Source organism: Oceanisphaera litoralis, from assembly GCF_016907015.1.
Taxonomy (GTDB): domain Bacteria; phylum Pseudomonadota; class Gammaproteobacteria; order Enterobacterales; family Aeromonadaceae; genus Oceanimonas; species Oceanimonas litoralis.
This window is the reverse complement of sequence record NZ_JAFBBE010000017.1, coordinates 1-55676: the sequence shown is the minus strand read 5'-3', so window position 1 is coordinate 55676 and position 55676 is coordinate 1. Positions and strand designations below refer to the sequence as shown.

The 55676-nt window shown below is 58.3% G+C and carries 58 protein-coding genes (1 of these 58 running past the window's edge); 30 read left to right on the top strand and 28 right to left on the bottom strand.

The features are described from left to right. Together HNR62_RS11465 and HNR62_RS11460 are read left to right on the top strand one after the other, a co-directional pair. A protein-coding gene (locus tag HNR62_RS11465; protein WP_204796230.1) for a DEAD/DEAH box helicase crosses the window boundary here: on the top strand, positions 1-804 show its 3' end. The gene continues 1785 nt to the left of window position 1, outside the view; only the last 804 of its 2589 coding nucleotides appear in the window; its start codon lies off the left edge, out of view; the stop codon is at positions 802-804. A gap of 260 nt (positions 805-1064) precedes the next feature. Then, positions 1065-1967, top strand: a complete 903-nt coding sequence (locus HNR62_RS11460; protein ID WP_204796229.1) for a ChaN family lipoprotein — start codon at positions 1065-1067, stop codon at positions 1965-1967. Between the two features lie 174 nt (positions 1968-2141). Here the strand turns inward: HNR62_RS11460 and ugpC are convergent, their stop codons facing one another. The 4 genes from ugpC to ugpB form a co-directional block, all read right to left on the bottom strand. Next, entirely contained in the window at positions 2142-3239 is a 1098-nt protein-coding gene (gene ugpC, locus HNR62_RS11450; protein ID WP_204796228.1) for a sn-glycerol-3-phosphate ABC transporter ATP-binding protein UgpC, read from the bottom strand. Then, positions 3239-4087 carry a sn-glycerol-3-phosphate ABC transporter permease UgpE gene (ugpE, locus tag HNR62_RS11445; protein ID WP_204796227.1) on the bottom strand — a complete coding sequence of 283 codons (849 nt, stop codon included), beginning with the start codon at positions 4085-4087 and terminating at the stop codon, positions 3239-3241. Before ugpE ends, ugpC begins: the two co-directional genes overlap by 1 nt. After that, complete coding sequence (gene ugpA, locus HNR62_RS11440) at positions 4087-4968, bottom strand: sn-glycerol-3-phosphate ABC transporter permease UgpA (protein WP_204796226.1); 882 nt, start codon at positions 4966-4968, stop codon at positions 4087-4089. The genes ugpE and ugpA overlap by 1 nt, the downstream gene beginning before the upstream one ends. A gap of 199 nt (positions 4969-5167) precedes the next feature. Further along, positions 5168-6466 carry a sn-glycerol-3-phosphate ABC transporter substrate-binding protein UgpB gene (gene ugpB, locus HNR62_RS11435; protein ID WP_204796225.1) on the bottom strand — a complete coding sequence of 433 codons (1299 nt, stop codon included), beginning with the start codon at positions 6464-6466 and terminating at the stop codon, positions 5168-5170. 173 nt (positions 6467-6639) lie between these two features. Here ugpB and HNR62_RS11430 point away from each other — a divergent pair, with 173 nt between their 5' ends. Beyond that, entirely contained in the window at positions 6640-7371 is a 732-nt protein-coding gene (locus HNR62_RS11430; RefSeq protein ID WP_204796224.1) for a glycerophosphoryl diester phosphodiesterase, read from the top strand. A 124-nt stretch (positions 7372-7495) separates the two neighbouring features. Next, positions 7496-8827, top strand: a complete 1332-nt coding sequence (locus HNR62_RS11425) for a DEAD/DEAH box helicase (protein WP_204796223.1) — start codon at positions 7496-7498, stop codon at positions 8825-8827. A gap of 33 nt (positions 8828-8860) precedes the next feature. Here the strand turns inward: HNR62_RS11425 and HNR62_RS11420 are convergent, their stop codons facing one another. Continuing rightward, positions 8861-10015, bottom strand: a complete 1155-nt coding sequence (locus tag HNR62_RS11420) for a benzoate/H(+) symporter BenE family transporter (protein ID WP_338044105.1) — start codon at positions 10013-10015, stop codon at positions 8861-8863. Positions 10016-10175: 160 nt separating this feature from the next. Here HNR62_RS11420 and HNR62_RS11415 point away from each other — a divergent pair, with 160 nt between their 5' ends. Further along, positions 10176-10739, top strand: a complete 564-nt coding sequence (locus HNR62_RS11415) for a helix-turn-helix domain-containing protein (protein WP_204796264.1) — start codon at positions 10176-10178, stop codon at positions 10737-10739. Positions 10740-10752: 13 nt separating this feature from the next. On the opposite strand, the gene HNR62_RS11410 is transcribed toward HNR62_RS11415, so the two are convergent. Beyond that, positions 10753-11190 (bottom strand): CBS domain-containing protein, encoded by a 438-nt coding sequence (locus tag HNR62_RS11410; protein ID WP_204796221.1) that lies wholly within the window; start codon positions 11188-11190, stop codon positions 10753-10755. 523 nt (positions 11191-11713) lie between these two features. Here HNR62_RS11410 and HNR62_RS11405 point away from each other — a divergent pair. The 8 genes from HNR62_RS11405 (at position 11714) to HNR62_RS11370 (ending at position 18697) form a co-directional block, all read left to right on the top strand. Next, positions 11714-12427: an energy transducer TonB gene (locus tag HNR62_RS11405; RefSeq protein WP_204796220.1), complete on the top strand. Its 714-nt coding sequence runs from the start codon at positions 11714-11716 to the stop codon at positions 12425-12427. Positions 12428-12430: 3 nt separating this feature from the next. After that, a complete protein-coding gene (locus HNR62_RS11400) occupies positions 12431-13081 on the top strand; it encodes a MotA/TolQ/ExbB proton channel family protein (protein WP_239552760.1) in 651 nt (216 codons plus the stop codon). Further along, positions 13078-13503 (top strand): ExbD/TolR family protein, encoded by a 426-nt coding sequence (locus HNR62_RS11395; RefSeq protein ID WP_204796219.1) that lies wholly within the window; start codon positions 13078-13080, stop codon positions 13501-13503. Before HNR62_RS11400 ends, HNR62_RS11395 begins: the two co-directional genes overlap by 4 nt. Positions 13504-13648: 145 nt before the next feature. Continuing rightward, positions 13649-13849 carry a hypothetical protein gene (locus HNR62_RS11390; RefSeq protein ID WP_204796218.1) on the top strand — a complete coding sequence of 67 codons (201 nt, stop codon included), beginning with the start codon at positions 13649-13651 and terminating at the stop codon, positions 13847-13849. 293 nt (positions 13850-14142) lie between these two features. Further along, positions 14143-15810, top strand: coding sequence for an energy-dependent translational throttle protein EttA (ettA, locus tag HNR62_RS11385; RefSeq protein WP_204796217.1), 1668 nt, complete (start codon positions 14143-14145; stop codon positions 15808-15810). Positions 15811-16327: 517 nt separating this feature from the next. After that, a complete protein-coding gene (locus tag HNR62_RS11380; RefSeq protein WP_204796216.1) occupies positions 16328-17464 on the top strand; it encodes a hypothetical protein in 1137 nt (378 codons plus the stop codon). Between the two features lie 208 nt (positions 17465-17672). Next, the gene (locus HNR62_RS11375) at positions 17673-18383 is read left to right on the top strand and encodes an AzlC family ABC transporter permease (protein WP_204796215.1); all 711 of its coding nucleotides are present in this window, start codon (positions 17673-17675) and stop codon (positions 18381-18383) included. Then, positions 18380-18697 (top strand): AzlD family protein, encoded by a 318-nt coding sequence (locus HNR62_RS11370; RefSeq protein WP_204796214.1) that lies wholly within the window; start codon positions 18380-18382, stop codon positions 18695-18697. The genes HNR62_RS11375 and HNR62_RS11370 overlap by 4 nt, the downstream gene beginning before the upstream one ends. A gap of 269 nt (positions 18698-18966) precedes the next feature. Here the strand turns inward: HNR62_RS11370 and HNR62_RS11365 are convergent, their stop codons facing one another. Further along, on the bottom strand, positions 18967-19887 hold the full coding sequence (locus tag HNR62_RS11365; protein WP_204796213.1) for a phytanoyl-CoA dioxygenase family protein: 921 nt from the start codon (positions 19885-19887) through the stop codon (positions 18967-18969). A 94-nt stretch (positions 19888-19981) separates the two neighbouring features. Between HNR62_RS11365 and HNR62_RS11360 the strand changes: the two genes are divergently transcribed. Then, complete coding sequence (locus HNR62_RS11360) at positions 19982-20872, top strand: LysR substrate-binding domain-containing protein (RefSeq protein WP_204796212.1); 891 nt, start codon at positions 19982-19984, stop codon at positions 20870-20872. Between the two features lie 76 nt (positions 20873-20948). Here the strand turns inward: HNR62_RS11360 and HNR62_RS11355 are convergent, their stop codons facing one another. Further along, positions 20949-22331, bottom strand: coding sequence for a Na+/H+ antiporter family protein (locus HNR62_RS11355; RefSeq protein WP_204796211.1), 1383 nt, complete (start codon positions 22329-22331; stop codon positions 20949-20951). Between the two features lie 243 nt (positions 22332-22574). Then, the gene (locus HNR62_RS11350; protein ID WP_204796210.1) at positions 22575-23165 is read right to left on the bottom strand and encodes a DUF4202 domain-containing protein; all 591 of its coding nucleotides are present in this window, start codon (positions 23163-23165) and stop codon (positions 22575-22577) included. Between the two features lie 206 nt (positions 23166-23371). On the opposite strand from HNR62_RS11350, the gene hmpA reads away from it, so the two are divergent. Next, on the top strand, positions 23372-24568 hold the full coding sequence (hmpA, locus tag HNR62_RS11345; protein WP_204796209.1) for an NO-inducible flavohemoprotein: 1197 nt from the start codon (positions 23372-23374) through the stop codon (positions 24566-24568). A gap of 218 nt (positions 24569-24786) precedes the next feature. On the opposite strand, the gene HNR62_RS11340 is transcribed toward hmpA, so the two are convergent. From HNR62_RS11340 to HNR62_RS11325, 4 genes are all read right to left on the bottom strand, one after another. Continuing rightward, the gene (locus HNR62_RS11340; protein ID WP_204796208.1) at positions 24787-25785 is read right to left on the bottom strand and encodes an ArsA family ATPase; all 999 of its coding nucleotides are present in this window, start codon (positions 25783-25785) and stop codon (positions 24787-24789) included. Between the two features lie 409 nt (positions 25786-26194). Then, positions 26195-26467 carry a cory-CC-star protein gene (locus HNR62_RS11335; protein WP_204796207.1) on the bottom strand — a complete coding sequence of 91 codons (273 nt, stop codon included), beginning with the start codon at positions 26465-26467 and terminating at the stop codon, positions 26195-26197. Next, positions 26464-28146 carry a carbon starvation CstA family protein gene (locus HNR62_RS11330; RefSeq protein WP_204796206.1) on the bottom strand — a complete coding sequence of 561 codons (1683 nt, stop codon included), beginning with the start codon at positions 28144-28146 and terminating at the stop codon, positions 26464-26466. The genes HNR62_RS11335 and HNR62_RS11330 overlap by 4 nt, the downstream gene beginning before the upstream one ends. A 294-nt stretch (positions 28147-28440) precedes the next feature. After that, entirely contained in the window at positions 28441-28686 is a 246-nt protein-coding gene (locus HNR62_RS11325) for a DUF2960 family protein (RefSeq protein ID WP_204796205.1), read from the bottom strand. A gap of 122 nt (positions 28687-28808) precedes the next feature. On the opposite strand from HNR62_RS11325, the gene HNR62_RS11320 reads away from it, so the two are divergent. Both HNR62_RS11320 and HNR62_RS11315 read left to right on the top strand, forming a co-directional pair. Beyond that, positions 28809-29369, top strand: coding sequence for a TetR/AcrR family transcriptional regulator (locus tag HNR62_RS11320; RefSeq protein WP_204796204.1), 561 nt, complete (start codon positions 28809-28811; stop codon positions 29367-29369). A gap of 131 nt (positions 29370-29500) precedes the next feature. Then, complete coding sequence (locus tag HNR62_RS11315; RefSeq protein ID WP_204796203.1) at positions 29501-29866, top strand: glutathione S-transferase N-terminal domain-containing protein; 366 nt, start codon at positions 29501-29503, stop codon at positions 29864-29866. Positions 29867-29954: 88 nt separating this feature from the next. Here the strand turns inward: HNR62_RS11315 and HNR62_RS11310 are convergent, their stop codons facing one another. Next, positions 29955-30104, bottom strand: a complete 150-nt coding sequence (locus HNR62_RS11310; RefSeq protein ID WP_239552759.1) for an entericidin A/B family lipoprotein — start codon at positions 30102-30104, stop codon at positions 29955-29957. Between the two features lie 268 nt (positions 30105-30372). Here HNR62_RS11310 and chrA point away from each other — a divergent pair, with 268 nt between their 5' ends. Further along, positions 30373-31515, top strand: a complete 1143-nt coding sequence (gene chrA / locus HNR62_RS11305) for a chromate efflux transporter (RefSeq protein WP_204796261.1) — start codon at positions 30373-30375, stop codon at positions 31513-31515. Here the strand turns inward: chrA and HNR62_RS11300 are convergent. The 5 genes from HNR62_RS11300 to zntR form a co-directional block, all read right to left on the bottom strand. Beyond that, a complete protein-coding gene (locus HNR62_RS11300) occupies positions 31490-33988 on the bottom strand; it encodes a heavy metal translocating P-type ATPase (protein WP_204796202.1) in 2499 nt (832 codons plus the stop codon). The two genes, chrA and HNR62_RS11300, sit on opposite strands and share 26 nt — an antisense overlap. Before the next feature lie 75 nt (positions 33989-34063). Beyond that, entirely contained in the window at positions 34064-34486 is a 423-nt protein-coding gene (cueR, locus tag HNR62_RS11295) for a Cu(I)-responsive transcriptional regulator (RefSeq protein ID WP_239552758.1), read from the bottom strand. A gap of 117 nt (positions 34487-34603) precedes the next feature. After that, positions 34604-34798, bottom strand: a complete 195-nt coding sequence (locus HNR62_RS11290; protein WP_204796200.1) for a heavy-metal-associated domain-containing protein — start codon at positions 34796-34798, stop codon at positions 34604-34606. A gap of 211 nt (positions 34799-35009) precedes the next feature. Further along, positions 35010-36290: a 4-aminobutyrate--2-oxoglutarate transaminase gene (gene gabT, locus HNR62_RS11285; RefSeq protein ID WP_204796199.1), complete on the bottom strand. Its 1281-nt coding sequence runs from the start codon at positions 36288-36290 to the stop codon at positions 35010-35012. A 99-nt stretch (positions 36291-36389) separates the two neighbouring features. Then, the gene (gene zntR / locus HNR62_RS11280) at positions 36390-36818 is read right to left on the bottom strand and encodes a Zn(2+)-responsive transcriptional regulator (RefSeq protein ID WP_204796198.1); all 429 of its coding nucleotides are present in this window, start codon (positions 36816-36818) and stop codon (positions 36390-36392) included. A 230-nt stretch (positions 36819-37048) separates the two neighbouring features. On the opposite strand from zntR, the gene purH reads away from it, so the two are divergent. From purH to HNR62_RS11265, 3 genes are all read left to right on the top strand, one after another. Further along, positions 37049-38632 carry a bifunctional phosphoribosylaminoimidazolecarboxamide formyltransferase/IMP cyclohydrolase gene (purH, locus tag HNR62_RS11275; RefSeq protein WP_204796197.1) on the top strand — a complete coding sequence of 528 codons (1584 nt, stop codon included), beginning with the start codon at positions 37049-37051 and terminating at the stop codon, positions 38630-38632. 221 nt (positions 38633-38853) lie between these two features. Continuing rightward, on the top strand, positions 38854-40140 hold the full coding sequence (purD, locus tag HNR62_RS11270; protein ID WP_204796196.1) for a phosphoribosylamine--glycine ligase: 1287 nt from the start codon (positions 38854-38856) through the stop codon (positions 40138-40140). Between the two features lie 102 nt (positions 40141-40242). After that, on the top strand, positions 40243-40611 hold the full coding sequence (locus HNR62_RS11265) for a COG4315 family predicted lipoprotein (RefSeq protein ID WP_204796195.1): 369 nt from the start codon (positions 40243-40245) through the stop codon (positions 40609-40611). Positions 40612-40664: 53 nt separating this feature from the next. Here the strand turns inward: HNR62_RS11265 and HNR62_RS11260 are convergent, their stop codons facing one another. The 8 genes from HNR62_RS11260 to HNR62_RS11225 all read right to left on the bottom strand — a co-directional run bounded on the left by HNR62_RS11260 (position 40665) and on the right by HNR62_RS11225 (position 47813). Continuing rightward, positions 40665-41021: a sirohydrochlorin chelatase gene (locus tag HNR62_RS11260; RefSeq protein ID WP_204796194.1), complete on the bottom strand. Its 357-nt coding sequence runs from the start codon at positions 41019-41021 to the stop codon at positions 40665-40667. Beyond that, positions 41018-41449, bottom strand: a complete 432-nt coding sequence (locus tag HNR62_RS11255) for a hypothetical protein (protein ID WP_204796193.1) — start codon at positions 41447-41449, stop codon at positions 41018-41020. The genes HNR62_RS11260 and HNR62_RS11255 overlap by 4 nt, the downstream gene beginning before the upstream one ends. A gap of 122 nt (positions 41450-41571) precedes the next feature. Beyond that, the gene (gene hupA / locus HNR62_RS11250; protein ID WP_204796192.1) at positions 41572-41844 is read right to left on the bottom strand and encodes a nucleoid-associated protein HU-alpha; all 273 of its coding nucleotides are present in this window, start codon (positions 41842-41844) and stop codon (positions 41572-41574) included. A gap of 231 nt (positions 41845-42075) precedes the next feature. After that, on the bottom strand, positions 42076-42951 hold the full coding sequence (locus HNR62_RS11245; protein WP_204796191.1) for an NAD(P)-dependent oxidoreductase: 876 nt from the start codon (positions 42949-42951) through the stop codon (positions 42076-42078). A gap of 86 nt (positions 42952-43037) precedes the next feature. After that, positions 43038-44525, bottom strand: coding sequence for a succinylglutamate-semialdehyde dehydrogenase (gene astD, locus HNR62_RS11240; protein WP_239552757.1), 1488 nt, complete (start codon positions 44523-44525; stop codon positions 43038-43040). Between the two features lie 3 nt (positions 44526-44528). Further along, a complete protein-coding gene (gene astA / locus HNR62_RS11235) occupies positions 44529-45545 on the bottom strand; it encodes an arginine N-succinyltransferase (RefSeq protein ID WP_204796190.1) in 1017 nt (338 codons plus the stop codon). A gap of 78 nt (positions 45546-45623) precedes the next feature. Further along, positions 45624-46838: an aspartate aminotransferase family protein gene (locus tag HNR62_RS11230; RefSeq protein ID WP_204796189.1), complete on the bottom strand. Its 1215-nt coding sequence runs from the start codon at positions 46836-46838 to the stop codon at positions 45624-45626. A 393-nt stretch (positions 46839-47231) separates the two neighbouring features. Then, positions 47232-47813 carry an anthranilate synthase component II gene (locus HNR62_RS11225; protein WP_204796188.1) on the bottom strand — a complete coding sequence of 194 codons (582 nt, stop codon included), beginning with the start codon at positions 47811-47813 and terminating at the stop codon, positions 47232-47234. A 403-nt stretch (positions 47814-48216) separates the two neighbouring features. On the opposite strand from HNR62_RS11225, the gene HNR62_RS11220 reads away from it, so the two are divergent. Together HNR62_RS11220 and HNR62_RS11215 are read left to right on the top strand one after the other, a co-directional pair. Next, on the top strand, positions 48217-48381 hold the full coding sequence (locus tag HNR62_RS11220) for a hypothetical protein (protein WP_204796187.1): 165 nt from the start codon (positions 48217-48219) through the stop codon (positions 48379-48381). 24 nt (positions 48382-48405) lie between these two features. Further along, entirely contained in the window at positions 48406-48684 is a 279-nt protein-coding gene (locus HNR62_RS11215) for an integrase (protein WP_204796186.1), read from the top strand. A gap of 348 nt (positions 48685-49032) precedes the next feature. On the opposite strand, the gene HNR62_RS11210 is transcribed toward HNR62_RS11215, so the two are convergent. After that, positions 49033-49962, bottom strand: a complete 930-nt coding sequence (locus HNR62_RS11210) for a hypothetical protein (protein ID WP_204796185.1) — start codon at positions 49960-49962, stop codon at positions 49033-49035. Positions 49963-50543: 581 nt separating this feature from the next. Here HNR62_RS11210 and HNR62_RS11205 point away from each other — a divergent pair. From HNR62_RS11205 to radC, 7 genes are all read left to right on the top strand, one after another. Beyond that, entirely contained in the window at positions 50544-51176 is a 633-nt protein-coding gene (locus tag HNR62_RS11205) for an inovirus Gp2 family protein (RefSeq protein WP_204796184.1), read from the top strand. Between the two features lie 41 nt (positions 51177-51217). Continuing rightward, the gene (locus HNR62_RS11200) at positions 51218-51409 is read left to right on the top strand and encodes a helix-turn-helix transcriptional regulator (RefSeq protein WP_204796183.1); all 192 of its coding nucleotides are present in this window, start codon (positions 51218-51220) and stop codon (positions 51407-51409) included. A 96-nt stretch (positions 51410-51505) separates the two neighbouring features. Continuing rightward, on the top strand, positions 51506-51829 hold the full coding sequence (locus tag HNR62_RS11195; RefSeq protein ID WP_204796182.1) for a hypothetical protein: 324 nt from the start codon (positions 51506-51508) through the stop codon (positions 51827-51829). A gap of 100 nt (positions 51830-51929) precedes the next feature. Next, a complete protein-coding gene (locus tag HNR62_RS11190) occupies positions 51930-52883 on the top strand; it encodes a DUF932 domain-containing protein (protein ID WP_204796181.1) in 954 nt (317 codons plus the stop codon). A gap of 83 nt (positions 52884-52966) precedes the next feature. After that, positions 52967-53950 (top strand): YqaJ viral recombinase family nuclease, encoded by a 984-nt coding sequence (locus tag HNR62_RS11185; protein ID WP_204796180.1) that lies wholly within the window; start codon positions 52967-52969, stop codon positions 53948-53950. Continuing rightward, positions 53947-54843, top strand: coding sequence for a recombination directionality factor (locus HNR62_RS11180; protein ID WP_204796179.1), 897 nt, complete (start codon positions 53947-53949; stop codon positions 54841-54843). The genes HNR62_RS11185 and HNR62_RS11180 overlap by 4 nt, the downstream gene beginning before the upstream one ends. A 71-nt stretch (positions 54844-54914) precedes the next feature. Continuing rightward, positions 54915-55412, top strand: coding sequence for a RadC family protein (radC, locus tag HNR62_RS11175; RefSeq protein ID WP_204796178.1), 498 nt, complete (start codon positions 54915-54917; stop codon positions 55410-55412). Positions 55413-55676: the final 264 nt, after the last annotated feature.

The window sequence follows — 55676 nt, the reverse complement described above, 5'->3', positions numbered from 1 at the left end:
ACGCCGGAGCTGGCCAAACGTTATGTCGATCATTGCGCAGCCCCCGGGGATGACGACAGCCTGTATGATGCCCGGGTCAAGGTGGCGGCCTTTGGCAAAATGGATGTACTGGGCCTTGCTCCAGTCAAAAGCAAACTGGAAGAGGAAGCGGCCAACCAGGCCAGTCAATGGTTCAGCGAGTTCCGGGTCGATATCAAGGGGCTGAATGATCAGCGCCAGGCCGTCTACGCCGACATCAGGAGTATGTCGAGCGAGCCCCAGCATGTATCTATCCAGCGCCCCCGTATTCGCTCGGAAAACACCCGGGACGAAGATGGTAACCTGCTGAATACCCGCCCTTTGCATCTGATGGCCGACAAAGCGCACAGCTTTCCCATCGGCAGCCTGAACGAGTGGGAAACCAGGGTATTGGACAGGGAAATGAGCCGCAGCCACTTTCTTGCCTGGTACCGGAACCCGCCACGGGCCTCCAGTGATGCACTATCCGTCGCCTGGCGCGACGCCAACGATAACTGGCGGCGCATGTGCCCGGACTTTCTGTTTTTCCATGGCGATGAAACGGATGTGAAGGTGTCGATTGTCGACCCTCATGGCCATCACCTGGAGGATGCCCCGTACAAGCTGATTGGGCTGGCGAACTTTACCGAAGAATTTGGCGAGGCTTTTCATCGCATTGAAGCCATTGCCAAAATTGATAAAACTTTGCGTGTACTCGATCTGAAAGACAAGGCGGTGAGGCTGGCAATTATGGAGGTCAAAAATGCAGAAGCTGTCTATCGCAGTGAGATAGCCAGTGACTACTGAAGTCAGGCTTCCTGCATGGTTCAACCTCAAAAATACGGGTCTTGAGCAAAACTGTCGGTCACTATCGCCCTTAGGATAAAAAACCGAAAAAGCACAGAGAAAAGAACCCCGAAACGGAGATTTTCAAGGTGGTTGTCGCGTGAACCTGCCACGCTACTTGTAGCGCTTTCGTGTGTTCCGTTTCCCGCCTTGAAAGGGCTGGGCTTCCCGTGAAACTATTGATGACCGAATTGCTGCTCTCCATTATCCAAAGGTGAACCATGCGCCCCTTGATACTGCTGTTTACCCTGTTGCTGCTCGGCGGTTGCCAGGCCGGCGCTCGCCCCCCGGCCACCCTGTTCGATTACCAGCTGTACAGCCCGACGGGACAACCGCTGTCGCTTGAACTGGCCGCCCGCCAGCTGGACAGCGCCGATGTGATCATGGTCGGCGAGCTGCATGGCCACCCGGGGATTCACCGTTTTCAGGCCGAACTGCTGGCTCGCTTGTTACACCAGCCACGCCCGCTGGCGCTGGCCATGGAGCAGTTCAGCCGGGACCATCAAGCCACGCTGGACGCCTATCTGGCAGCAAAACTGGGCGAAGATGCCTTTATCGAGCAGAGCCATGCCTGGCCCGGCTACCGCAGCGACTACCGGCCCCTGATCGAGCTGGCACGCCAGGCCCGTATTCCGGTACTGGCCGCCAATGCCCCACGCCACCTGGTGCGCTGCATCGCCAGAAAAGGCCCCGCCTACCTCGATCAACTGCCCGCCGAACAGCGCGCCTGGGTGGCCGAGCAGCTGACCCTGAGCGACGACGCCTACAAGGCGCTCTTCATGACGAACCGCCATCACGGTCAGGCGCCCACCGAGTTTCAGTTTGCCGCCCAGACCAGCTGGGATGACACCATGGCCGAGAGCATAGACCGCTACTTGCAAACCCGTCCCGGCCACCGGGTAATGCTGACCGTGGGTCGCTTTCATATCGGTGACGGCCTGGGCACGGCACTACGCCTGCAACAACGGGCTCCCGGGCTGAAGGTGGTTCTTATCTATCCGGTCACAGCGAATGAGACGGCACCGGCACCGCCGCTGTGGTCGCTGAGGGTCGGCGCCCTGCCCGCCGCCCGGCTGGCCGAGGAGCCCTTGCCGTCCTTCCGTCTCGGCAAGGCCGACTGCTGAATGGCCGGTGCCGTCGCAACGGAATAACGCCCGTGGTGACTCCGGATCTGCCGGCGCTGGTCGGCATGGGGCTCATCATCGCCGGGGTGGCGGTGATCCAGCTATGGTCCAGAAGCGGCGGCCACTGACACAGATTCAATCAGATATGGCAAATCATCCGGCAATAATGAAGGCTCAGCCGACGGCGCGTAGGGCCACCGTATTGGGCTCCAGCCGACGACCGCTGTGGGCGGAGAACAGGTGCAGCCGCTCGGGTTCGATGGCGAGGAAAAGCAGATCTCCCTCGGTCAGCACAGGATCCCCCTCCACCTCGAGCCGGATCACCAGTTGTTGCTCGCTGCCCGGTAGCCGACAGTAATACAGCCGTTCGGCACCCAGAGCCTCCTGCATCACCAGCTCCACCTTCAGGCCTTCTCCGGGCCCGGTCAGCCGCAGATTTTCGGGCCGCATGCCCAGCATGACCTCGCCATCTTCGTAACCCGCCGGCAACGCCAGAGACTGGCCGCCAGCCAGTACCAGTTCGCCGCCGACGATATGCGCCGGGATCACGTTCATCGCCGGCGAGCCGATAAACTGAGCCACGAACAGGCTGGCCGGGCGCCGATACACCTCCATCGGTTGGCCAATCTGCTCCACCCGTCCCTGATTGAGCACCACCAGCCGATCGGCCAGGGTCATGGCCTCCACCTGATCATGGGTGACATAAACAGCAGTGGTATCGAGCCGCCGCTGCAATCGCTTGATCTCGAGCCGCATCTGCCCTCTGAGCTTGGCATCCAAATTGGACAGGGGCTCGTCAAACAGAAACAGCCGCGGATGACGGACAATAGCCCGCCCCATGGCCACCCGCTGGCGCTGTCCGCCGGAGAGCTGACCCGGCTTGCGAGCCAGCAAGGCACCCAGCTCCAACAACTCGGCGGTTTGCTCCACCTGGGCATGGATTTCCTCCTTGCTCATCCCTCGGATCTTCAGCCCGTAAGCCATATTGTCAAATACACTCATATGCGGATAGAGGGCATAGTTCTGGAACACCATGGCGATATCCCGCTCCCCCGGCTCCAGTTCGTTGACCCGGTGGCCATCAATCAGCAAGTCGCCATCGCTGATCGATTCCAGCCCGGCAATCATGCGCAGCAGAGTCGACTTGCCACAGCCGGATGGCCCCACCAGCACCAGCATCTCACCGTGGTCGATATCGATATCCAGGCTGTGCACCGCCTGGTAGCCATTGAGATAAGCCTTTTTCAGCCCTTTAAGTTGAACCTTTGCCATTACTTCTCCGATTCCACCAAACCTTTAACGAAAAAACGCTGCATACCGAGCACCACCAGCACCGGCGGCAGCATCGCCAGCAAGCTCGCCGCCATCACCCGATTCCAGGCAATGTCGCCGTTATCCACTGCCAGCATGCGCGACAAGCCCATGACGATGGTGTAATGACTATCGTCAGCGGTGATCATCAACGGCCAGAGATACTGATTCCAGCCGTAGATAAAGGTGATCACGAACAGCGCCGCCAGGTTGGTACGCGACAGCGGCAGCAGTATGTCTTTGAAAAAGCGCCAGGGACCGGCGCCGTCCATCCGCGCCGCTTCCAGCAGCTCCGGAGGTAGGGTCAGGAAAAACTGACGAAACAGAAAGGTAGCAGTGGCGCTGGCAATCAGTGGCAGGGTCAACCCGGACATGGAGTTGAGCAATCCCAGATCCGCAACCACCTTGAAGGTGGGCATGATGCGCACCTCCACCGGCAGCATCAGGGTGATGAAGATCAGCCAGAAACACAGCATGCGCCCGGGAAAGCGAAAGAACACCACGGCGTAGGCGGACAGAATCGAAATGGACAGCTTGCCCAGGGCAATCAACAGCGCCATCAGGGTGGAGTTGAGCAGCATGGTGCTCACCGGCACACCCAGCTCGCGGCTGGCCTGGCTGCCCAGCACGTCGGCGAACACGGACAGGCCCAGGTCGCCGAACCACCAGGTATCCTGACCGCTAACAAAGCTGTGGCTATCGTGGGTGGCGGCGGTCAGTGCCACCCACACCGGCAAGGCCACCGCCACCACCCCCAGGGCCAGCAGCAGGTGGGAACAGAAGGTCAACCAGGGTCGATTTTCGATCATCAGTAAGCCACTCGCTTTTCCACATACTTGAATTGGAGAACGGTCAGTCCGCCCACCAGCACCATCAGCACCACCGACTGAGCGGCGGCCCCTCCCAGATCCAGGCCGACGAAACCATCCGCATACACCTGGTACACCAGAGTGCTGGTGCTGCTGCCGGGGCCGCCCCGGGTGGTGGCATGAATGACCCCGAAGGTATCGAAGAAGGCGTATACCAGATTGATCACCAGCAGGAAAAAACTGATCGGCGACAATAGCGGAAAGACGATGGTGGTAAAACGTCGGCCGGGGCCGGCACCGTCGATGGCCGCCGCCTCGATCAGCGACTTGGGAATGCTCTGTAATCCGGCGAGGAAAAACAGGAAGTTGTAACTCACCTGCTTCCAGGCCGATGCCACTATCACCATCCACAGGGCATGCCCGCCATTGAGCGCCGGATTCCAGTCTACCCCCAGGTTCACCAGCCAGCGTCCTATCAGACCTATGCTGGGGTTGAACATGAACAGCCACAGCACCCCAGCCACCGCCGGCGCCACCGCATAGGGCCAGATCAGCAGGGTCTTGTAGCCCGCCGCACCGCGTAACACCCGATCCGCGAACACGGCCAACACCAGACCGCTGACCAGCGCCAGCAGCGCCACCCCCAGACTGAAGCCCAGGGTGGTGAGCAGGGAGGCGTAATAACGCGGGTCGGTGAACAGGGTGATGAAGTTGTCCATGCCAACGAATTCGACGCTGAAGCCAAAGGCGTCTTCCTGCAACAACGACTGCCACAGGGCCTGCCCCGCCGGCCAGAGGAAAAACACCAGAGTGACCGCCAACTGCGGCAACAACAGCAAGAGGGGAAAACACCGATGACGAAAATAATGACTTTCACTCATAATGATACAAGGCTGGCCCGTCTGTTCTGGCCAGGGGTGGCAACTGGGCACCTGCTGGCACGATAAAAGAATAAAAAGAATAAAAAGAGAGCGGCACTTGCCGCCCCCGTAGTCGAAAATTTCTTCGCATCAAATTCGCATCAAAAAAGCATCTTGTGTCCGACCGAGACGTGCTGTCATTCACACCATGGATATCGGATCAATTCGCCCTGGCAAAACGACTCAGCTGGCCATTGGCCCGCTCTACTATGGTACCGATGGCGGCTTCCGGCTGGGACTTGTCGGCCCATACCTTCTCCAACTCCTCGTCCACTATGTCGCGGATCTGTACGAAGTTGCCCAAACGAACGCCCTTGGAATTGACCGTCGGCTCGGCTTGGGTTATCTGAGTGATGGCCACTTCCGTGCCCGGGTTCTGCTGATAAAACCCCTGGGACCGAGTCAGTTCGTGGGCGGCGTGGGTAATGGGCAAGTAGCCGGTGAACTGGTGCCAATCGGCCTGGATCTCGGGCGAAGCCAGGAAAGTAAAGAACTCGGCTACCCCCTGGTACTCTTCCTGCTTGTGCCCCTCCAATACCCAGAGGGAGGCACCGCCGATGATGGAGTTCTGCGGCTGCGCCTTGATGGCCTGCCAGTAAGGCAGCTTGCCCACCCCGAACTCGAAGTCGGGGGTATTTTTCTTCACCCCGGCGTAGGAGGCAGAGGAGCCCATGAACATGGCACATTCGCCCGAGTAGAATAGCGGCAGGCTGTCGGACTGGCGGCCGCCGTACTTGAACACGCCGTTTTGGCTCCACTCGACCAGCTGTTGGATGTGCCGCCGGTATTCCGGACGATCCAGCAGCAGCTCGACCTCGGAGCCGGAAAAACCGTTGTTTTGGGTCGCAAAGGGAATGTCGTGCAGGGCACCGAAGTTTTCCAGCTGTATCCAGGACTGCCAGCTGGTGGTAAAGGCGCACTGGGTACCGGACTCCTGTAGTCTGCGCCCGACGGTATCCATCTCCTCCCAGGTGGTAGGCACCTCGACGCCGGCCTTGTCCAGCAGATCTTTGTTGTAATAGAGCACGGGGGTGGAGCTGTTGAAGGGCATCGATAGCATGTTGCCGGCGTTATCGGTGTAATAACCGGTCACTGCCGACAGGTATTCGCTCTGGTCGAATGCCTGGCCCGCCTCGGCCATCAACCGATAGACAGGGTAAATGGCCCGATCCGCCGCCATCATGGTGGCCGTGCCCACCTCGAACACTTGCACTATGTGCGGCTGCTGCCGGGCACGGAAGGCGGCGATGGCGCCGGTCATGGTTTCGCCATAACTGCCCTTGTATACCGGCTTTATTTCATAGTTGGACTGGCTCTGGTTGAACTTGTCGGCAATGTCGCCGACCTTGTCGCCCAGTTCCCCGCCCATGGCATGCCACCACTGAATTTGAGTGGTCGCGTGGACTTGGGTGCTTAATAACAGGCCGGTGATGGCCAGGCTGATGCCCTTGAACGTCATGGTGTCTCCCTTGGCGACCCTGAAGGTTTGAGTGCAACTAAGCTAGGGTGAACAGATGACATCGGGGTGACACTCAAATGATACTTTGACTTCACGGTCAGGGAAAACCTGTCACAGAGCTGTCATGACGGCGTTCTACTCTTGACCGAATCGGTATCTGGAAGGACAAAACGATGATCTTGTGCGGACACAGAGGCGTGGCCAGCCTGGCGCCGGAAAATACCCTGGCCGGGCTGCGCGAGGCACATCGGCTGGGGCTTGAATGGGTGGAGATCGACGTTCAGCTGACCCGAGACGAGCAGGTGGTGGTGATTCATGATGAAAAGGTCGACCGCTGCACCGACGGCAGAGGCTGGGTGCGCCAATACGACCGGAATGAACTGAGCCGGCTCGATGCCGGCAGCTGGTTCTCGCCCGCCTTCGCCGAAGAGCGCATACCGCTGCTGCAGGATTATCTCGCCCTCGCCATCAGGCTCGGCATTCACGTCAACATCGAACTCAAGCTCTACCCTGAAGATGATGCCGAGCGGCTGTGCCGTCGGGTCAGCGAGGTGCTTGAGCAGGGCGCCTTCGACAAGCACATGCTGCTGTTTTCCAGTTTCGAGCCCGACTGCATCAAGTTTATGCACGAGCTGCAACCGGATATCCCCCGCGCCCTGCTGGTGGAGCGCATCCCCGACGACTGGCAGACACAACTGCAACAACTGGACTGCACCAGCCTGCACTGCCATCACCGCCACCTGACCCGCGCCCAAGCCCTGGCCGTCAAGGCCGCCGGTTACCGGCTGAACTGCTATACCGTCAACCACATCGACGAGGCTGCCACCCTGGCCGCCTGGGGCGTAGACATGATTTTCACCGACCAACCCCAGGATTATCTGGCCGCTGGCTGGAATCCGAACTGAGCGCCAATCCCGCCTCCGAACGCCTTTGTTATAGCCTGCAGCGCTTTTCTGTTATCATGACGACAGTTTGCCCACCGGCAATGCCTCTCAATCGTCCGCCAGGACCTTATTTGTTCGGAGTCTCATGTCTTTTGCTTCCCTCGGCCTGAATGCCCAGCTCGTTCAAGCCATCAATGAATGTGGTTATACAGAGCCGACCCCCATCCAGGCCCAGGCCATTCCGCTTGTGCTGAAAGGCGGCGATCTGCTCGCCGGCGCCCAGACCGGGACCGGCAAGACCGCCGGCTTTGGCCTGCCCATGCTGCAGCGCCTGAGCGAAACCAGGGCCAAACCGCTGGCCAATGGCCGTGCCCCGGTTCGTGCCCTGGTGCTGACTCCTACCCGCGAGCTGGCCGCTCAGGTAGAAGAAAACCTGCGCGCCTATGCCAAGCACTCGGATCTGACCACGCTGGCCATGTTCGGTGGTGTGAGCATCAACCCGCAGATGAAGGCGCTGGGTCGCAAGGTAGACATAGTGGTCGCCACCCCGGGCCGCCTGCTGGATCACGTCTCCCAGCGCTCCATCGATCTGTCTCGGGTCGAAATGCTGGTGCTGGACGAAGCGGACCGCATGCTCGACATGGGCTTCATCCGCGACATTCGCCGCATCATCGCCAAGATGCCGGCCAAGCGGCAGAACCTGCTGTTTTCTGCCACCTTCTCCAACGAGATCAAGCAGCTGGCCGAAGATCTGCTCAACGAGCCGGAACACATCGAAGTAGCCACCCGCAACGCCACCGCCGACACCATTGCCCAGCGTTTTTACGGCGTGGACAAAAATAAAAAGCGTGCCCTGCTCAGCTACCTGATTGGCCACCACAACTGGCAACAGGTACTGGTGTTCACCCGCACCAAACACGGTGCCAACCGCCTGGCGATGCAGCTCGACAAAGACGGCCTGCCGGCCATGGCCATTCACGGCGACAAGAGCCAGGGCGCCCGTACCCGAGCCCTGAGCCAGTTCAAGGAAGGCAAGCTGCGCGTACTGGTGGCCACCGATATCGCCGCCCGTGGCATCGATATCAGCGAGTTGCCCCACGTGGTCAACTACGAGCTGCCCCATGTGGCGGAAGACTATGTACACCGCATCGGCCGTACCGGTCGTGCCGGTATTAAAGGCGAGGCCCTGTCGCTGGTGTGCTTCGAAGAAAAGCCGCTGCTCAAGTCCATCGAGAAGCTGATCAAGCAAAGCGCCGAGCTGGAAATTCTGCCCGGTTACGAGCCGCTGCCAGACAGCCAGCAGCCGCCCATCGAAAAACCCGGCGCCAACAACCGTGGCCGTGGTAATGGCGGCCATAGTAATGGCGGCAGAGGCAACGGCGGTGGTCGCGGCCAGAACCCGCGCGGCGCCAACAGCAAGGCACCGCGCAGCAACAGGCCGAACCAGCCCCAGCGCCACGGCCGCCACGACGACTAACACCACAACCCCGGCACTCGCCGGGGTTTTTCTTTAATGCTGGTTGCGCCGGTTCAGCCAGTGCACGCCGCCGCCGATCACCAGACCCCAGAAGGCACTGCCGATACCGAACAGCGCCACGCCCGAGGCGGTGATCATGAAGGTCAGCAGGGCCGCGTCCCGCTCCTGCTCGTTGGCCATCGCCACCGTCAGGCTGTTACCTATGGTCCCAAGCAGAGCCAGGCCGGCGATGGCCATCACCAGCTCCGTCGGCAAGGCGCTGAACAGCCCCACTACGGTAGCGCCAAACAGCCCCATCAGCAGATAAAAGACCCCGGCCCACACCGCCGCCTTGTAACGCTGGTGCGGATTGGCGTCCACTTCCTTGCCCATGCAAATCGCCGCGCTGATCGCCGCCAGATTAAGGGCGAAGCCACCGAAGGGTGCCAGCAAGAGGCCGGTAAAACCGGTCCAGCCGATCAGCGGCGATGCCGGCGTGTGATAGCCGTGGGCGCGCAGCACGGCGATGCCCGGCACGTTCTGGGAGGCCATGGTTACCATGAACAGCGGAATGCCGATGCCCAGCAGGCTGGCGAGGGGAAAACTCGGCAGCATCAGCACAGGCTGGGCCAGTTGCCACTCGAACTCGTCAAACTGCAGCAAACCGGCGGCGCCGGCCACCGCCAGCCCGGTCAGCAGACTGAGCGGTATCACATAGCGCGGCCAGCGCCGGCGCAGGGCCAGGTAGGTCGCCAGCATGGCGCCCACCAACCAAGGCTGGGTCTGGGCCGAGGCAAAGAGACCCAGACCGAAATTCAACAGAACACCGCCCAGCATGGCCGCCGCCAGCCCCGCCGGCATCAGCCGCATGATCTTGTCAAACCAGCCGGTCACTCCGCACAACAGGATCAGGCCCGAGCTAAACAGAAAGGCACCAATGGCCTCGCTCATCGACACGCCGGCCAGGGCCGTCACCAGCAGCGCCGCCCCCGGTGTCGACCAGGCGGTCAGTATCGGCTCCCGGTAGCGCAGGGAAAACCAGATACTGGTGAGCCCCGCCCCCAGGCCCAGGGCCCACATCCAGGAGCCGATCTCGGCCTGGCTGGCACCCGCCGCCGCGGCCGCCTGAAAGATAATGGCCGCCGAGCTGGTATAGCCAACCAGCACGGCGATAAAACCGGCAGAAAGATGGGAAAGACCGATGGCCACGCGCACAGCACCTCTCCTTGCTTGACAGAGATGTGCGCTATAACGCACAACCCAGGGAGCGTCATGCTAGCAAAGGTATGCTATAACGCACAACCGCATCAGTACGGAAAAATCAGTCAGGAGAAACCCCATGCAGGAGCCGAACATGCAGGATCCGAACATGCAGGAGCCGAATAAGTACCTTGCCATCCGTCTGCGAACCCTGCGCAAGGAGCGGGGCTGGAGCCTGGACCGATGCGCCAGCGAAACCGGCGTCAGCAAGGCCATGCTTGGGCAGATAGAGCGCGGCGAGTCCAGCCCCACCATCGCCACCCTGTGGAAGATAGCCGGCGGCTTTCACACCTCGCTGTCCGACTTTCTGGAACCGACGCCCGAGCCCCACCCCGGCCCGCTCTATCGACAGGCGGATAGGCTGCGCCGACAACCGGCCGGCGACGGCATCCTGGTGGCACCGCTGTTTCCCTTCGAAGGCAGATTTGGCTTCGAAATGCTGGAACTGACCCTGCTGCCCGGTTATGAACGCCGGTCCGAGCCCCACGAGCCCGGTGTTATCGAGCACGTCATAGTGCAGCGGGGAGAAATGGAGCTGTTACTGGAAGGCCGGTGGCAACCGCTGGCGCCGGGCGCGGCGGTGCGCTTTCACGCCGACCGGCCCCACAGTTATCGCAACCCGGGCGATACACCTGCCGTATTTTACAACCTGATCCATTACCCAAAGCCGTGAAGTCGGCTTGTTGCTATGCGTCAGGTTTATTGAGCAGCTCGGCACACAGGCGCACGAAGTCGGAAGAAGTGACGATGCCCGTCAGCCGCTGCTCGCTATCGACCACGGTCAGGCAGCCGTGCTTGTTCTTCAGAAAAAAAGGCACCACCTCGGTGAGGGGCGCCTTGACGTCCACGCTCTCTAAATCCGAATCGATAATTTCCACCACCCGGCACTGACGCTCGCGCCGCTCCAGCGCACTGACGCCATAGTCCGACAACAGACTCATCACGGTGGCGATCAGCCGTTTCTGGGTCAGCACCCCCAGCAGCTTGCCGGTAAGCTTGTCCACCACCGGAATATGACGGATGCTTTTTTCCCGCATCAGATCGTGCGCATCTTTCAGGGTCGAGCTCGCATCCAGGGTGAGTAAATCGCGGGCCATGATATCGCCAACAGTGGTTGCTGCCATGAGTCGTCCTTCCTTGTTTGTTCGATGAGATCACTTAGGGTCTGTTGACCTTTCGCGGTTAAATTTTGTTCGAGTTAAACGCGTTTTTATCGCGGCGAGAAGGCTGTAGCCTAGTCATTCTAAGCAAAGCCTTCTCAACAAAGAGAAAAACGCGTTTAGCCGAACCCGCAGGGCAGCGCTTGTGGGGGCTTGCTACTGCGTTATCGCTTATTTATGTAGAGTGACTACACGGCATAAGCGATGCCTTGTATCAAGCCCCCACAAACTGCTGCAAAAATCATCTCGAAAAGTCAACAGACCCTAACAGTATGCATTATGTTAGAGCACAGAGCCGTTCAGGTTGCAGGCTAATCGCGCATCCATGGTGCGCCAAGCGCACGGCAAGCGCACGGCAGCCGCACGCAGCCGACAATTAAACAAACACAACTCATTCTCATTGCGAATAGCAATGGACATCGTGTTAGAAATACGTATTCTATGACTCCAGAATATCAACACCCTCTTTTACCACCGGGAATTTACCTTGAATTTTCGACGCTACGCCCTGTTCGCTCTGGCCTCGCTGGTTCTGCATGGATTGCTGGCTCAGGCCATGGAACACGAAGAACAGGTTATTTCACTGGCACCGGACACCCACCCGGGCCCAATCAGCGTGCAGATGCTGCCGACAGTGGCGCAACAAGAGCTGGCGGTCGAGCCGAAACCCGAGCCCAGACCGGCACCCAAACCGACACCTAAGCCGACACCCAGGCCGGACCCCAAACCGATACCGGAACCGGAGCCAAAGCCAACTCCCAAACCTGTTCCCAAGCCTGAACCAAAGCCTGAACCCAAGCCGGTGTCCAAACCCGAACCCACAGTGGCGCCACAACCAGAGCCCACACCGGTGCCGGCCCCGCAGCCACCGGCCAGGATAGAGTCAAAGCCGCAGCAGGTCGCCGCCAGAGACAGTGCGCCACGGCGTATCGAAACACCCAGCTTCAAAACCCGACCGACACCCATTCCCTATCCGTCTCAGGCGCGTCGCCGGGGCCTGGAAGGCACAGTGCTGATCGAGGTATGGCTGGATGAAAACGGCAAACAGACCCAACGGGTGCTGGCCCGCTCTTCCGGTGTCAGCCTGCTCGACAAAACGGCCCTGAAAGCCATCGCCAAATGGCGCTTTTCCGCCTACGTGGAAAACGGCCGGGGCATTGCCCACCGCGTTCATATTCCCATTCGTTTCAAACTGGACTAACTCATGTCACTACTGGATCAACTAGATCAACTGGATCAACTAGATCAACTGCATCAACAACTGGGCCCGATGAGCTGGCCGCTGCTCCTCTGTTCGGTCATCACCCTGGCGCTCTGGCTGGAGCGAAGCCTGTCCCTGCTGTGGACCAGCCTGCGCGGCGAACAGGAAAAGCGTCAATTGCGGCTTGATGGCAACGCCTACCCGCAGGCAGAAATGACCGCCCCCAAGTCGCTGATCCTGCAAGGTTGCAGCCTGCTGGCAAGGCACCGTGGCTGTGACAAGAACACCCGGGAAGATCTGGCTACGGTCTGGCTGCAGCAACAGCGCCGCCGTCTGCATTCGGGATTACGGGTGCTGACCCTGGTAGGCGTAATCAGTCCCTTATTGGGCCTGCTGGGCACAGTGCTGGGGTTGATAGAGATGTTCAGGAGCATTGGCGCCAGCGGCGATCCTGTCACCCCGGCACTACTGGCCGACGGCCTGGGCCTGGCCATGAGCACCACCGCCGTCGGCCTGCTGATCGCCCTGCCCGCCATCGCCGGCGCCCAGCTGTTCGGACTCTGGGCCGATCGCCTGATCGACAAGCTGACCGACGAGCTGAACCGGTGCAACCTGCACCTGGAAGGAGTGCAACTGGGAGGCAGCCGTTCATGATAGGCCGCCCCGAAGCGACCCACTCCGGTTGGCGCTCTCTGACGCCGGATATTACGCCGCTGCTCGACATTATTTTCATCGTGCTGGTGTTTCTGATGCTCACCGCCAACATTCCGCTGCAATCGCTGGAGGTGGATCTTCCCAAGACCGACAGCGAGGCCCTGAGCAGCCTTCGGGACACCGAGTCGATCACCATCAACCTGCTGACCGGCAGCCCCGCCTGGGCGCTGCAGGGTGAAAAATATGAAGACTGGGAGCAGTTCAAACCGGTATTGCTAGGCCAGCTAACCCTCCTGAAAGACGCCGAGCTGATGCTGGCCTCCGATCGGGAGGTCACCGTCGACCAGATGCTGAAGCTGCTGGCGTTCTTGCAGGAGCACGACATCCAGGCCACCCAGATCCTGATGGAAAACGGAGAATGACCGCCTTCGGACCCCGGCGGCGGTGCACCACCGGGTCTGGCAGCATGGTTGACATCATGGCGGGGCTTTCTCGGTCCCATATATTTGACTTCTGAAGCAGCAAGCTCCGTGCTATAACGGAGTCCCCTAATTCGGGAGTGCCCTGATGAAAAAACCAAAAATAAAAGTAAGAAAAGGCGTGGTGACCGGCGCCTTGCTCGCCGCCCTCTGGCTGCCACTGCTGGCCAGCGCCGCCGCCATCGACAAACATGCCGACAAACCCGCCTGGATGGACTGGGGTTTCTTCGGCAATACCGTTATCTCGGCCAGCCTCACCCGCTGGAGCAGTAAAAGAGACGACGAATAAACCGGCCGCAGGGACGCGCCCCTTACTCTCCTCCATCCCCTGCCGTATCTTCTCTGCTCTCTGCTCTCTTCCCTGTCAGCTCTCCCCTGATTTTGTTTCACCGTTTTGTTGCGCCGCCCGGCTCTTTCGGCCCGTGAAATTCCCGCTTTCTCCGCCTTAGGGCACTGGCTTTCCCCGCTCAGCCAAGTACCATATACGCCATCGCTGGCCGGTTGGCTGCCGGCGTGGGGCATGCCCCCATTCAAGCCCGTCAGGCAATCAGTTAATCTTCTGAATTATCAGGATAAAGTGAAATGGCTCAATTTGTTTACAGCATGAACCGCGTGGGCAAGGTAGTTCCGCCCAAGCGTCATATTCTGAAGAATATCTCCCTGTCGTTTTTCCCCGGCGCCAAGATTGGCGTACTGGGTCTGAACGGCGCCGGTAAATCCACCCTGCTGCGCATCATGGCCGGCCTGGATACCGAAATCGAGGGTGAAGCCCGCCCCCAGCCCGGCATCAACATCGGCTACCTGCCCCAGGAGCCCAAGCTCAAGCCGGAGCAGACGGTACGCGAAGCCATTGAAGAGGCCGTGGCCGAAGTGGCCGGTGCGCTGAAGGAGCTGGACGAAGTCTACACCGCCTATGCGGATCCAGACGCCGACTTCGACAAGCTGGCCAAGCGTCAGGGCCAGCTGGAAGCCATCATCCAGGCTCACGACGGCCACAACCTGGACAACCAGCTGGAGCGCGCCGCCGACGCCCTGCGTCTGCCGCCCTGGGAAGCCACCATCGACAAGCTGTCCGGGGGTGAACGCCGCCGGGTCGCCATGTGTCAGCTGCTGCTGGAAAAACCGGACATGCTGCTGCTGGACGAACCCACCAACCACCTGGACGCCGAGTCCGTGGCCTGGCTGGAGCGCTTCCTGCACGATTACGAAGGCACCGTGGTCGCCATTACCCACGACCGTTATTTCCTCGACAACGTGGCCGGCTGGATCCTGGAACTGGACCGCGGCGAGGGTATTCCGTGGGAAGGCAACTATTCTTCCTGGCTGGAGCAGAAAGACGCTCGCCTGTCCCAGGAGCAGTCATCGGAGGCCGCTCGCCAGAAGTCAATCCAGAAAGAACTGGAGTGGGTTCGCCAGAATCCGAAGGGCCGCCAGGCCAAGTCCAAGGCCCGTATGGCCCGCTTCGAAGAACTGCAGAATCAGGACTTCCAGAAGCGTAACGAGACCAACGAGCTGTTCATTCCGCCCGGCCCGCGCCTGGGTGACAATGTCATCGACGTTGAAAACCTGACCAAGTCCTACGGCGACCGGGTGCTGATCGACGATTTGTCGTTCAGCATTCCCAAGGGCGCCATCGTCGGTATTATCGGCCCCAACGGCGCCGGTAAATCGACCCTGTTCCGCATGATGACCGGCGCCGAGCAGCCGGACTCCGGCACCATCACCCTGGGTGAGTCGGTGCAGCTGGCCTCGGTCGAGCAGTTCCGCGACAGCATGGACGACAGCAAGACCGTGTGGGAAGAAGTGGCCAACGGCCAGGATATGCTGCGCATCGGCAATCTGGAAATCCCCAGCCGCGCCTATCTGGGCCGATTCAACTTCAAGGGTATCGACCAGCAGAAGCGGGTTGGCGAACTGTCCGGTGGTGAACGTGGCCGCCTGCACATGGCCAAGCTGCTGCAGACCGGCGGCAACGTACTGCTGCTGGATGAACCGACCAACGATCTGGACATAGAAACCCTGCGCGCGCTGGAAAATGCCCTGCTGGAATTCCCTGGTTGCGCCATGGTGATCTCGCACGACCGCTGGTTCCTCGACCGTATCGCCACCCACATCCTGGATTATCAGGACGAGGGCAAGGTGGAATTCTTCGAAGGCAACTTCACCGAATACGAAGACTGGAAGAAGAAGACCTACGGCGCCGAGTCGGTGCAGCCCAAGCGTATCAAGTACAAGAAAGTCACCAAGTAATACCGGTCAGGGCAATGTCCGGTGAGACAATGTCCGGTAAGACAATGTTCGGGTGAGGCACACAGGGAACCGTCATCGGTCGCCGCTCCCCTTTTTGCCCATGACGGAACGGGAAAGCAACGAGCAGCCTGGCGCTGCTCGTTTTTTATCCAGCCAAAAATCTTACCTTACGCCTCTTTATGCCTCTTTATGCCTCTTTACGTCATTTCGTTAACAATAAACAAACCATATTTCAACCTCTTTATTTTACCTCATCCGGGCTTAATATGGTTCCGATACACTTTAAAACATTGAAATAACAATTAAGAAACATTACATTCCCCCCTGTGCTCTTCATCTTTTCGTTCAAGCCCTTGTGGCCGATTCGGTTTACTCAGGCGTTCAGCTCAACTTTATCGGGGATTTTCTCTGAAAGCCCGATTCTCCGGAGCTGCCTGCGTCCTGAACCGCGAAGGGTAACCAAAGCTGGAATTGTTAATATTTCACACAAAGATAATAAACAATGGAATCAAAGGATATGACCAAAAAATCAAAGGATATGACCCCCAAAAAGCTGTCTTTGGCCATCATGCTTGCTGTGGTTTCCACCTCCGCCAGTGCCCTGGAACTGGGTGAATTCAACGGTACCCGGCTCAGTCTGGGGGGATATGTCAAGGCGGAAGGCATACTCGACAGTCCCGACGATGCCGAGGATTCCTTTCAGGGCACGGTGCGCCAGTCCCGACTCAACTTTACCGCCGCCAAGGAAGTGGAAGGCCACCAGGTCAAGGGCTTTATCGAAGGCGATTTCTGGGGCGGTGCCGGCGACGACGGTGGCTCAACCTATGACTGGCGCCTGCGCCATGCCTTTGTGACCGTGGACAACATCACCCTGGGCCAGACCTGGAACGGTCAGTTCCACGCCATCTTGCCGGTGGATGTGGAAGTGCTGAACTTCTGGGGCCCGATGGCCGGCACCATAGCCGGCAGCGGCGCCGTGGTGCGCCCCGATCTGCTGATGCACTACACCTGGAACGGCCTGCGTCTGACCCTGCAGGATCCGGTATACACAGACGCGGATTTTCCGGACATGGTGGCTTCCTATACTCACCGTACCGAAAGCGGCCATGCCTTCAATGTGGCGGTGACCGGCCGCGATGTGAACACAAATGTAGCCCCAAAAGCTGATGCACCCGGTGAGGGAACATTGATATCCGCTGGCGATGGCAGCAAGTTCGCGGCCGCCATCTCCCTGGGGGGCAAGCTCAAGCTGGGCAATACCGCCCTGTCGCTGACCGGCTACACCGGCGAAGGCGTGGGGGTTTACACCGGCATGGGCTATCAGGGGTCGAAAGGAGGCCTCACTTCGGATGTGAACGCCGACGGCGAGCTGATCACCACCACCGGTTTCTCGACCGGCATCACCCAGAAATTCAGCGACAAGCTGCGCGGCACCGTCCGCTATGGCCAGGTGAAGGCCGATGAGGTTGCGGCGGGCTTCAATGACACACTGCAGATGACCAACGTCAACCTGATCTACACCTATTTGCCGGGGCTGGAATTCGGCATCGAGTGGCGGGATCAGAACCAGACCACCATTCCCGCCTCGGCGGGTGACAACAAGCAACGCCTGAAAGGCGAGCAGGTTGAAGTCATGGCCATGTACCGCTTCTGAGCCACCCCGGCCGTCACAAGCCCGCTTTCAGCGGGCTTTTTTTATGGCCGCCGAGCTGACACGGCTGACCGAGTACCGTACCCGCGAGCTTAAGCAACAACGGCAGGATGAAAGCGACGGAGCCCCTGCCGAATTGTGACAACGCCGCCTCGCCCTTGCCGCCCCCTATGGTATGCTGTCGGCTTTCCGTTTTCACCGCAGGAACCTTATGGACACCTATGCCGAGCAGGCACGACTGGAACCCGCCGACACCTGGTTTGGCTTCAAGCAGTTGTTGCCGCTTTCCTTTTTTGTGGCCGCCTTCGGGCTGGCCTTCGGCCTGGCCGCCGCTCAGGAAGGCCTGAGCGAAGGTAGCATAGTGCTGATGAGCGCCCTGGTGTATGCCGGAACCTCCCAGTTTGCCGCACTGGAGCTGTGGGGCACCCAGGTGCCACTGGTGCCCCTGATCATCACCACCTTCGCCATCAACGCCCGTCACCTGCTGATGGGCGCCAGCCTCTATCCCTGGCTGCAGCATCTGCCGGTATTCAAGCGTTACGGCATCATGCTGTTGGCCTCCGATGCCAACTGGGCCATGGCGATGCAGGGCTTTCACAGGGGCGAGCGGGCGCTGGGCATTCTGTTTGGCGGCGGCCTGGCCATCTGGTCGTTCTGGATGCTGGGCACCGGGCTCGGCCTCTATTTCGGCAGCGCCATCGAAGATCCGTTCAGCATAGGGCTCGACATGGTGCTGGGTTGCTTCCTGCTGTCCATGACCCTGGGCGGACGCAAGGATCTGCGCACCCTGCTCATCTGGACCGTGGCGGGTGTCTCGGCGATGCTGGCCTACTGGTGGCTGCCCGCCAACAGCCATGTGGTGGTGGGCGCCCTGTCGGGTGGCCTTGTCGGTGCCCTGTGGATGGAGAAAGAGCAAAGATGAATCTGGAAACCGCCGGCACAGGTACCCTGCTGATTATCGGCATCATGGCCATCGTGACCCTGGCCACCCGCTGGGGCGGTGTCTTCGTGATGTCGCTGATCCCCATCAATCACAGAGTGCAGCAATTCATCAGCGCCATGTCCGGCTCGGTGCTGGTGGCCATTCTGACCCCCATGGCGGTCAACGGCGATATCGGCGCGCGAATGGCGCTACTGGCCACGGCGCTGACCATGCTGGTGCTGAAAAAGCCGCTGCCGGCCATTGCTGCCGGCATTATCGCCGCGGCGCTCGGCCGACAGCTCTTCGGCGGCTGATGCCGGCAGGATCAGGCGGTGAGCTATATACTCTCCGCTCATCCCCAACTCCGTAGGCGCCCATTCATTTGGCGCAAATCGGTAGGCAACGGGAGTTAAACAGGCCGTAGGTTGTGAATGAGCACCGCGAATTCCAACTTTCTGCAGTCGCCTTTATGTTGGGATTCGCTTCGCTCATCGCCAACCTACGCTCAATAACCGCACTCACAGACGACTAAAAAGGCCCGCGAAACAGCGGGCCTTTTTGATTCCTGATTAAAGCAGGTGGCTTAACGCTGCCACACCACGGGGAACCAGTCTTCCCGCATCTTGTCGCCGGTGTTCAAGCTGATGCCGTCGAAGGGCGGTGAAGTGGCGCCGCCACGGTCGATATACCGTACATCGTCACCCATGAAGCGGGTGGAAAAGGCCCGGCGACGGTTCATGGTCTGGTTGCCCGGGGCGCCGTGCACTGTCTTGAAGTTGAACAAGAGCGCATCGCCCAGTTCCATTTCGGGGATCATGATCTCGAAGTCGCCGCCATCGATGTCCGGCATTTCCATGAAATGGCTGTCTTCCTTGTACCAAGAGGCATTGGTCGACCATTTGCTCGGGCGTATCAACCTGGGCCAACGATGGGAGCCCAGCACCACCTGCAGGGCGTTTTCCCGGGTAATGGGATCCAGCGGTATCCAGTAGCTGCCGGTCTGATCGCCTTCGACACAGTAATAGGGCAAGTCCTGATGCCAGGGGGTGGCCTTGGAAGTGCCGGGTTCTTTCACCAGAATATGCTCGTGAAACACCTGTATCCGATCGGAGCCGGTGGCTTCACCGACGATGGCGGCACCCGGCGACTGCTCAATCCACCGTTTGAACTCGGGAATACGCCGCCAGTTGCAGTAATCTTCAAAGAAACGCCCGGTATCGGTAGCGGTGACGTTTTCACGGCCATGCTCGCTGGGGTCGTTCAACACCTTGTCGAAACCGGCTCGCAGGGTTTCAACCCAGTCCTTGAACACGCCCTTGATCACGATGGCGCCATCGCGCTCATAGGCCGCTTTCTGCTCCGCTGTCAGCCACTTTTTTTCGGCCGAGTGTTTTTCGGCTGAGCGTTGTTCGGCTGAGCGTTGTTCGGCTGAGCGTTGTTCGGCTGAGCGTTGTTCGGCTGAGCGTTGTTCGACCGGGTGTTGTGCGGTTACCGGCAGATTCATGCTGTATTCCTTCCCCTCTATGCGTAATGAATCGACTTTATCACCCTCACTACATAGTATAAAAATACATTTTACATATGAGGCACATAGAGAAATGGCTATTCCCTTTACCTTCCGTCAACTGAGCTATTTTGTGTCCGTGGCCCAGCACGGCAGCATCAGCAAGGCCGCCGAGGCATTGCATGTGTCTCAGCCTTCGGTATCCATCGCCATTCATCAGCTGGAAAGCCTGCTCGACCAGCCATTGTTTCAGCGCCATCGCGGCCAGGGGGTCAGCCTGACGCCCGGTGGAGAGAAACTGCTCAAGGACGCCCGCCAGATCCTCACCCTGTCCCATAACCTGCTGGCCCGGCTGCAACAGGACGACACCGAGGTGGAAGGACAACTGGTCATTTGCTGTTTTCGGGACATAGCGCCCTATTATCTACCCCGGCTGGTCAGCGAATTCGAGCGCCATTATCCAAAAATAAGAGTGGTGATGCAGGAGCAGGATCTGGCCGGGGTCAGCCAGGCCCTGAACTCGGGCAAGGCCGAGCTGGTCCTGAGCTATGCGCTGGGGCTGCCGCAGGAAGTGGACATCCGGGTACTGGACGAATTACGACCCTATGCCCTGCTGCCCGCCGGTCATCAACTGGCCGAAAAAGCCACTCTGAGCCTGGCGGAAATAGCGAAAGAGACCCTGATACTTCAGGACATGCCGCTGACCCGGGAATATTTCATGTCGCTGTTCTGGCATCGGGATCTGCAACCGAGCCATATCCACACCACCGCCTCGTTCGAGATGCAGCGGGGTCTGGTGGCCCACGGTCACGGGGTGGCTCTGTCCTGCACCCGGCCCGCCGGTGATCAAAGCTACGATGGCGCCCCCCTGGCCTGTCGACCGCTGCGGGACGAGTTTCCACCCCAGCGGGTGGTGCTGGCCCGCTCCCGTCAGTTCCCGCTCTCCATCCCCGCCCGGCTGTTTCTCGACCAGGTAGCCGGCTAGAATAATCATTCATAAAAAAGCCGGAAAATCCTGAGTTCGCTTTGAACTCAGGATTTTCCGGCTTACGGCCTACGGCTTAGAGTACCTGAGCCGCTATCCAGCCGAAGATCACCAGCGGAATATTGTAATGAATGAAGGTGGGGATCACCGAATCACGAATGTGATCGTGCTGACCGTCCGCATTCAGCCCGGCGGTGGGCCCCAGTGTGGAGTCAGACGCCGGCGAACCCGCGTCACCCAGGGCCCCGGCGGTGCCCACCAGTGCCAGCGTCGCCAGCGGTGAGAAGCCGAAGCTGATCGCCAGTGGCACATAGATGGCGGCAATAATGGGAATGGTAGAGAACGAGGAGCCAATACCCATGGTAATGAACAGGCCCACCAGCAGCATGATCAGCGCCGCCATCGATGGGCTGTTGCCGATCAGTTCACCGGAGCCGGCCACCAGCTCGGGAATCGCGCCCGATGCCTTCATTACCCCGGCAAAACCGGAGGCGGCAATCATGATGAACCCCACCAACGCCATCAGTCGCATGCCCTGGGTAAAGACATCGTCCTGATCTTTCCACTTGAACAGGCCGTTCATCGACAGCAGAGCAAAGCCCAGCAAGCCACCCAGCACCATGGAGCCGGTCATCAGCTGCACGATCAAGGCACCCAGGACGGCCGCCCCTATCATGATCAGCTGCTTGCGGCTGAGCCGGGTTTGTTTCTTGCCGTTGCTGTTACTGTTGCTGTTGTTGTTGTTGTTGTTGCTGCTATTGTCGAGCGTCGCCACCGTCTGTTGCCGGTACTCCCGTGGCCGACGATAACTGAACAGCACCGCCACCCCCAGCCCCAACAGCATGCCCAGTGCCGGCAGCAGCATGGCCCTGGGTGCCATGGACGCCGTGACCTGCATGCCCAGCTCTTCACCTGCCTGATTGACACTGTTGGTCAGAATATCGTTGAGGAAAATGGTGCCAAAGCCCACCGGCGTGGTCATGTACATGATGGTAATGCTGAAGGTAATCACACAGGCCACGGCCCGCCTGTCCAGCTTCAGCATGCTCATCAGCCCCAGCAACGGCGGCACCAGAATGGGGATAAAGGCGATATGAACCGGCACCACGGTACCCGAGGCAACGCCGACAATGAGCAGGGCGCCGAACATCAGCCACTTGACGCCGCTCAACTGGTCCGGTTCACGCCGAGAGCCAACCCAGCCCAGGGCCTTGCCGGCCACCAGTTCGGTAATACCGGTGCGCGACAGCGCCACGGCAAAGGCCCCCAGGGTGGCATAGGCCAGCGCCACGGTCGCGCCGCTGCCCAATCCTTCGTTGAAGGCGCCGATCACCTGATCGACCGACATGCCGGCCCAGAGTCCGCCCACCAGGGCGGCAACCACCAGCGAAAACACCACAGATACCCGAGCCAGACACAAGGCAACCATCACCAGGATGGCCAGAACAATGGCATTCATAGGATCCACTCCCCCATATAATTAAATCCCTTTATCGATGTTTTCTCGGTGCCCGGCAACGCCATAAAATCACAAAAAATCAACATTAAATGTACATTCATCATTCATATAGTTTGTATATACAATAGATATCTTTTTAGCTATCTACCCCGCACGGCCATGCAGCACAGGCTGCACAGAACGAATACCGCAAAGCCGCTGTCTCCCGTCTCGCTCTGAAAAAGAACAATATCCGGGGATGATTTATCCCTGCAGCGCCTTGCCCACCAGGGCCTGTATCTCGCTGCTCAGCGGAATCTGCAAGGCGGCGGCATGCCCGTCCGGCGACATTTTTCCCCAGGTCTTGCGGATGATGTCGATCAGCTTCTCCTCTTCATGGCGGGTGGCAAAGTCTTCCAGGTAATACCGGATAAACACCAGACAAATCACATCTTCCAGCGTCTGCACCTGAGGGTCCCGCTTGAGCTGCTTTTTCAGCAACAGCGCCTTGATGCGTTGCTGCTCGTCTTCGCCGTAACCGACCCTTGCCATCAGGTTCGCGGTCAGATCGCCGTGAAACTGCGCCAGTTCGCTGCGCCACCGCTTGTAACCGGCTCTGTCCATCGGATAGTCGGCCCGGGGAATACTCCAGCGTTTGATATGTTGTGCCCGACAGGCTACTTGCAGCAGTTCGGGGGCGTCAGGCGCAAAGTCGGCCAGTGTTTTGCTCATGCGCCGACTGTAGAGATACTCCTTGGGCCAGCTCTGCCCCTCGGCCTGCTCCTGATGGGGATCTTCACGATTTTCGGCATCGATCAATGCCAACACCTGCTGTAAACGGGAATCCTGAGTCATCACCTGACGTCCTGTGGGTAACAAAAAAACATTGTTACCTCTGGGCCTGCAAATGCAAGCAACAATCAAGACGTTAGCCGTTTTTAACCGGCAGCAGGCGCTTATCCACATAGATAAAGGCATATTCCATATTGATGCATATTAAATATAACTATAGAATCCACCCATAAGTTGCATTATAAATATTACTTAAGGAAAGCCTTGCCATGCTGGATAGCCGCACCATAGAGATCGTCAAAAGCACAGTCCCCCTGCTGGAGTCTGCCAACACCGCCCTGACCGAGCATTTCTACCAGCGCATGTTCCGTGACAACCCGGAGCTGAAAGACGTGTTCAACCTCAGTCACCAGAAAACCGGCCGCCAGCCCGCCGCCCTGTTTGCCGCCGTGCTGGCCTATGCCAAGAACATCGATAACCCGGCGGTATTGAGTGCGGCGGTCGAGCGTATCGCCCACAAGCATACCGGCTTTGCCATCCAGCCGGACCAGTACACCATTGTGGGTCATCACCTGCTGGAAACCATCAGGGAGCTGGCCCCCGATGCGGCTACCCCCGAGGTCATCGACGCCTGGGCCCGGGCCTACGGTGCCCTGGCCGAGATCTTTATCGGCCGTGAAGAGCAGCTGTACCAGCAAAGCGAACAGAAAGACGGTGGCTGGCGCGGTCATCGCACCTTCGTGGTGAAAGAAAAACGGGTAGAGAGCGAGCAGATCGTAAGCTTTCTGCTGGCCCCGGCCGATGGCGGTGCCGTGGCCGACTACCTGCCCGGCCAGTACCTTAACCTGCACCTGAGCAACCCCGAACTCGAACACAGGGAATACCGTCAGTATTCCCTGTGTCAGGCGCCCAACGGCCGGGAATATCGCATTGCCGTCAAGCGTGAGCCGGGCGGGGTGGCCTCCAACTTCATGCATGATAGGATGCAGCTCGGCGACCAACTGCAGGTGCTGCCGCCGGCGGGTGATTTCTTCATGGAAGTGGGCACCGAGACCCCTGTGGTATTAATTTCGGGTGGCGTTGGTCAAACACCCATGCGCGCCATGCTGGATCAATTGCTCAAGCAGGGTCACCCGGCCGACATTCACTGGCTGCATGCCTGCGACAACGGCGCCCAGCACGCCTTCAAGCAGGATATCCAGCAACGGCGCCAGGCCCATGCCAACCTGTATAGCCATGTCTGGTACCGCACTCCGGCCGAAACCGATCTGCCGCCGGAAGACTATGATGCGCTCGGCCTGATGGAGCTGAACGCGGTGAAGGACCGCATTCATCTGGACGGCGCCCACTACTATTTCTGCGGCCCCCTGCCCTTTATGGCCATGGTCAAAGACACCCTCACCGGTTGGGGCATCGCCAAAGAACAACTGCACTACGAGGTATTCGGGCCGCACCAGCAGCTCTGAAGCCCCGCCACACTGCAAGTCCGTGTATGGACACCTCGCTTCCTGCAAGTGGGGTTTCCGTTATTGTGGGTAGCCAGGATAAAACGGCATACCTATATTCGGCCTGTTTTGGTGAGCAAGTGTTGTTTTGGGGAGCAAGTGTTAGGCGTAAAGACGACCGGTTGAATAAGCGGGATCTATTCAGTGTGCTGATGGCCGTCGTCAGGCAGGATGGTGCCTCAAAGCCCGGCCTGCTCCAGCCGGCTGGCCATGTCGTTCAACCCCGCCAGTCCCTGAATGTCGGTGGGCTGCAAATACAGCGAATACCGACGAAGATCACTGAATACCCGGTCGATCTCGGCCAGGTGCGTTTTTTCCTGCGATCGCCGCTGTGCCAGAAAGGCGCCGTCGGCCTCGTCGGGCAGAATACGATTCACCACCAGTCCGGTCAGGGGCAGCTTTTCTTCCCGCAGGGCTGTGACCGCCCGCGCCGTTTCCAGTATCGGCAGCTTCTCGGGGGTGAGCACAAACAGCAGCGCGGTCTGCCCGGCGTCGGTGAGCAGTCGGCGGGTGCGCTGAAACAACCGCTGGCGCGCCAGCAGGGTGTCGGTAATGGATTTGGTACGTTCGTCCATGCCGGCGGTTTCGTGGCTGCGGGGGTCGCCAAAGGGGCTGTCCAGGTCCTTGCCCGGGGTCAGGTGATCCAGCACCTCACCCAGTTTTTCCGAACGCCGGTTGCTTTTGAGCATGCCCTGGGTCCAGGCCGCCATGGCCTCGGGCAGACTGAGCAGGCGCAGGGTGTGGCCGGTGGGGGCGGTATCGAAAATCACCAGGTCGTGGCTTTGCCGGCCTTCTTCCATCACCCGGGCCATACGTTCCAGCAGCGCCGCCTCCTGGGCCCCCGGCGACTGGCGGGTGAGGCGCATCTGCCGCTCCACCTCGCCGTACATTTCGGGCCGGGTAAAGCGCTTGAGCTGGGCCAGTACGTTAGCCAGGTGCTGCTCTACCTCGTGATCCGGATCCAGCTCCAGGCCGTCGAGATTGGGGGCCAGCCGGGTAATGGTGTCGCCAATGTCCCGGCCAAAGGCGTCGGCCAGGCTGTGGGCGGGATCGGTGGACACCAGCAGGCAGCGCTTGCCCCGGCGGGCCGCCAGCAGCGCCAGCGACGACGACACCGTGGTCTTGCCCACGCCGCCCTTGCCGCCCACCAGCAATACGCGCTTGTCGGTCAGTAACATTTCATCTCTCCAAACAGTCAGGCCGGCATGCGAAGCGACAGCAGGGTTACCTCCTTCGACACGCTTCATTGAATGCCACTCATTAAAAAGCCTGCTGCGAACATACTTAATGTTCGTTCAGGCTTTTTACTTCGTCACGGCGAGCAAGCTCGCCCCATGTACGCTCGGCACATGCCATCCCTGGCATATGACGGTCGAATACGGCAATCCCTGCTGCCGCTTCGTCAAACAAAAGCGTTGCCTGACTTGTATTACAGGCAACTGAGTGGCCGGCAGGGAGGGAAAAGGGAACAGCTCCACCGACCCTCTGCGCCAGGGATGGCGCAGCGGAGCCCCCATGGATGGGTTTACGGCGAGTCGGTGGCGCCGGCCCTTTTTCCGACCTTTGCCAAGCCAGAAGACAACTCAATCAACAGCAGCGAAAGTGATCCAGCGGCGAGTGCTCCATGCCCATGCGCTTGTGCCAGTCGTGAAATCGCTCCAGCAGCAGGGGTTGCAGCTCCAGGGTGTAATAGGAGGCCGGGTTCGGCACCCCCATCATTTCCGAAAACACCAGCAGCATAAAGAGATCGTCTTCCTCCCGCCGGGCCCGGGCAATGGCCGCCCGGTACGGGGCGTTATACACCTCTTCCGCATACCGGCTGGCCCGGTTTATCCAGGCCAGTATCCGTTTGATTTTCACGACTTGCCCTCGATCTCTTTAATCTTGTCGCTGCGCAGCCGGTTCAGGGTAGTGCCGCACTCCAGCGCCACCAGAATGGCCGCCGCCAGCACCACCAGATCCAGGCCAAACAGGAACCAGTTGGCCTGGTCGTAGAAGCTCTTGAGCTGTAGCAACAGCGCCAGCACCGTCATCACCAGCAGGAACAACAGCGGGAGCAGGGTCACCAGCATGGGCCGGCCCAGGCGTGCCAGCATCACGGTGATCACCAGCAGGGTCAGGCCCGCCAGCAACTGGTTGGTGGTGCCAAACAGCGGCCAGATCAGCAAACCACCGGAGCCGTCGCCGCCGGAGCCAAAGGCCAGCAGCAAACAGGAGGCCACCGCCAGCAGGGTGGCCGGCGCCGCTTTCTGCATCCAGTTGATTTTGTAGATAACCCCCCATTCCTGGAAAATATAGCGCTGCAGCCGCAGGCCGGTGTCCATGGTGGTGCCGGCAAACAACACCGCCATCACGGTGAGAATGGTCTGGGACAGCTCAACCTCAAAGCCCAGGCCGTTGCTCAGAATGTTGGCGCCGCCCTGCACAAAGGCGGCCACCCCACCCTGGCCAAAGCCGCTGTATATGGCCTGCCAGTCGGCCAGGGTGGCGAAACCGGCGGTGGCGGCAATGATGGCGGCCAGGGCCAGGCCGCCTTCGCCAATGGCACCGAAGTAGCCCACAAAACGGGCGTCGGTTTCCTTGTCGAGCTGCTTGGAAGTGGTGCCAGACGACACCAGACCGTGAAAGCCGGAAATGGCGCCACAGGCGATGGTTACAAACAGCAGGGGGACCAGCGAAGGCGTGCCTTCGGGCACATTGTCATTGAACGCCGGGGCCACCACCTCCGGGGCCGACAGCAGCACGGCGCCATAAAGCAGGCCCAGGCCCACAAACAGCTGCAGGCCGTTGATGTAGTCCCGGGGCTGCAGCAGCATCCATACCGGCAGCAGCGAAGCGATGGCGGCATAGACAAACAGCAGAATGATCCACTGGGCCTTGTCGGTCAGGCCCAGAAACAGCTCGGGCAACGCCAGCGGCACGGCAGGCCCGACCCAGATCAGGGCGTAGAGGGCCACCACGCCCACCACCGACACGGTGAGCAGGCCGATCATTTTGCGGTAGATCAGCTGACCGATGATCAGCGCCACCACAATGGCGCCCCACACCGGCACCACCGAGGTCTGGAACTGGGTGAGCAGGCCGGCAATGACCACGGCGAACACGGCGTTCACCATCAGCAGCACCAGGAAGATCACGATCATGAAGACGCCGCGGGCCCGCTTGCCCACCACGTCGCCGGTGAGGGCGCCCACCGATTTGGCCTTGTTGCGGTTGCTGGCCCAGATGGCACCTGCATCGTGTACCCCGGCAAAGAAAATAGTGCCGAGAGTGACCCATAAAAAGGCGGGCACCCAGCCCCAGATCACCGCAATGGCCGGCCCCACAATGGGCGCGGCCCCGGCCACCGAGGTAAAATGGTGGCCCCAGAGCACAAATTTGTTGGTAGGGACATAGTCCACCCCGTCTTCAAATTCATGGGCCGGGGTACGAAAATCCGGATCCAGCCGAAATATTTTTTCGGCCACAAATTTCGAATAGACAAAATAGCCGAGCGCCATGGCACCCAGTCCGATCAACATCAGGAATATGGCATTCATTGCGTTGCACTCCCGTCATGAGTTGTTCTTATCATTGTTAGCATTTCCGGCATCGTCAAACCGGGGCCTGAACAAGATCCAATAAAGAGGAAAAGCCACCAACAATCAATACGGTAACAACAAATTCAAATGAAACCGAAACAAGGCAGAATCATGAAACGGCGAGCCGCCGAACAAATCCAATCGAAACCACCACCCCACAATGAAATGGCAGTTAATATCACCAGCAAAAAATAAAAATCAAGAATGATACACACCCCCCTGTCACGCCGGAATTATGCTTCCCGAAAGGTATTATTCTTCCCGAAAAAGGGGGATCTGGCCGAAACCCGGCTGGCGGACATATTCTTCCCGACATTCCTGCATGGTTTTCCGGTCGTTGCGGCCGATATTGGCCGGTTGATTTTCCATGCGGCGAAACGCCGCCAGATCCATCCCTTCGGCGGCGGCGATGGCGTCATGGATGCTGTGGTGCTTGTCGTTGGCGTCGCCGATTTCTTTTTGCTGCTTGCGATAATGGTAACGGATGCGAACGGCCATGGCGGGCTCCGTAACAGGCGCCATTGTCGCTGCAAACCCCGCTCGCGCTCAGGCAAACATGTTACCCGCTCCGCCTGGTGACGCCTTCTATACTGAACACAGTCTGTCAGCCGGAACTCACCATGACCCATCTCAGCACCGAACGGGATGCCATTCTCGACACTGCCCTGCACCTGGCCCTGCACCGGGGCTGGCACGGCTTCGGCCTGCGCGAGCTGGCCGAGGCCCGGGCGCTGAGTCTGGCGGAGCTGAATCGGCATTTTCGCTCACGGGATGACCTGGCCGAGGCCCTGTTCGATCGGGCCGACGATACCCTGCTGAGCCTGCCGCTGGATCCGCAGGAGCCCATGCACGAGCGCCTGCTCACCGGCATCATGGTCTGGCTCGACTACCTGGCGCCCTACCGCCCGCTGGTGAAGGAAATACTCGGCTACAAGCTCGAGCCCGGCCACCTTCATCTGCAGGCCCACGGCGTGACCCGCATCAGCCGCACCGTGCAATGGCTGCTGGAAACCGCCGACTGGACGACCGGCGGCTGGCGCCGCACCAGCGCCGAACTCACGCTCACCGGCATCTACCTCACCGCCGTGGCCAGCTTTGTGGTGGACGCCAGCGACAACCTCAACACCACCCGCACCCTGGTGCACGGCCTGCTCGGCCGCTCCGGCCCGCTGCTGCAATAAACCCTTCTCCCCCACTGAGCCGACCATTGCCGTCTGGAGCTTGCGGCGGACAGGACAGATTGCCGAAATAGCTAAAAAACCGGCCCGTTTCCGATACAATCCCTGTTTTCATATCGCAAGAGAGAGCCGTCATGTTGGTAAAAGCGTTACGTAATGGAATCGGGGGCATACTGCAAGTGGGCGACATACTGACTCGCCCCACCAAAAAGCGGCGCTCGCCAGAAGCACAGCAGCAGGTTGATGAAGCCTGCCAACAGCTGGCGCTGTATCAGCTGCCGCGCTGCCCCTTCTGCATCAAGGTGCGTCGAAACATGCACAAGCTGAATCTGCCCATAACACTGCGTAATGTTCAGCCCGGCTCCCCCCATAGAGATGAACTGCAGGCCGGCGGCGGGCGCATCAAGTCGCCCTGCCTGCGCATAGAAGAAAACGGCGAAAGCCGCTGGATGTACGAGTCCAGCGACATCATCGCCTACCTGCAGCAACGCTTCGGCTGAGCCTGGTATTGAGCCTGGTATAAAGACACAAAAACGCCACCAGCAAACAGGGCCCGCTGGTGGCGTGTTACGGTTCGGTTTTGTCTGGTCAGTAGCTACTCTGCACATCACGAGCGGCGTCTTCCACCGCCTCGCCCCCCTGCTGAATGTCCTTGCCGGCACCGGCAAAGGTATTGCAGCCATAGAGCCCAACCGTCAGGCCTGCCGCCATCAGCACCATCATCAGTTTCTTGAACATTATCTTCTTCCTTCTTGCGGGGAATAAACATTCAAAAGTATAGCTCCCATAACATCGGGTAAACGTTGGGAGCGGGTCCTGATGATGAATCCGCCCGGTACGATCCGGCCCCGACAACCACAAGGGCACCTGGGCGGGTGGCGTCCACTTAGGTAACGAGGCAACAGGCAACAGGCAGAGTTAGCGGTTTTTTCTCATTACAATCATGAGATATTCATCGCTGGCGGCTATGATAGGCCCCTCCCCGCAATAACGGATGATTTCACTTATGCTTCAGGTGTTCTGGCAATTCTTCAAACTCGGCTGGATAAGCTTCGGCGGCCCCGCCGCTCATATCGGTTATTTTCAACGCCATTTCGTGCAAAAGCTCGGCTGGCTGCCGCAGGACCGCTTTGCCTCGACCCTGGCACTGTGTCAGTTTTTACCGGGCCCGGCTTCCAGCCAGTTGGGCTTTGCCATCGGCTATCAGCGGGCCGGACTCGGCGGTGCCCTGGCCGCCTTCGCCGGCTTTACCCTGCCCTCGTTTCTGCTGATGCTCGGTCTGGCGCTGGCCGGCCAGCACTATGCCAGCCAATATGCCAGCCAGCCGGCGGCCCTGGCCATCATCAGCGGGCTCAAGCTGTTCGCGCTGGTGGTGGTGGCCGACGCGGTACTGACCATGGCCGGCCAGTTCTGCCGCCAACGGCTGACCCTGACCCTCGCCGTGCTGAGCGCCGCCTTCCTGTGGCTGTTGCCGGGGCTGACCGGCCAGTTTGTGGTGCTGCTGGCGGCGGCACTGCTCGGTGCCCTGTTTCTTAAAAGAGAAGGCGCCAGGCCCGGCCAGCCGCTTGGTCTGAACTGGCCTTTCCTGTTGCTGTTTCTGGGCTTGCTGCTGGTGATGCCGCTGCTGGCTCTCACCGGCACCGCGGCCATTTTTGCCGACTTTTATCAGGCCGGCAGTCTGGTGTTCGGGGGCGGCCATGTGGTGCTGCCCCTGTTGCAGGGGACCCTGGCCGGTGACCTGTCGCAAGAGGTGTTTCTCACCGGTTATGCGGCGGCCCAGGCCATGCCCGGGCCCATGTTTACCCTGGCGAGTTTTCTGGGCGCCGAACTGTTGCCGACGGCGCCGATACTGGGGGCACTGATCGCCACCTTCGGGGTCTTTCTGCCGGGCTTTCTGCTGGTGCTGGCCTTGCAGCACAGCTGGCAGGCACTGGCGTCCCGGCCGCTCATGGCCGGGGCGATACAAGGCATCAATGCGGCCGTGGTCGGCCTCTTGCTGGCGGCACTGTACCAGCCGGTGTTTGTCAGCAGCGTCACCGGGGCCCCGGCACTGGCCGCCGCCGCCCTGGGCCTGCTGGCCCTGCGCGCCTTCAGATGCCCGCTACTGATACTGATCCCGGCCTTCATGCTGCTGGGGTTCTGGCTTTGAACTTTTTCAGCCGCAGGGCGTTGCCGACCACGAAGACGCTGGACATGGCCATGGCGCCGGCGGCCAGCATGGGTGACAGCTGGATGCCGAACCCCGGATACAGGGCGCCGGCCGCCACCGGGATAAGACAGACATTGTAGGCGAAGGCCCAGAACAGGTTCTGGCGGATATTGCGCAGGGTGGCCTGGCTGATGGCCAGCGCATTGGGCACGGCACGCAGGTCGCCACTCATCAGCACCACCTCGGCCGCCTCGATGGCGATATCGGTGCCGGTACCAATGGCCAGCCCCACATCCGCCTCGGCCAGCGCCGGGGCATCGTTGATGCCGTCGCCGACGAAGGCCACGGGGCCATGCTGTTCGCGCAAGCGCTTTAATGCCGCTACCTTGCCCTCCGGCATCACCTCGGCTTCCACCTCGTCGATACCCAGCCGGCGGGCGATGGCGTTGGCGGTTCCCCGGTTGTCGCCGGTGATCATCGCCACCTTCAGCCCCAGCTCGTGCAAGGCGTCGATGGCCGCCGGCGTGCCCTCCTTGATGGGGTCGGCGACGGCGATAATGGCCGCCAACTTGCCGTCGATCGCCGCATAGAGCGGACTCTTGCCCTCGTCTGCCAGCTTTTCGGCGGCGTCGGCCAGGGCGGCCGGCTCATGGCCCAGCTGTTTCATATAGCGGTCGGCGCCGACCTCTATTGTGCGGCCATTCAGGGTGGCGCTGACGCCCAGCCCCGAGTGAGCCTTGAAGTTTGCGGGCTCCAACAGACTCAGCTTTCGCTCCGTCGCGGCGGCCACTATGGCCTCGGCAATGGGATGTTCCGAGTGCTGCTCCACCGACGCGACCAACGCCAGCACCTCGTTTTCATCGAAGCCGGGCACCACCTGCAAGTCGGTCAGCTCCGGCTGGCCCCTGGTGAGGGTGCCGGTCTTGTCCAGCGCTATCACCCTGGCGTTACGCAGGCTCTGCAGGGCCTGGCCCTTGCGAAACAGCACCCCCAGCTCGGCGGCCCGGCCTGTGCCCACCATGATGGAGGTGGGCGTGGCCAGCCCCATGGCGCAGGGACAGGCGATGATCAGCACCGCCACGCCATTGATCAGCGCGAAGCTCAGCGCCGGGCTGGGCCCCAGCCACAGCCAGACCACAAAGGTCAGCGCCGCCACCGCCATCACCACCGGCACGAACACCGCCGTGACCTTGTCGACCAGTGCCTGTATCGGCAGCTTGGCGCCCTGGGCCTGCTCCACCATCTGAATGATCCGCGCCAGCAGGGTATCGCCGCCCACCCTGGTGACCTCGAAGCTCAGGGCGCCGTTCTTGTTGACGGTGCCGCCGACCACCTCGTCACCCGCGGACTTTGCCACCGGCACCGGCTCGCCGGTGAGCATGGACTCGTCCACCCAGGAGCTGCCGTCCTGCACCCTGCCGTCTACCGGTATCCGTTCGCCGGGGCGCACCAGCACCAGATCACCGACCCGTACCTGCGCCAGCGGTAATTCCAGGGTGTCACCGTTACGCTTCACCCGTGCGGTCTTGACCTGCAGACTCAGTAGTCGCCGAATGGCTTCGCCGGTGCGGCCCTTGGCCCTGGCTTCCAGATAACGACCAAGCAGGATCAGGGTGACAATCACCGCCGCCGCCTCGAAATACACCTGCCGTGTCCCTTCCGGCAGCAGAAAACCGGCGAAGGTCGCCACCACCGAAAAGCCCCAGGCCGACAGGCTGCCCAGCGCCACCAGCGAGTTCATGTCCGGTGCCGCCCGCAACAGGGCCGGCAGGCCATGTTTGAGGAAGCGCAGGCCGGGGCCGAACAGCACCAGGCTGGTCAGCACAAACTGAATGCCCCAATTCAGCGGCTGGCCCAGGGTCGCCATCAACCACTGATGCATGCCCGGCACGAAATGGGCCCCCATTTCCAGCACAAACACCGGCGCCGTCAGCCCCGCCGCCAGCCAGAAGGATCGCTTGAGCCCTTGCCGCTCCCGCTCCCGACGCACATGGTCGTCATCCCGCTCGGCAGACAGCGGCGCCGCCTCGTAGCCGGCCTTGGCCACCGCGGCCATCAGCTGTTGCTCGTCCATATTGCCGGCCAGCGCCTCTATGTGCGCGGTTTCCGCCGCCAGGTTGACGCTGGCTTCCAGGACGCCGGGCAACTGCCGCAGCGCCTTTTCCACCCGCCCCACACAGGACGCACAGCTCATGCCGATGATCGACAGCTCGAACTGCTCGGTGCGGGTCTGGTAACCGGCCTTTGTTATTGCCTCACTCAGCACGCTGATCGGGGTGTCGGCCGCCAGGCTCACCTCGGCCTTTTCATTGGCCAGGTTCACCGTCGCCTCGAGTACGCCAGGCGCCTTGAGCAGCGCCTGCTCTACCCGTCGTACGCAGGAGGCACAGCTCATGCCCGAGATCGGCAGCTGCACGCTGAGGGCCGGCGCTTTTCCGCCAGCATCGGCGGCTGTCGTAGTAAATGACGTCATGGTGTTATCCCCCCTGATGAATATCTCACGCTCACCTTAAGGCTTCCCATCATGGGAAGGTCAAGCACATAAATGCTATTTTTTGGCAGGCTCCCCGGAGAACGCCGGTTCTGGTGAAGATAACTGCTCCAGGATAGCGCAGGCCGCCCCCTCGTCACCCGGGCAGGCGGCAATCATCCGCTGCAGCGTGGCCTGCATTGCCGCCAGCTCGCGCATCTTGTGCTCTACGTCCTGCAGGTGCTGTTGCGCCACCTGTTTCACCGCCCGGCTGGACCGCTGCGGGTTCTGCCACAGGCCAAGCAGCGCCGCTATTTGACGGATGGAAAAGCCCAGCAATCGGGCCTGACGAATAAAGCTGAGCTGCTCTATATTGTGTTCGTCATACTGCCGGTAACCGGCGGCGGTGCGCCCCGCCGGCTGCAGCAGCTTTATCTGTTCGTAATGGCGGATCATCTTGGCCGAGACCCCGGCCTTTTTAGCGGCTTCACCTATATTCATCTCGACCTCCCGATGGTTCATCTCGACCTCCCGATGGCCAGGGAACTCACCGTATTCAATACCGACCGGTGAGCACAGGGGCCGGCTCGAAAGCCGGCTCTGGTGCCGGATACCAGATCATGAGGCAGGTGGGTAGCCGGCCTCGGTCAGCGCTTCGGTCAGCTGTTCGCGGGTGCAGCGGCTTTCCACACTGATAACATGGTTCAGCAGGTCGAATTCCAGCTCGCAGTCGGGATCCAGCTCAATCAGGGTCTGGTTGAGCACGCCAACGCAGTGGCCGCAGCTCATGTCGGGCAGGGTAAAACGGATCATCTGGGTTTCCTCGATTAAGTACCTTGGTAGCACCCAGTATCAACCTTACCACCATGGCAAGGTCAACTGTTTTCAGCAATATCCGGTAACCGATGTGGATTCTGGGGCTGGGGTGCCTATGCGGGCGAGCCGCAGCCTGACCGTTCTGCGCCACAGGTCCTGGATTCCCGCCTTCGCGGGAATGTTCGGCTCTGCCAGTCAGTTCTGCCCGTCAGATCAGTTCCGCCAGTGCCTGCTCCAGTAAATCCAGACCTTCACCGACCAGCTCCAGCGGCGAGGTCAGGGGCGGCAAGAAGCGGATCACGTTGCCCCGTACCCCACAAGACAGCAGGATTATTCCCTTCTCTATGCCCCTGGCCACCATCGCCCTGGTCAGCTCGGCATTGGGCTGATCCACATCCCCATCATGAACCAGCTCCATCGCCGCCATGGCGCCCAGGTTACGTACCTGGCCGATATGGTGAGGATACTTCGCCTGCAGCGCGCTCAGGCGTGTGTTCATCAGCTTGCCCAGGGCCAGCGCCTTGTTGCACAGCTGTTCTTCCTCGATGATATTCAGTACTTCCAGCGCGGCGGCGCAGGCCAGCGGAAAGGCGGCATAGGTACCGCCCAGACCGCCCGGGTTGGCGGCGTCCATGATATCGGCCTTGCCCACCACGGCAGACAGCGGGAAACCGCCGGCAATACCCTTGGCCAGGGTCATCAGATCCGGCTCTATGCCGCTGTATTCGGTGGCAAACAGCTTGCCGGTACGGGCAAAACCGGTCTGTATTTCATCACAGATCAGCACGATGCCGTGCTGATCACAGATGGCACGTAACCGCTGCAGGAAGGCCGGCGGGGCCAGATAAAAACCGCCCTCTCCCTGCACCGGCTCTATGATCAGCGCGGCTACCCGGCCCGGCTCGATATCACAGTGAAACAGCTCGTCCAGCGCCTTCAGCGACTGCTCGGCGGTCACGCCGTGATATTCGTTCGGGAAAGGCAGGTGATAGATTTCGCTCGGGAAGGGACCGAAGCCCGCCTTGTAGGGAGCCACCTTGCCGGTCAGGCCCATGGTCAGGTTGGTACGACCGTGAAAACCGCCGTTGAAGGCAATTACGCCGCTGCGCCCGGTGTGGGCGCGGGCAATCTTGACCGCGTTTTCCACCGCCTCGGCACCGGTAGTGACGAAAATGGCCTTCTTGGCCGTCTCGCCCGGCGCCAGCGCAACCAGCTTTTCGGCCAATTCCACCACCGTCTCGTAGGGCGTGATCATGGCGCAGGTGTGGCTGAAACGGCTCAGCTGCTCGGCCACCGCCGCCGTGATGCGCGGATGGCTGTGGCCGGTGTTGACCACGGCGATGCCGGCGGCGAAGTCGATATAGCGACGGCCTTCCACATCCCAGATTTCGTTGTTCCTGGCATGATCGACATAAACGGCGGCCATGTTACCCATGCCGCGGGCGAAGACGGCATCTTTACGTTGTTGCAATTGCCGATTCTTGCTCATAGCCTTGCCTCCTTAAAGCCTTGCCTGACGGATGCCCGACATTAGCAAAGAGCCTAATGTCGCTGGACCGTTTTCCATATCCGGGGACCTTAACGGCGATCAGCGGGCGTTATTCTCGGCGGTCAGTTGCTTGCCGTCCAGCGCCTCCAGAATGGAGCAATGCTCGGCGCTTTCCAGGCCGCCACAGCAGGCCTCAGACAATTGTTTGAGCGAACGACGAAACTGCTCAAGATCGGCAATCCGCTCTTCCACATCGGCAATCTTGCTATCGGCCACCGCCTTCACCTCACGACTGGTCACCTGGCAACTACCGACCTTGAGCGACAGCAACTCGTCCACCTCTTTCAGCGAAAAACCCACCCGTTTGCAGCGCAGAATGAAATGCAGCCGCCGCTTGTCATCTTCACTATATAACCGGTAGCCCGCCGGGGTGCGCAGGCTGGGCGACAGCAGCCCCTCTTTTTCATAAAAACGCAGGGTATCGGCTTTCACACCAAAGTGTTTGGCCAGCTCACCAATCCGAAACATTCGTTACTACTCCCTGCCATTCGAGGCGTGAAAATCGGGTTTTGTTACACATGAAAACTCTTGACACCAAAGCAAATAGTCACACAAGCCACGGCAAAATACAGTAGAATACGCCGCCTCTGTTCTGGCGTACCAGGCGGTTTGGTAAAGTCGGCATTATGACCTCCTTGTCTGATCTCATTGTCGATTTTACCAAACCCCCCGATAGATCGTTAAAGGAACGAGAACCCATGGAAACTGCTCGACCCATTCGCCGTGCTCTGCTGAGTGTGTCCGACAAACACGGCATCGTCGCCTTCGCTCAGGGCCTGCACGCCCGGGGCGTAGAACTGCTGTCCACCGGTGGCACCGCCCGCCTGCTGGCCGAACAGGGCCTGCCCGTGACCGAAGTGTCCGATTATACCGGTTTCCCGGAAATGATGGACGGCCGGGTCAAGACCCTGCATCCCAAGGTTCACGGCGGTATCCTCGGCCGTCGCGGCCAGGACGACGCCATCATGGCCGAGCATGCCATCCAGCCCATCGACATGGTGGTGGTTAACCTCTACCCCTTCGCCAACACAGTGGCCAACGCCGATTGCACCCTCGAAGATGCCATCGAAAACATCGATATCGGCGGCCCGACCATGGTACGTGCGGCCGCCAAGAACCACAACGACGTGGCCATAGTGGTGAACGCCGGTGACTACGAGCGCCTGCTGAACGAGATGGACGCCGGCAACAACAGCCTGACTCAGGCCACCCGTTTCAGCCTGGCCATTGCCGCCTTCGAGCACACCGCCCAGTACGACGGCATGATCGCCAACTACTTCGGCACCATGGTGCCGGCCTATCATGCCGCCAGCGAAGACTCCGCCTTCCCGCGGACCATCAACTACCAGTTCACCAAGAAGCAGGATCTGCGCTACGGCGAAAACAGCCACCAGAGTGCCGCCTTCTATGTGGAAAACGACATCGATGAAGCGTCCGTTGCCACCGCCACCCAGCTGCAGGGCAAGGAGCTGTCGTTCAACAACATCAATGATACCGATACCGCCCTGGAATGCGTGAAGGAATTCGATGTTCCGGCCTGTGTGATCGTCAAGCACGCCAACCCCTGTGGCGTGGCTCTGGGCGATAACCTGCTGGAAGCTTACGATCGTGCTTATCAAACGGATCCCACTTCCGCCTTCGGCGGCATCATCGCCTTTAACCGCGAGCTGGATGAAGCCACGGCCAAGGCCATTGTCGAGCGCCAGTTTGTGGAAGTGATTATTGCCCCCAGCATCTCCGATGCCGCCAAGGCGACCGTAGCCGACAAGAAAAACGTGCGCCTGCTGGAATGCGGCCAATGGGGCGCCAAGACGCAGGGCCGTGACATCAAGCGCGTCAACGGTGGCATCCTGGTGCAGGATCGCGATCTGGGCATGATTGGCCTGGACGATCTCAAGGTGGTCAGCAAGCGCCAACCCAGCGAAGAAGAGCTGCAGGATCTGCTGTTCTGCTGGAAAGTGGCCAAATACGTCAAGTCCAACGCCATCGTCTACGCCAAGGGCGCCCAGACCATAGGCGTGGGTGCCGGCCAGATGAGCCGCGTCTACTCCGCCAAAATCGCCGGCATCAAGGCCGCCGACGAAGGCCTGCAGGTGGAAGGTTCCGTGATGGCGTCCGACGCCTTCTTCCCGTTCCGTGACGGCATCGACGCCGCCGCCGCCGCCGGCATCAGCTGCGTGATCCAGCCGGGGGGTTCCATGCGTGACGACGAAGTGATCCAGGCCGCCGACGAGCATGGCATGACCATGGTCTTCACCGGCATGCGCCACTTCCGCCACTGATAAGAATCTACGGGCGGTGTTATTGAACGCTGGGTAGCTATCGGGACAGGGGGAATCTCACGCCGACACGCCATGAACCCATCCATGGGGGCTCGAAATGCCATCCATGGCATTTCATGGTCGGCTTAGAGACTTCCCCCTCTCCCTCCCTAACCGGCCGAGTGGCACTTTACAGACCCGTAGCTTCCTTCGTTTGCTTTAAAAATTTAGAGGAACAGACCATGAAGGTATTGGTAATCGGCGGTGGCGGTCGTGAACACGCCCTGGCCTGGAAAGCCGCCCAGTCTCCCAACGTCAGCCAGGTATTCGTGGCCCCCGGCAACGCCGGCACCGAGCTCGAGCCCGGCCTGACCAACGTGGCCATCTCCGCCACCGACATTCAGGATCTGCTGGCCTTCGCCAGGAAAGAACAGGTAGACCTCACCATTGTCGGCCCCGAAGCGCCATTGGTGGCCGGTGTGGTCGATACCTTCGAAGCCGAGGGCATGGCCATCTTCGGCCCCAGTGCGGCTGCCGCCCAGCTGGAAGGCTCCAAGGCTTTCACCAAGGACTTCCTGGCCCGCCAGAAAATCCCCAGCGCCGACTATCAGAACTTCACCCAGGTGGAACCGGCACTGGAATACCTGCGTGAAAAAGGCGCCCCCATCGTGGTCAAGGCCGACGGTCTGGCCGCCGGCAAGGGCGTGATCGTGGCCATAACGCTGGAAGAAGCCGAAGCCGCAGTACGCGACATGCTGGCCGGTAATGCCTTCGGCGACGCCGGCAGCCGGGTGGTGATAGAGGAATTCCTCGACGGCGAAGAAGCCTCCTTCATCGTGATGGTGGACGGCGAGCATGTACTGCCCATGGCCACCAGCCAGGATCACAAGCGCGTCGGCGACGGCGACACCGGCCCCAACACCGGCGGCATGGGTGCCTACAGCCCGGCCCCCGTGGTGACGCAGGACATTCATGATCGCATCATGGAGCAGGTGATCATGCCGACCGTGCGTGGCATGGCGGAAGAAGGCCATGTCTACAAGGGCTTCCTCTACGCCGGTCTGATGATCGACAAAGCCGGCCAGCCCAAGGTGATCGAGTTCAACTGCCGCTTCGGCGATCCCGAAACCCAACCGATCATGCTGCGCCTGCAGTCCGATCTGGTGGCGCTGTGCCTGGCCGGTTGCCGGGGTGAGCTGAACAAGGTCACCGCCGAGTTCGACCCCCGCGCCTCCGTGGGTGTGGTACTGGCTGCCGGTGGCTACCCCGGTCACTACCGCCAGGGCGATACCATCACCGGTATTCCCGCCGGCACCGACACCGCCAAGGTGTTCCACGCCGGCACCAAGTTCAAGGACGGCGAGCTGGTGACTTCCGGCGGCCGGGTGCTGTGCGCCACCGCCCTGGGCAATACCGTCACCGAGGCCCAGGCCAACGCCTACGCCGCCGCGCGCCAGATCGAGTGGCAAGGCGTCTTCTGTCGCAGCGACATCGCCTACCGGGCGATAGCGCGAGAGCAGAAGAATTAATGCAGCCGGTCCCGGAATGAAAAAAAAGCGGCCTCTGCAGGCCGCTTTTTTTATGTCAAACATGCCTATACTACTGAGACCATCCACCAAGGAGAGCTGCAGATGTTGAGCAAAGCACTGCTCGGTTTAACCCTGACCTTCAGCCTGCAGGCGCTGGCGGCGCCGGTACAGATGACCGATACCCCGGAAGGAGAAATACTGACTAACGAAGTCGGCATGAGCCTGTACGTCTTTGATAAAGACCAGGCGGGTGTGAGCAACTGTAACGATAAATGTGCGGATAACTGGCCACCGCTGGCCGCCGCCAGCGATGACACAGCCGACGGCGACTACGGCATAGTGACCCGGGCCGATGGCAGCCTGCAATGGAGCTACAAGGGGCAGCCCTTGTATCTGTGGAAAGAAGACCAGCAGGCGGGTGACACCTCGGGCGACGGCAAGTTCGATGTTTGGCATCTGGCCAGGCCTTGATATCCATTGCCGCCATACAACGTGTAATGAAAAAGAGCCCTTGCGGGCTCGTTTTACAACTGGTGTCCCAGCCAGTCGGCAAAGCCCGGCAGGGCGCCGAGGTGGGGCAAGAGGGTGAGGTTAACGTCCGGGTATTGCTCCCGCTTCTGCACCAGTACCGAGGGCAAGTCCTTGACCACATGCTTGCCCTCGGCCAGAAAATAGGGGAACAGCCTGATGTCTCTGGCCCCCGCGGCAACCTGCTGGTCGATGGCCTGCTCCAGGGTCGGCTCGGCCAGCTCCCAGAAAGCGTGCCCCATCAGCGCGAAGCGCCCCGCCATGCTGGTGCTCAGGCTGTGGGCAAAGGCCGCTATTTCCTCGTTGGCCGCAGCCCGGCGACTACCGTGGGCAACCAGAATAAATCCGTTCATATGACTCCTGCTTTGCGCCGTACCTTCGGCGCCTGGGCCGTCAGTACATCGACACAATAATCCCAGCTTGCGATACGGTAATGTTGAATGTCCTCATCCAGATGCGTGCCCTGGCTCTGCTGGTGGAACCAGGTCAGAAAGCGGGAGGGGGTAATCAGCTGGATCTGGCTGTCGATATCGGTTTCATCGTCATCCATAAAATTCAGTACATCGGCCCCTTCCAGCACCTGATAGCCAAACAGATGATCAAACACCAGCTGGTAGATTATCCGAGGCGGGCTATCGATGTCGGCGGGCATGCCCATCGACAGCACCAGCTGGCCATTCCATACATCCTGATGCAGCTCTGTCAGCATCAGCCCCTTGGCCAGGCCCCGGGCACCGGCCCATGGCGTTGCCACCTGTCGAATTGCGTTCACTTCCATCATAGCCTCCCAGAGACGGGAACAGACCGGGTTAACGTATAACCTGTGTCAGTTATAACAACCCAAGGATTAAAGGAGCAAGTACGGAGGAAAAAAAACCCGGCGAAAGCCGGGTTTGGAAGCGGTTACTTGATGGCGTCTTTCAGCGCCTTGCCGGCCACGAAGGCGGGCACATTCGCCGCAGCAATCTGAATTTCATTGCCAGTCTGAGGGTTGCGGCCGGTACGCGCGGCACGGTGATTTACCTTGAAAGTACCGAAACCGACCAGTTGCACCGGATCACCTTCTTTCAGGCTTTGGGTAATACCGTTGAGTACTTCTTCCAGGGCTGCCTTTGCCTGAGCCTTGCTCAGATCTGCTTTGGCGGCAATTGCATCGACAAGCTGAGTCTTATTCATAGGGGATCCTTTCTCACTTGGCATTAAGTGGTTGCCCACTGTATTCAAATTTCAGGCTCAAGCAAAGCCTTTGTCTTGATGGCAAATATCAAGTGCCGTTGTTTTGTGCGGAAACTGCGGAAAACATCACATAACCGCAAGGAGGCGTACCTGTAGCCCAAGGCCACAGCCGAAACAGCATAGCCGACCCCCTTCACGACCGCCAGCCTTGTAGTTGCTTCAGGAGTGGCTTCAGGAGCGGCTTCTGGATTCCAGTGCCTTGATCACCACGCTGGAGTCGCAACGCCCGAAGCCGTCGGCCAGCAGCGTTTCATATACCTTGTGTACCTGTTCGGTCAGCGGCAGGTTCAGCCCCTGCTGCTCGGCTTCATCCAGACAGATGCCCAGATCCTTGTGCATCCACTGGGCGGCGAAACCGAAGTCGAACTTGCCTTCCGCCATGGTCTGGGCCCGGTTCTGCAGCTGCCAGCTCTGGGCGGCGCCACCGGCCAGTACTTCGATCAGGGTGGGAATGTCCAGCCCGGCCTTTTTGGCGATCATCAGCCCTTCGGCGATACCCTGTACCGCACCGATCACACAAATCTGGTTCACCATCTTGCAGCGCTGGCCGGCACCAATCGGGCCCATTCGGGTCACTTTTTTGCCATAGGCGGCCAGTACAGGAGCGGCTGCGGCCACATCGGCCGCAATGCCGCCGATCATCACCGTCAGGGCACCGTTTTCCGCCCCCAGCTGACCGCCGGACACGGGCGCGTCGATGAAGCGCGCACCGGCTTTACTTGCCGCCACCGCCAGCTCTTCGGCCAGCAAGGCGGAGGTGGTGGTGTGATCCACCAGCAGTGCGCCCGGCTTGATGCCCGCCAGCACCCCTTCGGCGCCATAGACCACGGCTCGCACGTCGTCGTCGTTGCCGACGCACAGCATCACCATGACGGCGTCTTTGGCCGCCAGCGCCGGCGTGGCGGCACGGGTGCCACCATGACGAGACACCCAGGTGGCCGCCTTGTCCGCATGGCGGTTATAGACACAGACCTCGTGTCCGGCCTGCTGAAGATGCCCCGCCATGGGAAAGCCCATCACGCCCAGTCCGATAAATGCCAGTTTCATAATCCTTGCTCTCCATGCGCTTGATGCCTGTGTAAAAAGGGAAACGCGACGGCATTCCCCTTTCAAGTACCCGGAGCGGTTTGCCGTTAGAAGCTCAGGCCCGGTGACAATGTGGCCGGCATGCTGACCTTGTCGTCCTCTACCGAGGCCACCGGGTAGGCACAGTAGTCGGCGGCGTAGTAGGCGCTGGCTCTGTGATTGCCGCTGTCGCCGATGCCGCCGAAGGGTGCCGCGCTGGAGGCGCCGGTGATCGGCTTGTTCCAGTTGACGATGCCGGCCCGGATGCGACGGAAGAAGTAATTCCAGTCGTCGGCGCTGTCGGACAGCAAACCGGCCGACAACCCGTAACGGGTGTTGTTGGCGATGGCCAGCGCCTCGGGCAGCTCACCATAGCGGATCACCTGCAGCAGCGGGCCGAAGTATTCCTCGTCCGGCAGATCGGCAATGGCGGTCACGTCGAGGATACCCGGCGACACCAGGCCGGTACCGGCCTGCAGCTGCTTGAGCATCAGCAGGGATTCACCGCCCAGCGCCAGCAGATGCGCCTGGGCGGCCACCATGGACTTGGCAGCCGCCTCCGAAATCATCGCGCCCATAAACGGCTGGGGATCCGCGTCATACCGACCGACCCGGATGGCTTTGGTCACCTCCAGCAACCGGGTCAGGATCCGATCGCCGGCGTCGCCGTTCGGCAGCAGCAGGCGGCGGGCACAGGTGCAACGCTGGCCGCTGGTAATAAAGGCGGACTGCACTATGGTATGCACGGCCGCATCCACATCGTCCACTGCGGTCACCACCAGCGGGTTGTTGCCGCCCATTTCAAGCGCCAGAATCTTGCCGGGCTGGCCGGAAAACTGGTGGTGCAGCAGGTTGCCGGTGCGCGACGAACCGGTGAAGAAGAGGCCGTCGATGCCCGGGTGCGCCGCCAGCGCCTTGCCGGTGTCGACTTCACCCTGTACCAGGTTCAGTACCCCGGCGGGCAGGCTGGCCTGAGCCCACAGTCTGACCATTTCCTGGGCCACCATGGGGGTCAGCTCAGAGGGCTTGAACACCACGGTATTGCCGGCAATCAGGGCCGGCACTATGTGGCCGTTGGGCAGGTGGCCGGGGAAGTTGTAGGGGCCGAACACCGCCACCACACCATGGGGCTTGTGACGCACAAAGGCACGGCCGCCGGGCATGGAATTTTCCACCGTGCCGGTGCGCTCGAAATAGGCCTTTTCGGAAATACCGACCTTGCCGACCATGGCTGCCGCCTCGGTCAGGGTTTCCCACTGGGGCTTGCCGGTTTCGCGGGCGATAATGCGGGCCAGCTTTTCCTTGTGCTCGGTCAGCAGCTCGGCGTAACGCCTGGCAATGGCCAGACGTTGTTCAACGCCGGTATCGGCCCAGGCCACCGCCGCCTCGCGCGCGGCGGCAACGGCCGCAGCCACCTGCCCGGCGCTGGCGGCTTTACCCTGCCAGATTTCTTCATTTTTAGCCGGATCCAGCGAGACGAAAACATCGCCTTTGCCAGCCAGCCACTGACCGTTGATGTATTGAACCGCGTCGGAATATTGCATTGCTTCAGTCATGAGTTACATCTCCACGAGCCGGACGGTATCGCCGTCTTCCACCATGAGCAAGCGGGCAACCTCTTCGGTCATCACCGCCTGGACTTTTTCTTCATTTACTGCCACATCGCCGATCAGAGCCCGAAAGCCATCGAACCGGGTATTGCTGATCAGGTGCATGCCGGCATTCACCGGCTCGCCAACATGTACTTTCAGCTGACGGCTATTGCGCACGGTGCGGATCTGTCTGAGATCGCACTCCACGCTGGGACCGGCATCGAAGATGTCGACATAACCACGCCAGGAAAAGCCTTCCTCTTCCAGCAGGTGCAGTGCCGGCCGGGTCTGGTCGTGCGTCTTGCCGATCACGGCTCTCGCTTCTTTAGACAGCAGATTGACGTAGATCGGGTATTTCGGCATCAGATCGGCGATAAAGCCTTTCTGACCGATACCGGTCAGGTAATCCACCGTCGGGAAGTCCATGGAGAAAAAGTGCTCTTGCAACCAGCTCCAGAAGGGGCTGCTGCCGCTGTCGTCGGATACGCCGCGCATTTCCGCCAGGATCCGGTGATCGAACAGCTCGGAAAACTCGGCCAGAAACAGGAAGCGACATTTGGACAACAGACGACCGTTCAGGCCATGGCGCGCCTGCTCGCGCAGAAACAGGGTGCACAGCTCGGTGGTGCCGGTGTAGTCGTTGGTCAGGGTCAGGGTATCGACCACGTTGTAGATTCCCAGTCTTGGCGAGCTGTGCACCTGCTTGCCCAGCAGGTAGGTATAGAAGGGAGAAGACAGCCCCACGGCCGCATCCAGGGCGGAGGTGCCCAGTACTTCGCCGGTGTCGCTGTCTTCCGCCACGAAGAAATACAGGCATTCTCCTTTGCCCGCCGGTCGGCTGGCAAAGGAGGCCATGGAGTAATCTATCTTGTTTTGCAACAGCTCATCGTTCACCGGCAGCGAGGTAAAGCCGTGGCCTGACTCAATGGCGATCTGCTTGAGGGCGGGGAAATCTCTCTGCTCGATGGGGCGAATCACCAACATGCAGAACTCCTTATCACAAAGGTGGCGACCAGAGCGGGGCAACCCTGCCCCGCCCTGAATTCCTGTCGCCGGAAGGGTTTATCCGTTAACAACCCGGGCTACGGCGCGCTCGAAGCGGGCCAGCCCCTCAACCACTTCTTCCTTGGTGATCACCAGGGAAGGGGCGAAACGAATCACGTTGGCGCCGGCCACCAGCACCATCAGCTGCTCTTCCATCGAGGCCATCAGGAAGTCGCGGGCGCGGTCCTGGAACGTCTCGTTCAGCACACAACCCAGCAGCAGGCCCTTGCCGCGAACCTGCTCGAAGCAATGGTATTTGGCATTGATCGCTTCCAGCCCCTCGCGGTACCAGCTTTCACGTTCTTTCACGCCATTCAGCACCGCATCGGTGTTGACGGTATCGAACGCCGCCTCGGCCACCGCACAGGCCAGCGGGTTGCCGCCGTAGGTAGAGCCATGGGTGCCGACCTTGAGGGAAGCGGCAATCTTGTCGGTGGTGAGCATGGCGCCGATGGGGAAACCGCCACCCAGGGCCTTGGCGCTGGTCAGAATATCGGGAGTCACGCCCAGATCCATATAGGCATAGAGGGCGCCGGTGCGACCCACACCGGTTTGTACTTCGTCGAACACCAGCAGGGCATTGTGCCGATCACACAGCTCGCGCACCGCTTTCACAAAGTCCGCATCCGGGCTGATGATGCCGCCTTCCCCCTGCAGCGGCTCCATGACCACGGCACAGGTGCGATCGGACATGATGGCCTTGAGCGCATCCAGATCGTTATAGGCCACATGGTCGATATCACCCGGCTTGGGACCGAAGCCATCGGAATAGCTTTCCTGGCCACCGACCGTCACGGTAAAGAAGGTGCGACCGTGAAATCCCTGCTTGAAGGCGATGATCTGGGTTTTTTCCGGACCGAAATGGTCGATGGCGTAACGACGGGCCAGCTTGAAGGCGGCTTCGTTGGCTTCGCCGCCCGAATTACAGAAAAATACCTTGTCGGCGAAGGTGGCGTCGACCATTTTCCTGGCCAGGCGCAGGGCCGGCTCGTTGGTCATGACGTTGCTCAGGTGCCAGAGCTTTTCGCCCTGCTCTTTCAGTGCGGAAACCAGCACCGGATGGCAATGGCCCAGACAGTTGACCGCAATGCCGCCGGCAAAATCGATGTATTCGCGGTTTTGCTGATCCCATACCCGGGCGCCCAGGCCCCGTACCGGGATGACCTCGGCAGGAGAATAGTTGGGGACCATGACCTGGTCGAATACTTCGCGGGTGACTGCCATATCAGACATGCTTTGCTCCTCAAATACCGCAGCTTGCACTGCGACAAAAGTTAAATCCATGTAAATTAACGAGCATTATTGCAAACCATCAGTGACTTGTCTCCACAGAGCGCGAACATGTTAGTCGTTTGCTCTGTGTTAGTTAAAAATACAGTCATTGATATTGCATAAGCTCGCACCAAAAACGTCGCTCCCGTGACGCAGACGGAAGCAGGCTGCATAAACGGGCAACCCAAAAAATTTCCGAACATCGTCAGAGGAAGCAGCCAACACCATTATTCCCGGTATGCAGACCACTGACGAACAAAAAACACCGATAGCCCAGTCAAGTCTAACGAATACCGGTAGCCATCAGTAGAAGTTCTAATACGCTGCCGACAGCATAAAAGGAAGGGGTAAGGCTTACATCAGCGCGAGGAAATTGCTCAGCAATCGATGGCCGCCTTCGGTCAGGATGCTTTCGGGATGAAACTGCACACTATGCAGTGGCAGGCTACGGTGCTGCATGCCCATGATTTCGTCCCGCTCGCCGGTTTCGCTTTCGGTCCAGGCAGTAAGCTCGAAACAGTCCGGCAGGCTGTGCGCCTCCACCACCAGCGAGTGATAGCGGGTCACGGTGAGCGGATCCGGCAGGCCGACGAACAGCCCCTGGCCGGTATGGCGAATGGCCGAGGTTTTGCCGTGCATGACCTGACGCGCCCGCACTACCTTGCCCCCGAACGCCTGCGCCATGGCCTGATGGCCGAGGCAGACGCCGAGAATGGGCAAGTGGCCGGCAAAGCACTCGATGGCCGACAGCGATACCCCCGCCTCATTGGGGGTGCAGGGCCCGGGCGAGATCACCAGCCCGGCCGGCTGCAGCGCCCTGATCTCGTCCAGGCTGATGTCATCGTTACGGCGCACCAGCACCTGCTGCCCCAGTTCACCAAAGTACTGCACCAGGTTGTAGGTGAAGGAGTCATAGTTATCGATCATCAGCAGCATATTGAACTTATCTCTTTGATTTTAAACACACTAACCAGTAAAACACTGCCTTGATACCCGCTCCGATACCCGCAATTTCATTTGATACCCTGACCCGAGACCTCAACAGCACACATGAGGAAGCTGTATTTTCGCATCTATCCTGTTGGCGTCAAACTTCAACTGTCTTCTTCTTGGAGAAGATGAGCGCGATGTGCTCCTGCTCATCTGTCATTTGCCTAGCTCTACTTTAAAGCCAAAAAGGTGATAGCGGCCCTGCAGCCCGTCCAAAACCGAGGAAACCTGGAAACGCTTGATACAACGTATCAATGAAATCATGACCTACGCTGTTAACTCAGGTCTCATCGATGCGAACCCGGTTGCCGGTGTATACCAAGCTTTTCTGTAACTAAAGAAAAAGCACATGCCTAGCATTACGCCGGAGCAACTGCCCGAGCTAATGTTTGCGCTCACCACGACAAACATCAACCTGCAGACACGGCGGCTGATAGAATGGAGAGTACACACCATAGCCAGGCCCGATGAAGCTGCCGACGCACGTTGGGAAGAAATAGAGCATGGAGGATAAATTTGGCGGTTCCCTGGTCACAGAATGAAAGCCGGTCGTGAACATATTTCCTCACTAATATCCCAGCAGATTGCAATACTAGAATTTATTCAGCCGAGCAGTGGCCATAGAGTATTTATATTCTCCGGAACAAAAGATATCAAGATTCAGATGAGTAGCCAAACGACCAGCATGGTACTAAATAGAATAAGTTTTGGTGGCATGTTTTTTTATCGCCTGATATTTATTTCCAGCACGAGACTAAACGAGGAAGAACGTTATCCTGATTTGCTTGAGGCTGCACCGGCTCATATCCACAAGTGAGGTTTCTTTCGGGCTTAAGAAAGGCTACATACCTTGATCGACGTAGCTAAATGATGGAATATCGGAACATTAAATTAACAGAATCAATGCCATTAAAACCTACAAAAAAAGAAAAACATATTCAAATAAAATTACTTCCAGCAGTTCAGAGCAACATTATCATCTATTTATTAACCACCCCTTACACAAAGAAAATCGAGGGCCAAATACACAGTTACACCTGATACAATACTATCAATAATAACCAAGTATAACCTAGCCCTCGAAAACAGTGGACGACTTGTTTCCTGATTTAACAAATCAACATCAAGAAATAATAACGACATCATCATTATTAAATATTAACCATCACCTCTTCTTTGTATCAAGAATCAGCTTCTCAAGCATTATCTCTATAGATACTCCATGAGCAATCACCAGCTCATCAAGTATCTTCTTTGCCTTTTCACTCACATACGTGTTAATGGGCACTTTATCTTTCTTACTTTCTCTATATTTTTTTTGGCTCCACGCCCTACTACATTTTTCAATAACTCTTCTTTTTGTATCATCATGCTTTCCACTGATATCAATAAAACCCAAGGATAAAACAAATTCTTCTTCAGAAGAAGAAGGATTCATCGCAAAGGTACTATTCAAAGTTAAAGGTAAAGATAAAGATAAATCATCATTCATGGCTTTTGATATATACTTCCAAACCCACCCACATTGAACATCATCATTTTTATCTAGAAACCCAATAGATATACCTTTATCCCTAACAGCAAGCCAATCCTCTCTAATCTTTTCAAAATAATTAGGATTATTACCATCCAGCATTACATTCCTAGCATCAAAGTAATGCACAAGGAAAAGTATTTGTTCAATTCGGTCCCGATTGCCACTAACAGAGCCGAGTGAAAACACCAAGCAATTCAAATCTAGACTGGCCATCGTCCTTAATCTATACCAAAAAAAGAAGCAGCTCCGATCATCAGGACATGCACTCTTAACCCTTCTCAATCGTTCACTATGAACCTCTTTATAAAGTTGGACTTCACTATCTATATAACTCTTAGCGGCATTTAGATAATCTAATTTATCAAAAGGATTTGCTTTAGTTGCTTTCCCAATCTCCCTCTCTATATAAATCTTAAGTTGATTAACATCAATAAAGAATGGAACAACATCAACACTTTCAGTACTTTCAAACTTAATACGCTGATATATAAATCTCAAAACGTTTATATCGGAGGGAAGGAATCCCTGAACAGAGTCATTATATTTAACAATAGCCATGGGGGCACCACTAAGTGATAACACAGTAGAATAACTGTACCATTACCAACTTATTAATCAATGATTTCAGCGTTATTTATACGTCATAATCGTAGGCAATTTGAGCATAAATGCCACATTTCAGTGCGTAAAAATCAGTATAAACGCCACTCGACTGATCCTCCGTACCAAGGGAACCTTACATCGTGTCCTCATGAAGAGCACAAACTACAGGGTATGATGAGAACACACCATTATAAATGCAGCATACATTCGAAAAAAATACACCTATAAAATACATTAAAGGCTGATCTTCATAGGCTCTTATGGTCCAGTCATATCTCCATAGTGAAAGCACGTGAAAATGACTCCCCCTCCCTATCCTTTTACAAAATCTCCCCTCATAACATCAGAGTAAATAAAGTACCACTTCTTGCTCGCCAGCCCTTACAACTAAAGCTCTACAGAGTCACAGGGAAAATAGAAAACTGTCTGATTGATTAATATAACAACCAACCCATAGATAGAACCTACTAATAAATATTCAAATATATATTATTTACATGAACACCTACTCCTATGGAACCATAAGGAGTGCAAGCATGAACAACCGATACAACCATAACCATGGCCCATTAATCTCTAGCTATCTCGACATTATAAAGTTGTGTATTGAAAAGTCTCTACTCGAACACCCCAGAACGCTAGCTCTAAGATTCGATTTGCGATTACCAGGATCTAATACCAGCGATCATATTGCTGAAGATGCCCCTACCTACTTCATCAATATCGACCATGGAGTAATGACCAGGTTTACTGAGTCATTAAAAGCAAAGATAAAACATGACATAAATAAGAGAAGAAGTTCAGGCTATAGAGTTCATCCAACAAGTGTGAGGTATGTTTGGGTAAGGGAGCATGGAGAGGGTAACAAACATCACTATCATCTTTTGCTTTTAGTGAATAATGACACATACACTTTCGGCCATACCTCGATTAATCAAAATAAGCTTGTCAGAATGATAAGAGAAGCTTGGTGCAGTGCTCTCAACATCGACAAAGATAGCTTTAATTATCTTGTCCATATTCCAGAGAATCCATTTTATCCACTCAACAAAAACAAAGTTAACTTTCAAGTTGTACATGAAAGCCTAATCTACCGCACCAGTTACATGTGCAAATCAAAAAGTAAGCCTTCCGACAGCAACAGAAATATTGGTCGTTCATCTAATTAACAATAACCATCATTCATTTGTACATTACACAGGAGCACGTCATGAAACTTATAAAAATAAAAGATGTGATGGACTACACTGGTCTCGCCAGATCAACGATCTACAAATTCATTTCTGAAGACACATTTCCCAAACCAGTACCTCTTGGCGAGCGAGCAGTTGCCTGGGTTGAAAATGAGATTCAGGACTGGATCATTGATCGAATAGCCCAAAGAGATAAACTAAATTCTTAACATTTCCCCTATCGCATTAAAAAACAAATCAGACATATATCATAGATTGAGTGAAAACCACTCAACATATTCCGTCACATTACAGGAGACATGTGTATGTCTATATATTGCCCATCATGTAAATCCACCCACGTTATTACTCGTGACCTAGGAAGAAAAGTGGGAGGAACTACTGGAGTAGTAGCAGGAACGGTAACCGGAACGGCTGGAGCGCTAGGAGGTGCTAAAGCAGGTGCCATTATTGGTTCTATAGGTGGGCCGGTTGGCGCATCTATTGGATCAATTGCTGGTGCAATTTGGGGTGGCCTGGTCGGTGGAACAGCCGGAGGAATTGCCGGTGCCAAACTTGGTGAGGAGCTGGATAGCAAAGTTCTTATCAACTACGAATGCAAGCACTGCGGCCATCGTTTTCGAATTTAATTCAACATCGCTCCCTAGAAATCCATCACATCATGTGCTCTGAGCTCTTTCTCAGAGTCTTATTCTATTAAACATAAATTCTGTAAGTAAGGAGTGCATCATGGCTCACCTCGTCGAATCCATGGCCTACGTGGGCCAAACGCCCTGGCATGGCCTGGGCAATCAGCTCAGCCGCCAGCAACCGCTGTCGGTCTGGCTCAAAGAAGCCGGCATGGACTGGTCTATCAAGCAAAGCGATGTCATGTTCAATGCCGCCGAAGAAGGTTTGTTCCTGCGCAGTCACGATGGCGCTCAGGTACTGTATCGCTCCGATACCCTGGCTCCCCTGTCGGTGGTATCGAATCGCTACAAGGTGGTGCAGCCCAAGGAGGTGCTGCATTTCTATAAAGACCTGGTGCATGCCGGTGGTTTTGAGCTGGAAACCGCCGGTGTACTCAAGGGCGGTCGCAAGCTGTGGGCTTTGGCTAAAACCGGCCAGGCGAACCGGCTCAAAGGTAACGATCACATCAAGGGGTATCTGCTGCTGGCCACCAGTTGCGACGGCACCCTGTGCACCACGGCGCAATTCACCTCGGTACGAGTAGTGTGTAATAACACCCTGCAGGTAGCGGTTGGCCAAAAAACCGGAGCTATCAAGGTTCCTCACTCCACGATATTTGACCCCAAGCAAGTAAAAGAAGCCCTGGGGCTTGGTTTGTCGAGTTGGGATACCTTCATGCGTGATTTGAAAGCCATGAGTCAACGGCCCGTCTCGCCGGAAGAAGCGCATCGCTTCTTTGCACAAGTGCTGGACGACCCATGCGCCACCGACACCGATCTGTCTCCGTCCAAACCCATGCAGCAATTGATCAGCTTGTACGACGGTGCCGGTATGGGCGCTGAACTGGCCTCCAGCAAGAACACCGCATGGGGCCTGGTTAACGCCATGACCGAGTTTGTGGACCATCACCGCCGTGCCCGAAGCCAGGATAACCGGCTCGACTCTGCCTGGTTCGGGCTCGGAGCCCAGCTTAAGCAAAAAGCCTATGGTCAAGCCATGGCATTACTCAACTAACTCTTACCTTCATTACTTCCTGCATCCCCCCACTGGCATGAGCCAGTGGGGGGATGTTTTTTATGCGTTTAAGGAGACTCATCATGAAAACTCGTTATTCCCAAGCTCTGCGTCTGGCCGACACCAAGGCGCTCACTCACGAACAATGGCTACAGGTTCGCCAATCCGGCATTGGCTCATCCGATGCCGCCGTGGCCATTGGCCTATCCCCCTACAAAAGCCCGCTATCACTGTGGCTGGAGAAAACCAACCGCCGCCCTGCGCCCGATCTGAGTAACAACGAAGCGGTGTTCTGGGGCACCACTCTGGAGCCAGTGCTGGCTTATGTGTATACCCAGCGCACCAAACTTAAGGTGCGCCGGGTTAATTCGGTGCTACAGCACCCGGATCATCCTTTCATGCTCGCCAATCTGGATCGAGAAGTGCTGGGCCACCCCGATGGCGTGGGCACTCTGGAGATAAAGACCGCCGGATATCACTCCGCCCCCCAGTGGGAGCAAGGCATTCCTCTCGCCTACCAGTGCCAGGTATTGCATCAACTGGCCGTCACCGGCCATGCCTGGGCCGATGTGGCGGTGCTGATTGCCGGACAGGATTTTCGTATTTACCGCATCAACCGGGACGACGACAAGATTGCCGACTTGATCCTGCAAGAAAGTGCTTTCTGGCAGCATGTCATCAACGACACCCAACCAGATCCCGATGGCTCGAAGGATGCCGGTCAGGCATTGCAGGCACTCTATCCCGAAGACAAAGTGCCGGTGCTGGATCTGACCGAGTCAGTGGAAATGAACAGGCTGTTCTGCAACTTTCTGAATGCCAAAGAGAAAAAGGAGGAAGCCGAGGCGCGGGAAGTCACGATCAAACAGCAACTGCAGGCCGCCCTGGGCGATGCCGGTGGAGCCCTGTTTCAGGAAGGAAAGATCAGCTGGAAACGTAGCCGTGATCGTGTGGTGCCGGACCTTGAAAAGCTCAGTAATTCCCACCCCGAATGGCTGCAGCATTGCAGCAAGACCGTGCCCGGCTCACGCCGCTTTACCGTGCAACTGCAAAGGAGCAAGTCATGATCAAAGGACTCGCCATTACACCACCCATTATCGGACGGATCAGCATAGGTAAACTGGTCAATAAAAACGATAAATGGTTACCGGAAAAGGACGATAGCTTTACCCTGACAACTCAGATCCAGAACCGCAGTGGCTGGATGCTACATCCCCTGCATCAGCGGTATTCCGAAGGCGCAGCCAACGGCAAGATCCGTTCAATTCCGGTCAAAGTCTTGTTCAACGACAGTGACCTTAATCTACGCGCCGAATACAGCGCCTTTGATCGCAGCACAGGCCGCCCTATTTGTGTGGGTAACGGTGAAGTCGCAAAACGAGTCGGAGAAGGAGGCATCGAAGAAGTACCCTGCCCAAGCCCCGAGCGATGCCGCTTTGCCTACGAACAAGGCTGCAAGCTCTATGGCCGATTAAATGTTCAGGTTGATGGCCAGAATGATGAGCTGGGTAGCTTTATCTTTCGCACCACAGGTTACAACTCGGTCCGTACCCTGGCGGCCCGGCTACGGTACTTTGAAGCGATCACCGGCGGCAACACCCGGCACCTGCTGCTGCAACTCAAGCTCAGGGCCAAGAGCACCACCCAGTCTTACCGTACTCCGGTGTTCTATGTGGATCTGACCCTGCGGGACGAGGATACTCTGGCGGAAGCGGTAAGCACGGCACAGCAGGAAGCCGAGCACTACCGGCAATCCGGTGTGGACATTGCCAGCCTGGAGAACACCGCCAAACAGTTGCTGCATAACGGTCAGTTCGAGGACGGCGAAGAAGAGAACTCGCTGCTACTGGACGAGTTCTACCCGGAGCAGAACAGCCAGCCAGAAACCACCCAAGACGCCAAACCCACCAATCTGGTCAAAGCCACCCGCCTGACCAACAAACTCGGCACCGCCGAGTAACCAAACCCCTTGCCACCCACACCACTATCACGCCGCCCTTGAGCGGCGCTTTTTTATGTCTGGAGTATCCCATGAGCAATAAAATCTTTGTTGCCGGCGAGCAGACCGGTACCTACCTGGCCTCCGGTCCGGTTACCGAGGCTGACATTCTGCATATGGCCCACAAGTTGGCCCGTCGCCGGCTGGCCAAAGGCAGAGTGGTTGATTCACCCAGCAAAACCTTTGAGGCTCTGCGCACCCTATTACAAGAATACGAGCATGAAATGTTTGGCATGGTGCTGCTGGACAACCAGCACCGCATACTGCGTTTTGAACTGCTGTTTCGCGGCACCATTGATGCCGCCAGCGTTTACCCACGAGAAGTGGTCAAGCTGGCTCTCACCAGCAATGCTGCTGCCGTGATCTTCGTGCACAACCACCCATCTGGCGATCCCGAGCCCAGCAAGGCAGACACGACCATCACCCAGCGCCTGCGCGATGCCCTCAATCTAGTAGATATCCGTACTCTGGATCATGTGGTCGTCGGGCTGGAAGGCTGTGTGTCACTGGCGGAGCGTGGCCAAATATAACTCCCAAAATGTACCATGGCGCGCTATTGCTAAACCCGCCGCTGGTAAAGTTCAAAGATAATTAAGCTGTGAGCGGGGTGTTCTGATACGTGAAAAAGCGGCGAGAACGTCGCTTTTTTTTTTGCTAAAGAAGAGGCAACAGATATCTAATCATCGGCATTACTGACTAAACATTCGTAGGATCTTAAGCGGAGGCTGCTGTCAAAGCTTGCTACAGGGAGGCTAGTCGATTGATTTATCAGAAAAATGGTTTGAAGTGTGCTG

Excerpts from the sequence above, each read along its gene's own strand:
- hupA (WP_204796192.1), bottom strand. The coding sequence starts at position 41,844 with ATGAATAAGACTCAGCTTGTCGATGCAATTGCCGCCAAAGCAGATCTG.
- HNR62_RS11325 (WP_204796205.1), bottom strand. The coding sequence starts at position 28,686 with ATGGCCGTTCGCATCCGTTACCATTATCGCAAGCAGCAAAAAGAAATC.
- HNR62_RS11220 (WP_204796187.1), top strand. The coding sequence starts at position 48,217 with ATGCCTAGCATTACGCCGGAGCAACTGCCCGAGCTAATGTTTGCGCTC.
- HNR62_RS11330 (WP_204796206.1), bottom strand. The coding sequence starts at position 28,146 with ATGAATGCCATATTCCTGATGTTGATCGGACTGGGTGCCATGGCGCTC.
- ugpC (WP_204796228.1), bottom strand. The coding sequence starts at position 3,239 with ATGGCAAAGGTTCAACTTAAAGGGCTGAAAAAGGCTTATCTCAATGGC.
- HNR62_RS11415 (WP_204796264.1), top strand. The coding sequence starts at position 10,176 with ATGCAGGAGCCGAATAAGTACCTTGCCATCCGTCTGCGAACCCTGCGC.
- HNR62_RS11390 (WP_204796218.1), top strand. The coding sequence starts at position 13,649 with ATGAAAAAACCAAAAATAAAAGTAAGAAAAGGCGTGGTGACCGGCGCC.
- HNR62_RS11190 (WP_204796181.1), top strand. The coding sequence starts at position 51,930 with ATGGCTCACCTCGTCGAATCCATGGCCTACGTGGGCCAAACGCCCTGG.
- chrA (WP_204796261.1), top strand. The coding sequence starts at position 30,373 with ATGCTTCAGGTGTTCTGGCAATTCTTCAAACTCGGCTGGATAAGCTTC.
- HNR62_RS11410 (WP_204796221.1), bottom strand. The coding sequence starts at position 11,190 with ATGGCAGCAACCACTGTTGGCGATATCATGGCCCGCGATTTACTCACC.
- HNR62_RS11350 (WP_204796210.1), bottom strand. The coding sequence starts at position 23,165 with ATGACTCAGGATTCCCGTTTACAGCAGGTGTTGGCATTGATCGATGCC.
- HNR62_RS11395 (WP_204796219.1), top strand. The coding sequence starts at position 13,078 with ATGATAGGCCGCCCCGAAGCGACCCACTCCGGTTGGCGCTCTCTGACG.
- HNR62_RS11300 (WP_204796202.1), bottom strand. The coding sequence starts at position 33,988 with ATGACGTCATTTACTACGACAGCCGCCGATGCTGGCGGAAAAGCGCCG.
- HNR62_RS11425 (WP_204796223.1), top strand. The coding sequence starts at position 7,496 with ATGTCTTTTGCTTCCCTCGGCCTGAATGCCCAGCTCGTTCAAGCCATC.
- HNR62_RS11290 (WP_204796200.1), bottom strand. The coding sequence starts at position 34,798 with ATGATCCGTTTTACCCTGCCCGACATGAGCTGCGGCCACTGCGTTGGC.
- purH (WP_204796197.1), top strand. The coding sequence starts at position 37,049 with ATGGAAACTGCTCGACCCATTCGCCGTGCTCTGCTGAGTGTGTCCGAC.
- HNR62_RS11255 (WP_204796193.1), bottom strand. The coding sequence starts at position 41,449 with ATGATGGAAGTGAACGCAATTCGACAGGTGGCAACGCCATGGGCCGGT.
- hmpA (WP_204796209.1), top strand. The coding sequence starts at position 23,372 with ATGCTGGATAGCCGCACCATAGAGATCGTCAAAAGCACAGTCCCCCTG.
- astD (WP_239552757.1), bottom strand. The coding sequence starts at position 44,525 with ATGACTGAAGCAATGCAATATTCCGACGCGGTTCAATACATCAACGGT.
- ettA (WP_204796217.1), top strand. The coding sequence starts at position 14,143 with ATGGCTCAATTTGTTTACAGCATGAACCGCGTGGGCAAGGTAGTTCCG.
- HNR62_RS11205 (WP_204796184.1), top strand. The coding sequence starts at position 50,544 with ATGAACAACCGATACAACCATAACCATGGCCCATTAATCTCTAGCTAT.
- cueR (WP_239552758.1), bottom strand. The coding sequence starts at position 34,486 with ATGAATATAGGTGAAGCCGCTAAAAAGGCCGGGGTCTCGGCCAAGATG.
- HNR62_RS11245 (WP_204796191.1), bottom strand. The coding sequence starts at position 42,951 with ATGAAACTGGCATTTATCGGACTGGGCGTGATGGGCTTTCCCATGGCG.
- HNR62_RS11340 (WP_204796208.1), bottom strand. The coding sequence starts at position 25,785 with ATGTTACTGACCGACAAGCGCGTATTGCTGGTGGGCGGCAAGGGCGGC.
- radC (WP_204796178.1), top strand. The coding sequence starts at position 54,915 with ATGAGCAATAAAATCTTTGTTGCCGGCGAGCAGACCGGTACCTACCTG.
- HNR62_RS11215 (WP_204796186.1), top strand. The coding sequence starts at position 48,406 with ATGAAAGCCGGTCGTGAACATATTTCCTCACTAATATCCCAGCAGATT.
- HNR62_RS11310 (WP_239552759.1), bottom strand. The coding sequence starts at position 30,104 with ATGTTCAAGAAACTGATGATGGTGCTGATGGCGGCAGGCCTGACGGTT.
- HNR62_RS11365 (WP_204796213.1), bottom strand. The coding sequence starts at position 19,887 with ATGAATCTGCCGGTAACCGCACAACACCCGGTCGAACAACGCTCAGCC.
- HNR62_RS11375 (WP_204796215.1), top strand. The coding sequence starts at position 17,673 with ATGGACACCTATGCCGAGCAGGCACGACTGGAACCCGCCGACACCTGG.
- HNR62_RS11195 (WP_204796182.1), top strand. The coding sequence starts at position 51,506 with ATGTCTATATATTGCCCATCATGTAAATCCACCCACGTTATTACTCGT.
- HNR62_RS11225 (WP_204796188.1), bottom strand. The coding sequence starts at position 47,813 with ATGCTGCTGATGATCGATAACTATGACTCCTTCACCTACAACCTGGTG.
- HNR62_RS11265 (WP_204796195.1), top strand. The coding sequence starts at position 40,243 with ATGTTGAGCAAAGCACTGCTCGGTTTAACCCTGACCTTCAGCCTGCAG.
- HNR62_RS11460 (WP_204796229.1), top strand. The coding sequence starts at position 1,065 with ATGCGCCCCTTGATACTGCTGTTTACCCTGTTGCTGCTCGGCGGTTGC.
- zntR (WP_204796198.1), bottom strand. The coding sequence starts at position 36,818 with ATGTTTCGGATTGGTGAGCTGGCCAAACACTTTGGTGTGAAAGCCGAT.
- ugpB (WP_204796225.1), bottom strand. The coding sequence starts at position 6,466 with ATGACGTTCAAGGGCATCAGCCTGGCCATCACCGGCCTGTTATTAAGC.
- HNR62_RS11200 (WP_204796183.1), top strand. The coding sequence starts at position 51,218 with ATGAAACTTATAAAAATAAAAGATGTGATGGACTACACTGGTCTCGCC.
- HNR62_RS11355 (WP_204796211.1), bottom strand. The coding sequence starts at position 22,331 with ATGAATGCCATTGTTCTGGCCATCCTGGTGATGGTTGCCTTGTGTCTG.
- HNR62_RS11210 (WP_204796185.1), bottom strand. The coding sequence starts at position 49,962 with ATGGCTATTGTTAAATATAATGACTCTGTTCAGGGATTCCTTCCCTCC.
- HNR62_RS11380 (WP_204796216.1), top strand. The coding sequence starts at position 16,328 with ATGACCAAAAAATCAAAGGATATGACCCCCAAAAAGCTGTCTTTGGCC.
- HNR62_RS11180 (WP_204796179.1), top strand. The coding sequence starts at position 53,947 with ATGATCAAAGGACTCGCCATTACACCACCCATTATCGGACGGATCAGC.
- HNR62_RS11370 (WP_204796214.1), top strand. The coding sequence starts at position 18,380 with ATGAATCTGGAAACCGCCGGCACAGGTACCCTGCTGATTATCGGCATC.
- HNR62_RS11400 (WP_239552760.1), top strand. The coding sequence starts at position 12,431 with ATGTCACTACTGGATCAACTAGATCAACTGGATCAACTAGATCAACTG.
- ugpA (WP_204796226.1), bottom strand. The coding sequence starts at position 4,968 with ATGAGTGAAAGTCATTATTTTCGTCATCGGTGTTTTCCCCTCTTGCTG.
- HNR62_RS11320 (WP_204796204.1), top strand. The coding sequence starts at position 28,809 with ATGACCCATCTCAGCACCGAACGGGATGCCATTCTCGACACTGCCCTG.
- HNR62_RS11185 (WP_204796180.1), top strand. The coding sequence starts at position 52,967 with ATGAAAACTCGTTATTCCCAAGCTCTGCGTCTGGCCGACACCAAGGCG.
- ugpE (WP_204796227.1), bottom strand. The coding sequence starts at position 4,087 with ATGATCGAAAATCGACCCTGGTTGACCTTCTGTTCCCACCTGCTGCTG.
- astA (WP_204796190.1), bottom strand. The coding sequence starts at position 45,545 with ATGTTGGTGATTCGCCCCATCGAGCAGAGAGATTTCCCCGCCCTCAAG.
- HNR62_RS11315 (WP_204796203.1), top strand. The coding sequence starts at position 29,501 with ATGTTGGTAAAAGCGTTACGTAATGGAATCGGGGGCATACTGCAAGTG.
- HNR62_RS11430 (WP_204796224.1), top strand. The coding sequence starts at position 6,640 with ATGATCTTGTGCGGACACAGAGGCGTGGCCAGCCTGGCGCCGGAAAAT.
- HNR62_RS11230 (WP_204796189.1), bottom strand. The coding sequence starts at position 46,838 with ATGTCTGATATGGCAGTCACCCGCGAAGTATTCGACCAGGTCATGGTC.
- HNR62_RS11360 (WP_204796212.1), top strand. The coding sequence starts at position 19,982 with ATGGCTATTCCCTTTACCTTCCGTCAACTGAGCTATTTTGTGTCCGTG.
- HNR62_RS11260 (WP_204796194.1), bottom strand. The coding sequence starts at position 41,021 with ATGAACGGATTTATTCTGGTTGCCCACGGTAGTCGCCGGGCTGCGGCC.
- gabT (WP_204796199.1), bottom strand. The coding sequence starts at position 36,290 with ATGAGCAAGAATCGGCAATTGCAACAACGTAAAGATGCCGTCTTCGCC.
- purD (WP_204796196.1), top strand. The coding sequence starts at position 38,854 with ATGAAGGTATTGGTAATCGGCGGTGGCGGTCGTGAACACGCCCTGGCC.